Source organism: Rathayibacter sp. VKM Ac-2857 (genome assembly GCF_013205025.1).
Classification (GTDB): domain Bacteria; phylum Actinomycetota; class Actinomycetes; order Actinomycetales; family Microbacteriaceae; genus Rathayibacter.
Window position 1 is genome coordinate 1361157 of the sequence record NZ_JABMLE010000002.1, and the last position, 47968, is coordinate 1409124.

Consider the following 47968-nt stretch of genomic DNA (forward strand, 5'->3'; position numbering starts at 1 on the left):
GATCGAGGGTGGCGCCGCTCCCGGCCTCGCGGGGCATGCTGCCGGCGATGACGATCCAGTCGGCGTCGATCCGCTGGATCTCCCTGCCCGCGACGGCGCACAGCCGCGTCCAGACCCCGGGATCCAGTGCCGACGCCCTCTGATTGATGTTCGTCGTGGACCCGTCCGCGGCGACGACGATCGTGTTCACCCGCGTCGGCGCCGTCACGCTCACGGTGCGGTAGAGCTCCTGATCCTCGAGCACGCTCACCGCGTCCTCGAGGTTCATCGGCGCGATCGCGACGGTCTCGTTGCCGGCCAGGCGCAGCGTCCTCGCGACGTTGATCCCCTTGCCCGCGAGATGGGTCTCGACGGAGAGGGCCCGGTGGACCGTGCCCGGAGTCATGGAGCCGACCCGGTACACCCGGTCGATCGCGGGCGCGGGCGTCAGCGTCACGACGCGGGAGCGTCCGGCGACGACGGGCGTCCGGGAGATCGGGTCGACGTCCATGAGGGTCACGGCGCTACACCGTGGCCAGCGCGACGGCGGAGCGGACGCTGTCGGCCACCCGGCGGGCCGAGAGTCCGTACTTCTCGAGCAGGAAGTCGTTCGGCGCCGACTCCGACCAGCGGTCCTCGAGGCCGATCCGGGTGACCCGGAAGCTCGCGCTCTCGGCGGCGATCTCCGAGATCAGGCCGCCGAGGCCGCCGATCCGGCTGTGGTCCTCGACGGTGATCACGTGCGTCGCGGCGCCGATCATCCCGAGCAGCTCGATCTCGTCGAGCGGCTTGATCGACGGGACGTGGATGACCTGCGCGCGGACGCCGTCCGCCGCGAGGAGGCGGGCCGCCTCCAGCGTGCGCGAGCTCTGGACGCCGGTGGAGATCAGGGTGACGTCCTCGCCCTTCTGCAGCTCGACGGGCAGTCCGGGGACGAAGATGTGGCCGGCCTCGAAGACGGGCTCGACGGCGTCGCGCGCGAAGCGGATGTAGACGGGTCCGTCGTACTCGGCGGCCCAGCGGACGACGGCCTCGGCCTCGTACTCGTCGGCCGGCGCGATGACGGTCATGTTCGGCATCGCCCGCATGATCGCGAGGTCCTCGATGTCCTGGTGGGTCTTGCCGCTCGAGCCGTTGAGGAGTCCGCTGTAGGCCGCGGCGATGCGGACCGGCGCCTTGGTCTGCGAGACCAGCATCCGGATCTGATCGAGCGCCCGGTGGGTGAGGAACACCCCGAAGGTCGACAGCCACGGCCGGTAGCCGAGCGTCGACATCCCGAACGCCATGCCGACCATGTTCTGCTCGGCGATGCCGATCTGGATGAACGCGTCGGGTGCCTTCTCGGCGACGATGTCGGCGCGTGTCGAGGTGGCGAGGTCGCCGTCGAGGACGACGACGCGGGAGTCGGTGAGGGCGAGTTCGGCGAGCGTCTCGCCCCAGACCTGGCGCTGAGCCTTCATGCGTACATTCCTGCCTGTTCGGTGTCGGAGCCGCTGGCGGCGCGCAGCTCTGCGCGGGCGGTCTCGAGCTGTTCGGGGGTCGCGACACCGTTGTGCCACTTGTAGGTGCCGGCGGTGAACGAGAGGCCGTTCCCCTTGGTGGTGTTGCCGATGACGACCGTCGGCTTGCCGGAGACGCCGCGGTAGGCCTCGGCCGTCGCGTAGCCGGAGAGGATGTCCCCGAAGTCGTGGCCGTCGATCGAGATCACGTTCCAGCCGAAGCCGGCGAGCACGGCGGGGAGGTCGACGTGGCCCATCGGCTCGCTGCGGTCGAAGCGGTCGCCCTCGGCGGCGGGCCAGCCGTACTGCTGCAGCCCGTTGAGGTCGATGATCAGCGTCAGATTGTCGAGGTGGTACCGCGGGGCGGCGATGATCGTCTCCCAGACCATCCCCTCCTCGATCTCGCCGTCGCCGACCATGACCCAGGTGTGGAAGTCCTTGCCGAGGCGCTTGGCCGCGAGGGCCATGCCCGCGCCGGCGGAGAGGCCCTGGCCGAGAGAGCCCGACGACGAGTCGACGCCCGGCGTGATCAGCATGTCGGGGTGGCCCTGCAGCCGGGAGTCGCCGTGATCGAAGGTCAGCAGCTCCTCGACCGGGAAGTATCCGCGCAGGGCGAGCACCGAGTACAGGCCGATCGCGCAGTGCCCCTTGGAGAGGATGAAGCGGTCGCGGTCCGGGTCGTGCGGAGTCGCGGGATCGATCCTCATCTGCCGGAAGTAGAGGGCGACGAGCATGTCGATCGCCGAGAGGGGGCCGCCGATGTGGCCGGCCTTGCTGGAGGTGACGGTCTCGACCACGCGCCAACGCGCTTCCTGGGCGATTCCGGCCAGCTCCACCGTGGTGGGTGCGGTGTCGATGTCTGCGCTCATGCTGCTTCCTCGTCTGGTCGGGCAACGGTGCCGTGCAATGAAACTACCGCGAAACGAACGCTCTGTCTATTCAGTGGGAATATTAGGGTGCTCGGATCCGCTTGCGCCGCCGCTGTCCGTCCGATGAGAAGATGGGGGCATGAGCCCAGACGCTCCTGCACCGGCAGGCCTCGAGATCCTGTCGAAGGCGGATGCGATCGTCCGCCTCCTCGAGCAGCGGGGCGAGTCGACGGCCGCGGAGATCGCGGAGGAGGTCGGCGAGCCGGTCAGCTCGACCTACCGCCTGCTGACGAACCTCGCCGCGATCGGCTGGATCGACGCGGGCTCGCGACGAGGCGTCTTCCGGCTCGGCGTCCACTTCATGCGGGTCGGCGGCCGGCTGGAGGACAGGATCAGCGTCCGGGACGCGACCGTGCCGTCGCTCCGGTCCCTGCTGGCCGCGACGGGAGCGACCAGCTTCCTCTGCCTGCGGCGCGGCACTCGCGCGGTGTGCGTCGAGCGGTTCGAGGGCCGCGACGTCCGCTCGCTCGCGCTCCGTCTCGGCGACTCCCTCCCCCTGCACCTCGGCGCCGCCCCGGTGGCGCTCCTCTCCTTCCTGCCGGAGAGCGAGCGGGAGGCCGTCATCGAGCAGCTGGCCGCGGAGCGGACGCAGGACGCCGGTGGCTCCACCGCCGTCACCCCCACAGCCGACGAGTTGCGGCGGACGGTGGCGCTCACGCGGGATCGCGGCTACTCGATCTCGGACGGCGACGTCACTCCCGGCATCGCCTCGCTGGGCGCGCCCGTCTTCAACCATCGCGGCGAGCTCGAGGGCGCCCTCTCGATCAGCGGCCTGCGCAGCACCGTCCTCTCGACCTCGGTCCCGACCGTCGACCTCGTCCTCGAGGCGGCCGCGACCTCCAGCCGCGCACTGGGCTACCGGGGGACCGCAGCATGAGCCCCGCCAAGCCGATCCGGGTCCTCGCCAACACGCGGGACCTCGTCGAGGCGCTCTCCCACGAGGGTCCGCTCACACCGGCCGAGATCGCCGAGCGGATCGGCGTGCCGCGTCCGAGCGTGTACCGGCTGGTCGACGGGCTGAACGCGGTCGAGCTGACGGAGACCCTCCCCGACGGGAGGGTCGCCCTGAGTCTGCGCTGGCTGCACATCGCGGACGCGGCCCGAGCGTCGATGACCGAGTGGGCCGGCGCCCAGGACGCGCTGACCGCTCTGGTCGACGCGACCGGGCAGACCGCCTTCCTCAGCGTCCTCCGGGACGACAGCGCGGTCTGCGTCGACTGGGTGCAGGGCCGGGGCATCGGCGTGCTCATCCTGAAGCCGGGTCGAGCGCTCCCCCTCCACGCCGGAGCCGCGGGACGGCTGCTGCTCGCCTGCGCCGCCGACGCCGAGGCGTATCTCGCGCGGGCGCCGTTCGAGCAGCTGACGCCGTCGACCCGGACGACGCGGGCCCAGCTGCTCGAGGACATCGCCCTCACCCGGGAGCAGGGCTTCACCGTCTCCGACGAGGACGCGACGGTCGGCATCGGCGCGCTCGGCCTGCCGATCCGCTCCCCGGCCGGCGCGACGATCGCCTGCGTGTCCCTCGGCGGTCTGGCGGCGGACGTCCGCGGCCGCCGCGAGGAGTTCCTCCGAGCGCTCCGCGTCGCGGCCGCCACCCTGACGCCGAGCTGACCGGCGCGACCCTCGCGACGTCCCGGTCGGCCGAACCGAGGCCGATGATCCGACCGCGAGCGCGAACGCGTCGTGGTCGACACGGACGAGGCCCGCTGATGCGACCGATGTCGTCAGAGCGCGCGCAGCACCCGGCGCGGCGCGTCGAACGCGGTCGGCGCGCCCACGCGGGAGCCGATCAGGCGGTGCACTTCGTCGCGTGCCAGCCCGGAGTCCTCGAGGCGCCGGCCGACGGACGCGGCGAGCGCCGGTGACTCCGGGGCGAGCAGATCACTGCCGGGCTCGCGGATCCGCCAGTCGCGCGCGCCGAGCTGCCGGTGCAAGCGCCGGCGCTCCTCGGACGTCACCTTCCCCATCCGGTGGGCGCGCTCGAGGACCGACTGCATCGAGACGCCCCACTCCGCCTTGAGGTCGGACAGCTTGCCGAGGGTGAGCGACGACAGCTCCGGCCCGATGACGTGCGCCGGCATCAGGAACTCCGCGGCGAAACGCACGTGCCCGCTGATCCTCCGCCGGTCAGCGGCTCCGCTCGTGACGCGGGATCTGCGTCAGGTCGATGCCGAGGACGCTCCGGAGCTGCGCGGCGAACGCCCGCTCGAGGTCGGCGCAGACCGGGTCGCCCTCCGCCCAGATGCGCGCGGCCCGGCAGCTCTCCTCGATCCGCTCGGCGGTCGCGGACCGCCACCACTGCGGGTCGGCGGCTGCGGCGAGGAGGGTACGGGCGTCCTCGACCTCGCGCCGGTACCGGGTGAGCAGTCCGCGCGTCCTCTCGGGGTCGGCCTTGGCCGCCCAGAGGTCGTCGATGTGGGACTGCAGTTCGGCGTCCCCGACGCGGCAGGCCTGGAGGACCAGCTCGCGCGCGTTCTCGAGTGGCGGGGTGCGGGTGTCGTCGAGGCCGGTCACGGTCACGACCGCTCGCCGGTGACGCGTCGGCCTTCGGGGGGTCGGGGGTCCAGCAGAGTCGTCATCGAGATCCTTCGGCGCGCAGTCGGGGGCGGGGAGCGGCGGGGCCCGGTGACGCGCGTCCGGCCGGCCGCGAGGGAGTGGGGGCTCTCCTGCGGCGGGCGAACGGTGCCGTCGTCGCCACGGCCCGGGGGTCGGCGTCCGCGGGCGGGCGCCTTCTCGTGGGGCCGCGGGGGGATGCGACGACGGCCGACTCCGGATCCGCTCGTCGACGACGCTATCTGAACATCCCTTCAGACATCGAGGTGTTGACAGGGCGCCGGATCCGCGCGGGTGGACCGGTGGCGGGCTCCGATGCTCGGTCACACCCCGTTCCGCGTCCAGTCGCGGTGCGCCTCCCGCGCGAGTGGACCCGTACCGGGCTCCGGCGCCCACGCAGCCCCCGCTCCGCGTCCAGTCGACGCGGCGCAGCACCTCGCGCCGTGGCTCCGGGGCAGCAGCACACTCGCTGAGGCGATCTCCGCCGAACCCAGCGTTCGCGAGGGATCTCTTTGCTGATCGAGTAGCCCGCGGAGCGGGCGTATCGAGATCCACCACCGTCAGAAGTCGAGTCTGCAGACCGCCGTGCCGACGACGGCGGGTCTCGATACGCCCCTGCGGGGCTACTCGACCAGCATGAACGGGACGCCGCCGCTCCCCGGAAGGATCACCTCGTCAGTGGGCGAAGCCCCTGCTGATCGAGTAGCCCGCGGAGCGGGCGTATCGAGATCCACCACCGTCGGAAGTCGAGTCTGCAGACTGCCCTGCCGGCGACGGCGGGTCTCGATACGCCCCTGCGGGGCTACTCGACCAGCATGAACGGGACGCCGCCGCCCCCCGGAAGGATCACCTCGTCAGTGGGCGAAGCCCATGCTGATCGAGTAGCCCGCGGAGCGGGCGTATCGAGATCCACCAGCGTCAGAACGCGAGTCTGCAGACCCAACGTGCTGAGGACGGTGGATCTCGATACGCCCCTGCGGGGCTACTCGACCAGCATGATCGAGTGCCGCCGCCGGTTTGATCGAGTGCCGCCGCGTCCGGTCGCCGGCCGGCGCGTCAGCGCGTCGTCGCCATCACGCGCAGGCGGCAGGCCAGCTCCAGGGCGAAGCGGGTGTCCGGGTCCTCGAGGTCCAGGGCCAGGGCCTGCTCGATGCGGCGCACGCGGTAGTTCACGGCGTTCGGGTGCAGCAGCAGCACCTCGCCGGCCCGGGCGAGGGAGTTGCGGTTGCTGAGGTACGCCAGCAGCGTCCGCACGGAGATGGCCGAGCGCTCGGCGCCGAGGGCGTCCAGCGGCGCGAGCACGTCGTCGAGCAGCGCGCGGCTGAGCGGCGACGCGTAGAAGTCGAGCAGCACCCGGCGCAGGCCGGTCACATCGGTGAGCTCGACAGCCCCGAGGCGCCCCGCCGCGACGGCCGAGCCGGCCGTGATCCGCGCCTCCGTCGCCGACTGCCGCAGCCCCGAGGCGCCGGACTGCGGCGTGCCGAGCCCCACCGTGAACGTCCAGCCCTCCCCCGCAAGAGCCGAGCCGTAGGCGATCAGCCGCTCCGCCACGTCGCGCACCCGCCGCTGGTGGTCCGGCGCCCCCGACTCCTCCGAGGCCACCACCACCAGGTCGTCGTGGAAGACCGCCAGGTGCCAGACCTCGTCGCGGCCGTCGGTCAGCTGGAAGGCGTTCAGCTCGATCGCCGCGACCAGCGCGGCGGGGAGGCGGCGCTCGGCGTCGTCGCGGTGGCGCGGCGTGATCCAGGCGGCGGCGTGCGCGGAGGCGACCGGCAGCCCGGCCCGCGCGGCGTCCACCGCGAGCGCGTCGATGCGCGAGGACTCCGCCAGCAGCAGCTCGACCACGAGGTCGGCCCGGGAGCGCGCCGGGCCGAAGCGCACCTGCGACTCGCGCTGCAGCGCCCGCGACAGCAGCGCGGCGATCACCGGCAGCGCGATCACCGCCGCGGTCTCCGGCTGCTCCGCGACCAACCGCCCGACCGCGACCTCGCCGATGCAGACCGCGTCGGGGTCGCTCCAGGTGACGGCCGGGTCCTCGACCATCCGCAGCTCGACCCCGAGGGCGGCCGTCGCCGCGTCGAGCACGGCCGAGCGCGCATCGAGCGGGTCGCCGTCGCAGGCCGCCCGGGCGGCGGCGATCGCCAGCTCCGCCCGGCCGAGCGCCTCGGCCGCCCCGCCGCGCAGCAGCCGGTCGATCGAGACGGCCAGCTCGGAGGGCGGCGCGCTCGCGGTCAGCACCGGCAGCGCCCCGCGGTCGGCCAGCGAGCGCGAGGTCTCGGCCAGCGCCAGCTCGCCCACGAAGAGCAGCGCGGCGACCTCGGCCGCGATCGCCCGCCGGATGACGATGTCGATCTGGTACGCCCGCGGCTGCTCCGCGCCGTGCAGCACGATCACCAGGTGGCCGGGCAGCGCCTGCCCCACGTCCTCGAGCGCCAGCATCTCCACTCCGCTGAGCGCGACGCCCGCCGGGTCGCCCGCGCGGCAGACCATCCCGAACTGCTCGCCGTGCTCGAGGACGTGGGCGAGCGAGGTCTGTGCCATGAGCACAATCATGGCCGTTTCCTCATGGTGACGGCACATTCCGCCCGGTTGCGGCCGTGGCTAGCCTCGGAGCATGAGCTTCACGCCCCCGGCCGGACCGAGCCCCGTCCGCCTGATCACCCGCGACGACGTCGCTCCCCTGGCCGCCGGCTGCGCGGTCTTCGGCACCGGCGGAGGCGGCTCGGTGCACGGCGCCCAGCTCTCGGTCGAGAACGCGATCGGGGCCAACGGCCCGGTGCGCGTCGTCGGCGTCGACGACCTCGGCCCGGACGACGCGGTCATCATCATGTCCGGGATGGGCGCCCCCTCGGTCGGCATCGAGATGCTCGGCTCGAGCAGCCAGGCGCACACGCTGCTGCGCGAGGTCGAGCGCCTGATCGGCCGCCCGGTCACCACCGTGATGGCGGCCGAGATCGGCGGCAGCAACGGCGTCGCGCCGGTCGGCTGGGCCGCGGAGCTCGGCCTCGCGGTGCTCGACGCGGACGGCATGGGCCGCGCGTTCCCCAAGGCCACGATGATCTCGATGAACGTCGCCGGGCTGCCGAGCGAGTTCGCGGTGATGAGCGACGTGGTCGGCAACGTCACCGTCCTCCGCACCGTCGACATCGCCTGGCTCGAGCGCCACGCCCGCGCCTTCACCGTCGCGGCCGGCGGCATCGCCCTCGGCGCGCACTACCTGCTCACCCACGAGACCGCTCCGGGCGCCGTGATCGAGGGCACGGTGAGCCGTGCGATCCAGGTCGGCCGCCGCCTCCTCGCCTCCGCCGACCCGGTCACCGACATCGCCGAGGAGCTCGGCGCGGCCGTGCTGATCGGCGGCAAGGTGATCGACATCGACCGCAGCACAGAGGGCGGCTTCACCCGCGGCTCCGTCACGATCGACGGCGTCGGCGCCGACCGCAGCCGGATGGTGCGGGTCGAGATCCAGAACGAGAACCTCGTGGTGATCGAGGACGGCGGCGTGGTCGTCAGCGTCCCCGACCTCGTCTCGATCCTCGACTCCGAGACCGGCGAGGCGATCTCGACCGAGATGCTCCGCTTCGGCCAGCGCGTCAGCGTGCTCGCCTGGGCCTGCGATCCGCTCTGGCGGACCCCGCGCGGGATCGAGCTGGCGGGCCCCGCCGCCTTCGACTTCGACTTCGACTACGTGCCGTTCGACGGCGCCGTCGCGGAGGTGGCCCGATGAGCGCCGCACTCCGAGACCTCTCCGTCGGCATCGACGTCGGCGGCACCAACACCGACGCCGTCGTGCTCGACGCCGACGGCGCCGTGACCGCCTGGACCAAGCAGGCCACCACCGAGGACGTCACCGGCGGCATCCGCGCCGCGCTCTCCGCGGTGCTCGGCGAGCTGGGCGCCGACCGCGACCGCGTCTCGCGCGTCATGCTCGGCACCACCCACGCCACCAACGCGATCGTCCGCCGCCGCGACCTCGGCCGCGTCGCCGTGATCCGCCTCGGCGCCCCCGCCTCGACCGAGTTCCCTTCGCTCTCCGGCTGGCCCGCCGACCTCCGCGACACCGTGCTCGCCGGCAGCCTGCTCGCCGGCGGCGGCCACCTGATCGACGGCTACCCGATCTCGCCGCTCGACGTCGACGGCATCCGCCGCTTCCTCGACTCGCTCGACGGCCGCTTCGACGCGGTCGCCGTCTGCGGGATCTTCAGCCCCTCCTTCCCGGAGCAGGAGCTCGAGGTCGCCGCGCTCGTCGCCGACCACGTCGGCGTCGACCTGCCCGTCTCGCTCAGCCACGAGATCGGCGCGCTCGGCCTGCTCGAGCGCGAGAACGCGACCGTGCTCAACGCCGCGCTGCACGGCATCGCCCGCGACGTCACGCAGGGCCTGCTCACCGTGGTGGACGAGGAGCGCCTCGACGCGGCCACCTTCTTCGCCCAGAACGACGGCACGCTGATGGCCGTCGAGTACGCGGCCCGCTACCCCGTGCTCACGATCGGCTCCGGGCCGGCCAACTCGATCCGCGGCGCCGCGTTCCTCTCCGGCGCCGACGACGCGATCATCATCGACATCGGCGGCACCACCAGCGACCTCGGCGTGCTCGTCGACCGCTTCCCCCGCGAGTCGACCCTGCCGCGCGAGATCGGCGGCGTCCGCACCAACTTCCGGATGCCCGACATCCTCAGCGTCGGGATCGGCGGCGGCACGATCGTCGACACGGCCACCGGCGTGCCGACCACCGACTCGGTCGGCTACCGCATCGCCCAGGAGGGCCTGCTCTTCGGCGGGTCAACCGCCACCCTCACCGACGCGGCCGCGATGCAGCTGCCCGGGATGATCCCCGGCAGGGCCCTCCCCGCGCTCGACCGCGCCACCCGCTCCGGCCTCGGCAACGCCCTCGCCGTCGCGCAGGACCGGATCGAGTCGGCCGTCGAGCGGATGTCGCTCGGCCGCGTCGGCCTGCCGCTCGTGGTCGTCGGCGGCGGCGGCTTCCTGGTGCCCGACCACGTGCACGGCGCGAGCGAGGTGCTCCGCCCCGACCGCGGCAACGTGGCCAACGCCGTCGGCGCCGCGATCGCCCTGGCCGGCGGCCGCGCCGACCAGGTGTGCGACCACGTCGACCGCGCCGCCGCGATCGAGGCGGCCGGCCGGATCGCGATCGAGCGCGCGATCCAGGCGGGCGCCGATCCGCGCCTCGTCGAGATCGTCGACGTGCTCGAGACGCCGCTGTCCTACTCGGCCAGCGCGTCACTCAAAGTCTCCGTGAAGGCCGCGGGCCCGCTGGCCCTGATCGGGAGTCCTGCACCACTCGCCCTGCATTCCCCGAAGGACGCATCATGACCCGTTCTCCCCGCACCACAGCGCTCCGAGTCCCGGCCGTCGCCGCGGGCTCGCTGGTGGCGCTGCTCGCCCTGAGCGCCTGCTCGGCCCCGGCCGGCGGCTCCGCGGCCGGCGCCGACCCCGTCTCGGGCGGCACCTTCTCCCTCGCCGTCAACGACGACCCGGGCAGCCTCAACCCGTTCACCGGCGTCTCGCTCGTGCAGCGCGCGATGGTGACGTTCGGCTACGACTCCCTCGCCTACACGACCCCCGAGGGCGAGGTCGTGCCCTTCCTCGCCGAGAGCTGGGAGTCGACGCCCACCTCGATCTCGTACACGCTGAAGGACGGCATCACCTGCGCCGACGGCACCCCCTTCACCGCCGAGACGGCCGCGGCGAACTTCGCCTACCAGGCGAACGCCGACAACGGCACGTTCTGGTTCGGCTCCAGCGTCACCGCCGACATGACGGCGACCGCGGAGGGGAACGTCGTCACCGTCACCTCGACGGCGAACAACCCGTTCCTGCTCCAGGGCACCGGCAGCATCGAGATGGTCTGCCAGGCCGGCCTCGACGACCCGTCGACCCTGACCGACACCACCAACGGCACCGCGCTCTACGCGCTGACCGCGTCGAACCCCGGCTCCGACTACACCTACACGAAGCGCGACGGCTACACCTGGGGCCCGGACGACGTCACCAGCGACACCGAGGGCCTGCCCGACGAGATCGAGGCGCGGGTGATCACCGACGAGGCGACCGCCGCGAACCTGCTGATCTCGGGCGAGCTGAACGCCGCCTCCGTCATCGGCGCCGACCGGCAGCGCCTCGACGCCGCCGGCCTCGACACCGAGGGCGTCCTCAACCCGATCGGCGAGATGCTCTTCAACGAGCGCGCCGACCGCCCCACCGCCGACGTCCGCGTCCGCCAGGCGCTGACCCTCTCGCTCGACCGCGACGCCGTGGGCGAGCTGGTCACCGACGGCAACGCGCTCGAGTCGGTCTCGCTGGTCAACCAGATCCCGCTGACCTGCGTCGCCGGCGGCCCGGAGTGGACGCTCCCGGACACCGACATCGAGGCCGCGGGCAAGCTGCTCGACGAGGCCGGCTACCCGCTCGGCTCCGACGGACTGCGCGCGAAGGACGGCGAGCCGCTCACCATCCGCTTCCTCTACGACGCCGGAACGCCCTCGCACGGCGCCGCCGCCGAGGAGGTCCAGCAGGAGTGGAACGAGCTCGGCATCACGACCGACCTGGTCTCCGAGGACTCGGCCGGCTGGTCGACCGACCTCTACCAGAGCTACGACTGGGACACCGGCTTCATCCAGCTCGCCCCCTCGAGCCCCGTGGTGCTGAGCCTGTTCTTCCTCGGTGAGACGAGCGAGAACGGCGGCTACAACTTCATGGGCGTCTCGAACCCGGAGTACAACGCCCTCGCGACGCAGGCGCTCAGCGCCGGCACCGCCGACGAGGCCTGCGGCATCTGGAAGCAGGCCGAGGCCGAGCTGATCGAGCGGGTCGACGTCTTCCCGCTCGCCGAGACGGAGTCGCCGATGTACGTCAAGGGCGCGACCCTCGAGCGTCCCGGCACCGTCGCTCCCACCACGATCCGGATGCAGGGCTGACCATGACGATCCCCTCGGTGCGACCCACGGCCCCGGCGTCCCCGGCCGCCCCGCCGACCGCGCCCGCGGCCGGTCCGCGCCGGGGGGATCGTCTGCTCGGCGTGGTCGGATCCCCGCGCCTCGCCTTCCTGCTCAAGCGGTTCGCCCGCGCGGCGGTCTCGCTGGTGATCGTGCTGATCGCCTCCTTCTTCATGGTCCACTTCGTGCCGGGCGACCCGGTGCGCGCGGCGCTGGGCCCGACGGCGCCGGCCGAGACCGTGGCGGTGCTGCGGAGCACCCTCGGCCTCGACCTGCCGATCGGCCAGCAGTTCGCGAACTACCTCGGCGGGCTGCTCCGCGGCGATCTCGGCACCTCGATCAGCACGCAGCGCCCGGTCGGCACGACGCTCGCCGAGCGGCTGCCCGCGACGCTGATGCTCTCGGTCGTCTCCTTCGCGGTCGCCGCGCTCGGCGCGTTCCCGATCGGCGTCGCCACGGCCGTCTCGGCCCGCGCCGGCCGGCACCGCACGCTCGACCTCGGCGTCTCGGGACTGCTCGGCGTCGTGATCGCGATCCCGAACTTCCTGCTCGCGGTCGTGCTGATCTGGCTGTTCAGCATCGTCGTGCCGCTCGCGCCGTCCGCGGGCTGGGGCGGCCCGGAGTACGCGGTGCTGCCGGTGCTCGCCCTCGCGATCGGCCCGCTCGCCTACCTCGCGCGCATCGTGCACGTCGAGATGGTGCGGGTGCTGGAGGCGCCCTACCTCACCACCGCGCGCAGCAAGCGGCTGCCGGGGCACCTGCTCTACCTCCGCCACGCGCTGCCCAACATCGTCACGGCGACGCTGACCGCGGGGGGAGTCGTGCTCACCGGCCTCGTCGCCGGCACGGTCCTGATCGAGACGGTCTTCGTCATCCCGGGCATCGGATCCACGATCGTCTCGTCGATCACCACCAAGGACTACCCGCTGATCCAGGGCATCGTGCTGATGTACGCCGTCCTGGTCCTCGCCGCCAACCTCGTCATCGACCTGCTGCTCGCCGCGCTCGACCCGCGGTCGGCCATCGCGGAGGCCTGAGCCATGAGCACTGCATCCCGTTCCCCCCGCCCGTCACTCGCCCACCGGCTCCCGGAGTCGCTGCGCACCCCGCAGGGCGTCGCCGCCGCCGTGGGCCTCGTCCTGGTCGTCCTCGCGACGATCCTCGGCCCGATCCTCTTCGGCGACCTCGCCACCGAGCGCTCGATCGCCGACCGCCAGCAGGGCGTGAGCCTCGCGCACCCCTTCGGCACCGACGACCTCGGCCGCGACCTCTTCGCCCGCGTCGTGGTCGCCACCCGCGTCTCCGTGCTGCTCACCCTCGGCGCGACCGGCATCTCGGTCGTCGGCGGCGTGCTGCTCGGCGTCGTCGCGGTGCTGCTGCCCCGACTGCTGCAGCGGCTGATCGCGGGCCTCATCGACATCCTGCTGTCCTTCCCCTGGCTGCTGCTCGCGCTGTTCTTCTCGGTGATCTGGGGCACGACCGCGGTCGGCGCGATGCTCGCGGTCGGCTTCGCCGGCATCCCGGTCTTCGCGCGGCTCACCAGCACGCTCGCGGCCTCGGTGTCGTCCAGCGACTACGTGCGCGCCGCCGGGATGCTCGGCAGCCGCCCGCTGCGGACGACCGCCCGCCATGTGGTGCCGAACATCCTGCCGCCGCTGCTGGTCAACTCGGCCGCGCACGCCTCCGTCACGCTGCTCTCCTTCGCCGCGCTGTCCTTCCTCGGCCTCGGCGTCCAGGCGCCCGAGTACGACTGGGGCCGGCTGCTCAACGAGGGCGCGAAGCGGATCTACGTGGATCCGATGGCCGCGATCGGCCCCGGCATCGCCGTGGTGCTGGTGGGCGTCGTCTTCGCGCTGCTCGGCGAGGTCTTCAGCGAGTCGTCCTCGCGCCGCCGCCCGGTGAAGGCCGTCCGGCGCCGGCGCTCGGACGAGGTCGTCGCCGCGGTCACCGACGCGATGCCCGTCGTCGAGATGTCCGGGCTGCGCGTGGCGTTCCCCGGCCGCGACGGCGCGATGACCGAGCGCGTGCACGGCGTCGACCTGACGATCCTGCCCGGCGAGACGGTCGGCATCGTCGGCGAGAGCGGCTCGGGCAAGTCGGTCACGGCGAGCGCCGTCGCCGGGCTGCTCGGCCCCGACGCGCTGGTCACCAGCGAGCAGCTCGTCTTCCGCGGCATCGACATGACCGCGGTGCCCAACGCCGCCGAGCGCCGGCGCCTCGGTCTCGAGCAGGCGATGATCTTCCAGGACCCGCTGACCTCGCTCAATCCGGCGCTCACCATCGGCCGCCAGCTGCGCGAGGCGAGCGAGGTGCACGCCCGCACCCCGCGCGCCGAGTCGCTGCGCCGCGCGATCGACAAGCTGAACCTGGTGCGCATCCCGGACGCCGAGAAGCGGGTCGGCCAGCTGCCGCACGAGTTCTCCGGCGGCATGCGGCAGCGGGCGATGATCGCGATGGGCCTGATGGGCACCCCGCGGCTGCTGATCGCCGACGAGCCGACCACCGCGCTCGACGTCACGGTGCAGCGGCAGGTGATGCAGGCGCTGCGCGAGGCGCAGGACGCGACCGGCGCGGCGATCCTCTTCATCTCGCACGACATCGCGCTGGTCAGCGGCTTCTGCGACCGGATCGTCGTGATGCGCGACGGCCGCGTGGTCGAGGAGATCGCCGCCGCCCGCCTCGACGAGGCGCAGCACCCCTACACGCGCGGGCTGATCGCCTGCGTGCCCGACATGGCGACCGACCGGAGCACGCTGCTCCCGGTGATCGCGGCGCTCGACGAGGAGCCGCCTTCCGCGGACCGGACCGCCCACCACGAGCCCGCCCACGACCAGGAGGCACTGACCGCATGAGCGAGCTGCGCTACGAGGCGGTGACCGTGCGCTTCGGCCACGGCCGCTCGGCGACCACGGCCGTCGACGCTGTGGATCTCACGGTCCGCCCCGGCACCACGCACGGGCTGGTCGGCGAGTCCGGCTCCGGCAAGTCGACGGTGGCCCGGGTCGCGGTCGGGCTCACCCCGCTGCACTCCGGCCGGATCCTGCTCGACGGCGTCGACATCACCAGCCGCGAACCGTCCGCCCGGGCCGCGCGCCGCCGGGTGCAGATGGTGTTCCAGGATCCGCTGTCCGCGCTCGACCCGCGGATGAGCGTCGGCGCCTCGATCGCCGAGGGCCTGCTCGCGACCGGCCGCCGGCACTCCGGCGCCGCGCGCGACGATCGCGTCCGCGAGCTGCTCGACCTGGTGCACATCGACCCGGCGCGCGCCGACGACCGCCCGACCGCCTTCTCCGGCGGGCAGCGCCAGCGGATCACGATCGCCCGGGCGCTGGCCGCCGAGCCGCAGGTGCTGATCGCCGACGAGATCACCTCGGCGCTCGACGTCTCGGTGCAGGGCGTGGTGCTCAACCTCCTCCGGGAGCTGCAGCAGAGACTCGAGCTGACCATGCTCTTCATCTCGCACAATCTCGCCGTCGTCCGCTACGTCAGCGACGAGGTCTCGGTGATGCGCGGCGGGCGCCTCGTCGAGCACGGCACGACCGACGCCGTCCTGTCGGATCCCGCCGACCCGTACACGAGGCAGCTGCTCCGGGCCGTGCCCGTGATGGGCCGGCCTCTCGACCTGGAGGACGCATGACCGAGCTCCTGATCCGCTCCGCTCTCCTCGCGGGGCAGGACGCCCCCGCCGACCTGCTGCTGCGCGACGGCCTGATCGCCGCGATCGCTCCGGCAGGCACGCTGCCGGGCGATGCCGAGACCCTCGACGCCGACGGCCGCTTCGTCGCGCCCGGCTTCTGGGACGCGCACGTGCACTTCACCCAGTGGGTGGTGCGGAGGCAGCGGGTCGACCTCGCCCCCGCGGCGAGCGCCGCCGAGGCCGTGGCGATCATGCGCGCGGCGCTGCCGGTGCGCGAGGACGCCGTGCTGATCGGCTACGGCTTCCGCGACGGCCTCTGGACGGATGCACCGACCCGCGCCGCCCTCGACGCGATCGCGCCCGACCGCCCGCTCGTCCTGATCAGCGGCGACCTGCACTGCGGCTGGCTGAACAGCGCGGCCGGGCGGCGCTTCGGCCTGTCGATCCCGGAGGACGGGGTGCTGCGCGAGACGGAGTGGATCGGCACGCTCGACCTGATCGACGCGGTCGGGCTGCCGACGTCCACCGCCTACCGGGAGACCGCCGAGGCCGCCGCGGCCCGCGGGGTCGTCGGCATCGTCGAGTTCGAGAACGCCGACAACTCCCGCGCCTGGCCGGCCCGCATCGCGGAGGGCGTCACGTCCCTGCGCGTCGAGACCTCGGTCTGGCCCGACCGGCTCGACGACGCGATCGCCCGCGGGCTGCGCACCGGCGACGCGCTCGATCCGGCCGGCCTCGCCCGGATGGGCCGCCTCAAGATCGTCGTCGACGGCTCGCTGAACACCCGCACCGCCTGGTGCTGGGACCCGTACCCCGGCATGGCCGCCGACCACCCGCACCCGTGCGGCGTGCTGAGCGTCGCGCCCGAGGAGGTGGAGGGCCTGCTGGTCCGCGCCCGCGACGCCGGCATCCTCCCGGCCGTGCACGCCATCGGCGACCGCGCGAACGCCGCGGTGCTCGACGTCTTCGAGCGGCTCGGCCTCGCCGGCACGATCGAGCACGCCCAGCTCGTCGCGGCGGAGGACTTCGCCCGCTTCGGCCGCCTCGGCCTCGTCGCGAGCGTGCAGCCGGAACACGCGATGGACGACCGCGACGTCGCCGACCACCACTGGGCCGGCCGCACCGACCGCTCGTTCGCCTTCGCCTCGCTGCACGCGGCCGGAGCGACGCTCGCCCTCGGCTCGGACGCCCCGGTCGCCCCGCTCGACCCGTGGATCTCGCTGGCCGCCGCCGTCAGCCGCCGCCGCGACGGCCGCGAGGCCTGGCACCCGGCCGAGCGGCTGCCCTTCGACGTCGCGCTCGCGGCGAGCACCCGCGGGGCGACGGTCGCCGTGGGAGCCGCGGCCGACCTCGTGCTGCTCGACCGCGATCCGGCGACCGCCGACGACGACGACGGCCTCGACACCGACGCGCTGCGCACCACCCCGGTCGCCGCGACGCTGCTCGGCGGCCGGCCCACCTGGTCCACGCTCTGACGGGCTCTCCTCCACAGGCCGTGCAGGCGGCCCGTTCTCCACAGGCTGCCTCTCCTCCACAGGCCGCCCGTTCTCCACAGGCCCTCCCTCCTCCTCCGCACCTCCCCGACAGGACCCTCCCGCCATGCCCCTGATCACCACCCCGGCCGGCGTCGCCGTGCACTACGAGACGACGGGCGACCCCGCCGGCCGCCCGCTCGTCCTGCTGCACGGCGGCGGCGCCCAGCTGATCGGCTGGGACGACCGCTTCTGCGAGCTGCTCGCCGAGCACGGCTTCTTCGTCGTCCGCACCGACAACCGCGACGTCGGCCTCTCCCAGGCGACCGGCGGCCCGGAGGACACCGCGGCCGGCTACGACCTCGCCGACATGGCGCTCGACGTCGTCGCCGTGCTCGACGAGCTCGGGATCGCGCGCGCGCACCTCACCGGCATGTCGATGGGCGGCTACATCGCCCAGCTGGTCGCGATCCTGCACCCGGAGCGAGTCGCGTCGCTCGGCCTGATGTCGACCTCGCTCAGCTCGGCGCCCGAGTTCCTGGTCGGCGAGCACAGCGGCGAGCCGCTCACCGAGGTCCCGGAGTCGCTCGACCGCGACGCCTACATCGCCCTGTTCATCGGCGGCCAGCGGCACTACCAGTCGCCCGGCTTCCCCTTCGACGAGGCGGCGAGCGCCGCCCTCGGCGCGCGCTACTACGACCGCGCCTACACGCCCACCGGGCTGATCCGGCAGTGGAACGCGCTGCTGCGCGGGCCGCTCGAGCGGCGGGAGGCGATGGCGAAGGTGACCGTGCCGGTCGCGGTGATCCACGGCCGCGGTGATCAGAGCCTGCACTGGAGCGCGGCGCTCGAGACCGCGCGGATCCTGCCCCAGGCCGAGCTGCACCTCTACGAGGAGATGGGCCACGACATCCCCGTCGAGCTCTGGCCCGAATTCGCTGCGATCCTGGCTCGGACCGCCGCCCGCGCCGAGAGGACCGCCGATGCGTGAGAACACCGAGTACGCGATGACCGACCCCGCCGAGATCCGCGCCCTGATCCGCGCGACGACCTGGGCGACGATGGTCAGCGCCACCGAGGCGGGCGTCGTCGTCTCGCACTACCCGTTCCTGCTGGAGGAGCCGCTCCCCGGCGCCGACCCCGACGAGCTCGTGCTGGTCAGCCACGTCGGCCGGCCCGACGAGCGCGCGCACCGGCTCGGCGAGTCCGAACTGGCCGTGGTCTTCCAGGGCCCGCACGGCTACGTCTCGCCCAGCTGGTACGGCGTGACGAAGGCGGTGCCGACCTGGAACTTCGCCGCCGTGCACGTCTGGGGCGTGCCCGAGCTGCTCAGCGACGCGGAGAACCTCGCCGTGCTCGAGCGGCTCGTCGACCACTTCGAGGACGAGCTGCCCGACCCGTTCCGCCTCCGGATCAGCGCCGAGAACGCGGCCTACGCCGAGCGGATCGTGCACGGCACGGTCGGCTTCCGCCTCCGCGTCACCCGCCTCGAGGCCAAGGAGAAGATGAGCCAGGACAAGCCGGCCGAGGTCGTCGACCGGGTCACGGCGGCGCTGGACGCGCCGGGGCCGTACCGGAACCCCGCCCTGGCCGAGCGGATGCGCCGCGTGCACGCCACTCTGCGGCCGGAGACTCCGCAGTGATCCCCGGCCTGCACGACGACCTGGTGCGCCTGCGCCGCCGGCTGCACGCCGACCCCGAGCTCGGCCTCGCCCTCCCGCGCACCCAGGCGCTGCTGCTCGAGGAGCTGGCCCCGCTCGGCCTCGAGATCACGACCGGCCGCGGCCTCGGCTCGATCACTGCCGTCCTCCGCGGCGGCCGCCCCGGACCGGTCGTGCTGCTGCGCGCCTATATGGACGCGCTCCCCGTCGTCGAGGCGACCGGCCTGCCCTTCGCCGCGACCAACGGCGCGATGCACGCCTGCGGCCACGACCTGCACATGGCCGGTCTGATCGGCGCCGCCCGCCTGCTCGCCGCCCGGCGCGACGAGCTCGCCGGCACCGTCGTGCTGATGCTCCAGCCCGGCGAGGAGGGCTTCGCCGGCGGCCGCCTGATGATCGAGGAGGGCGTGCTCGACGCCGCGGGCGAGCGCCCGGTCGCCGCCTTCGCGATGCACGTCGACTGCTCCACCGACTCCGGCCTCTTCGTCACCCGCACCGGCCCGATGATGGCGAGCGCCAGCGGCATGCGGATCACCGTGACCGGCACCGGCGGGCACGCCGCGTTCCCGCACCTCGCCGTCGACCCGATCCCCGCGGCGGCCGCCCTGGTGCAGGCCCTGCAGACCTTCGTCGCCCGCCGCGTCCCGGCGACCGACCCCGCCGTCGTCTCGGTCGTCAGCATCGTCAGCGACTCGACCGCGCCCAACGTCCTGGCCGCGCGGGTCGAGCTGATGCTCAACATCCGCACGCTCTCCCGCGACACCTTCGCCCTCGTCCGCTCCTCGCTCGGCGAGCTCGCCGCCGGCATCGCTGCGGCGCACGGCTGCGGTGTCGAGACCGAGTTCATCGACTCCTACCCCGTCACCCACAACGACCCGGAGGAGACCGAGCGCGTGATCGCCGCGCTCACCGCCCGGCACGGCGCCGACCGCGTGCTCCGTCTCCCCGCGCCGTCGATGGCGTCGGAGGACTTCGCCTACGTCCTCGACGAGATCCCCGGCACGCTGCTCTTCCTCGGCACCCGGCCGCCCGGTGTGCCGGCGGAGGGCGCCCCCTCGATGCACTCGGAGTCGGCCGTCTTCGACGACGCCCTGCTCGGCCTCCACGCCGAGACGCTCGCGCAGCTGGCGCTCGACCGGCTGGCGGTCGGCGCGGGCGCATCTGTTGCCGCCGGGGCGCTCGCGTGACCCGCTACCGCGCCCTCTCCCCCGACGCACTGCGGGCCGTCCTCGGCGAGCCCGAGCAGCCCGCCCGCGACAAGATCATGGACCGGCTCGACCGCAGCTGCCGCGTCTTCCTGGCGCACTCGCCGTTCGCCTGCCTCTCCACCAGCGACGCCGCCGGACGCTGCGACAGCTCGCCGCGCGGTGACCGCCCCGGCTTCGTCCGCGCCCTCGACGACCGCACCGTGGTGATCCCCGACCGCCTCGGCAACCGCCTCGGCGACTCCTTCACCAACATCCTCGAGAACGGCCACGTCGGCCTCGTCTGCTTCGTGCCCGGCATGACCGAGACGCTCCGGATCAACGGCTCGGCGTACGTCACCGACGACCCGGAGCTGCTCGCGATGCTCGAGCAGGACCACGTCGTCCCGGACCTCGCCACCGTCGTCGAGATCGAGCAGGTCTACCTGCACTGCGGCCGCGCCCTGCTGCGCTCGCGGCTCTGGGACCCGGAGATGCAGGACCTCGCCGAGGAGGTGCCGAGCGCCGGCACGATGTGGGCCGAGGCCTCCGGGCTGAGCGCCGAGGTCGCGCGCGCGATCGACGACGCCTCGGACCTCGGCTACCGGACGCTGTACTGACGTGGCGGCGCACTGCCCGGTCGGGGCGCTGAGGTGAGCGACCGCGCGGGCCGGATCCCGCTCCTCGTCACCGCGCTCGTCCGGGAGGCAGAGGGCGTCCTCGCCGTCGAGCTCGCCGACCCCGCGGGCGGCGACCTGCCCGAGTGGGAGCCGGGCGCGCACCTCGACGTCCAGCTGATCACCCGGCAGGAGCGGCAGTACTCGCTCTGCGGCGACCCCGCCGACCGCCGCCGCTACCGGATCGCCGTCCTCCGGGAGGAGCGCTCGCGCGGCGTCTCGATGTACATCCACGACTTCCTCCGCGTCGGCGCCACCGTGCACGTGCGCCCGCCGCGCTCCCTCTTCCCGCTGGCGAGCGCCGACGAGCACCTGCTCCTCGCCGCCGGCATCGGCATCACCGCGATCCTCCCGCTCGCCCAGCGCCTCGAGCGCGACGGGTCCCCGTGGACCCTGCACTACGCCGTCCGCAGCGCCGCCCACGTCCCCTTCCGCCGAGAGCTGGCCACGCTCGGCGACCGCATCACCGTGCACTCCCCGGCCTCGAACTCTGCGGACCCGGACTTCGCGGCCCCGGACTCCCTCCGCCTCCGCGGCCGCCTCGACCTCCCTGCACTCCTGGCGAGACCCCGCCCCGGAGTCGCGGTGCAGGCCTGCGGCCCGGCCCGCTTCCTCGACGCGATCGCCGCCGCGATCGCCGCCTGGCCCGCGGGCAGCCTGCACCTCGAGCGCTTCGAGCCCAAGCCCGTCGCCGCCCGCCCGAACGCCCCCTTCACCGTGCACTGCGCCCGCTCCGCCGTCTCCGTCGAGGTCGGCGCCGGCCAGTCGATGCTGCACGCCCTGACCTCCCGCGACCTCCCCGTCACCGGCTCCTGCCTCCGCGGCGTCTGCGGCTCCTGCGCCGTCCCCGTCCTCGCGGGCCCCGTCGACCACCGCGACTCCCTGACGACGTCCCCCGACTCCCCCGTCATGTACCCCTGCGTCTCCCGAGCCGCCGCCTCCACCCTGACGATCGACCTCTGACCCCTCCGCTCCGGAGATGCACGCTGATCGGGTAGCCGCCGAGCCGCCCCACTCATGCTGATCGAGTAGCCCGCGAAGCGGGCGTATCGAGATCCACCCAGGCAAGAACTCGACCAGCATGGATTCCCCGCCCGAGCAGCCCGCGAAGCGGGCCATCCATGCTGATCGAGCCAGCCCGCGCAGCGGCCCTTGCTGCTGATCGAGTAGCCCGCGCAGCGGGCCTCTGCATGCTGATCGAGTAGCCCGCACCGCGTGCCTCTGCATGCTGATCGAGTAGCCCGCACCGCGGGCGTATCGAGATCCACCCCACCCAGAACTGAGGCTACCCTTACTGAGAATTAGGCTAGCCTACCCTCATGCATCGCACATCCAGCCCTCGCATCCCCCTGCTGATCGCCGGTCTCGCCGCCGCCTCCGTCGCCCTCGCCGGCTGCTCGTCCGGCGCCTCCGGAGCCGCCCCGAGCGACGCCGCCGCCGCCACGATCGTCGTCGAGAACGCGAAGCCGACCCTGACCCTCGTCGACGAAGACGGCGAGCAGTCCTACCAGGAGGACACGACCGTCGCCCGCACCTCCGTCGAGGTCCCCGCCTCCCCCTCCGCCGTCGTCACCTTCGACATCGCGACGCTCGACACCCTGCACACCATCGGCGCCGGCGACGCGGTCGTCGCGATCCCGGACGCGACCCTCCCCGAGTACCTCGCCGAGTACGCCGACCTGCCGAAGGTCGGCACCCTCTTCGAGCCCGACTTCGAGGCCGTCGCCGAGCTCGACCCCGACCTCATCGTCACCGCCGCACGCAGCACCGGCCAGTACGACGAGCTGTCCGAGATCGCGACCACGATCGACCTCACCGGCAGCTACGCCGGCACCTTCGACCCCGACGCCGCCCTCGAGCGCGCGACGCAGCTCGGCGAGATCTTCGACCGCGAGGAGGAGGTCGCCGCCCAGGCGGCCGCCACCGAGCAGCTCGCCGCGACGATCCAGGACGAGGCCACCGGCAGCGCCCTCGTGCTCTCCGTCTCCGGCGGCGAGTACGGCGCCTTCGGCGAGGGCTCCCGCTTCGGCTATTTCTTTGACGGATCCGGCTTCGACGGCCTCGGCTTCACCCCCGCCGTCGCCGCCGCCGAGCTCCCCGGCGCGGAGGGTTCGCCGCACGGCGACACCGTCACCAACGAGTTCCTCCTCACCGCCGCCCCCGAGTGGATCTTCGCCTTCGACCGCGGCGCGGCCACCGGCGCCGGCAGCACCGCCGAGGCGACCCTCGACAACGCCCTCGTCGCGCAGACCCCGGCCGCCCAGAACGATCGCATCGTCCAGCTGCCCGCCGGCGAGCTCTACATCGTGATCAACGGCCTCACCGCCGTGCAGAACGTGCTCGAGAGCGTGCACGACGCGATGCAGAGCTGAGCGCTCCCCGCGTGGTCCGTCCTCCCGTCCGCGGGCTGATCGTCGCGGGGACGGCGCTCGTCGCCGCCCTCGCGACGCTCTCGCTGTTCCTCGGGGTCGCCGAGCTCGACGCGTTCGTCCTCGTCGAGAGCCGCCTCCCCCGCACCCTCGCCCTGATTCTCGCGGGCTCGGCCTTCGCCGTCACCGGCCTGATCCTGCAGCTGCTCACCCGCAACCGCCTCGTCGAGCCCGGCACCACCGGCGCGACCGACGCCGCGACCCTCGCCCTGCTCGGAGTCCTCCTGCTCGCCCCCGCGCTGCCGATGGGGGCGAAGGCGGCGCTGGCCGCGGTCGGCGCGCTGGCCGGAGTGCTCGGCTTCCTCGCGCTGTCCCGCCGTGTCCCGGCGCGCTCCAGCGTCCTCGTGCCCGTCGTCGGCCTCCTCTACTCCGGCGTGATCGGCGCCGCCACGACCTTCCTCGCCTACCGCACCGACACCCAGCAGGAGCTCCTGAACTGGGGCATCGGCGACTTCTCCGGCATCCTCCGCGGCCGCTACGAGATGCTCTACGTCGCCGCGGCCGCCGCCGCCGTGGCCTGGATCGCCGCCGACCGCTTCACCGTCGCCGCCCTCGGCGAGGACACCGCGCGCGGTCTCGGCCTCGACACCCGCGCCGTGATGCTCACCGGCGTCGTGATCATCGCCGCCGTGACCGGAGTGATGATCGTCGTGACCGGCGCCCTGCCCTTCCTCGGCCTCATCGTGCCCAACCTCGTCAGCCGGCTCGTCGGCGACACCATGCGCCGCTCGGTGCCACTCGTCGCCCTGCTCGGAGCGGCCCTCGTCCTCGCCTGCGATCTCATCGCCCGCACCGTCCGCTTCCCGTTCGAGCTGCCGATCTCCCTGGTGATGGGGATCGTCGGCGGCCTCGTCTTCCTCCGCCTCCTGATCGGACCCGCCCGCCGGAGGACCGCCGCGTGACCGCCCTCGCACCCCGCCCCGCCGCCCGCGCCCTCCGCCCGGCCGCCCTGCGCACCCCCGGCCCGCGCCTGGTGCTGCTCGCCGTCGCCGCGCTCGCCGTCGTCGGCCTCTACCTCCTCACCGACCTCCCCGGCCGCTGGGAGTACGCGCTCGGCCTGCGCACCCGCACCGTGCTCGGCATGGCGATCGCGGCCGCGGCGATCGGAGTCGGCACCGTCCTCTTCCAGACCGTCACCGCGAACCGCATCCTCACCCCCGGCATCATGGGCTTCGACGCGGTGTTCCTGCTGCTGCAGGTGGTGACCGCCTTCGCGATCGGCCCGGCCCTGCTGGTGTCGGCGCCGCCGCTCGCCTCCTGGCTCATCGAGCTGGTGCTGATGGTCGGCGTCGTCGTGTCCCTCTACTCCTGGCTCTTCGTCCGCCGCCGGCTCGATCTGCACGTCATCGTGCTCGCGGGCCTGGTGCTCGGCGTGCTGCTGCGCTCGGTGACCGGCTTCCTGCAGCGCCTCCTCGATCCCGACACCTTCGCGGTCGTGCAGAACCTGACCTTCGCGAGCTTCACCTCGGTCGACCGCGAGCTGCTGCTGCCGACCGGCGTGCTGGTCGCCGCCGCGATCGCCTCCCTCTGGCCGATCCGCCGCTCTCTCGACGTCCTCGCGCTCGGCGAGGCGACCGCCGTCTCGCTCGGAGTCGAGCACCGCCGCACCGTGATGCACGTGATCGTCGCGGTCGCGGTGATGGTGGCGGCCTCGACCGCGCTCGTCGGACCCGTCGCGTTCTTCGGCCTGATCGTCGCCAACGTCGCCTACACCGTGGTCGGCCACCGGCACCTGCGCAGCATCCCGGCCGCGATCGCGGTCGGAGTCGTCACCCTCGTCGGCGGGCAGCTCGTGCTCGACCGCGTGCTCGGCTTCGGCACCGAGCTGCCGGTCGTCATCGAGTTCACCGGCGGCCTCCTCTTCCTCCTCCTCGTGCTCACCGGAAGGGCCCGCTGACATGATCCAGACCACCACCGTCACCACCCGGCACGGGAGCGTCGTCGCCGTCGACGACGTCACGCTCGCCCTGGAGGCGGGACTCACCGCGATCATCGGCCCCAACGGCTCCGGCAAGTCGACCCTCCTCGCCACGATCGGCCGCCTGGTGAAGCCGACCGGCGGGAGCGTCACCGTCGACGGCCTCGACGTCGCGACCACCCGCTCCCGCGACATCGCCCGGCGCCTGGCGATCCTCCGCCAGGACAACCACGTCGCGATCCGCCTCAGCGTCGAGGACCTCGTCGCCTACGGCCGCTTCCCGCACGGCGGCCGGGGCACGTCCCCCGAGGACCGCGCCCACGTCGACGCCGCGATCGCCGCCCTCGACCTCTCGGCCGTCCGCGAGCGCTTCCTCGACGAGCTCTCCGGCGGCCAGCGCCAGCGCGCCTTCGTCGCGATGGCCCTCGCGCAGGACACCGACCACCTCCTCCTCGACGAGCCGCTGAACAACCTCGACCCGCGTCACGGCGTCGTGCTGATGAAGCTGCTGCGCCGCCTCGCCGACGAGCGGGGGATGACGATCGTCGTCGTCCTGCACGACATCAACGTCGCCGCCCGCTTCGCCGACCGGATCGTCGCCGTCCGCGACGGCCGCATCGCCCACCACGGCCCGGTCGCCGAGGTCCTCACCGCCGCCCACCTCGAGGCGCTCTACGACACCCCCGCGCTGGTGGCCGACGTCGCCGGCCACCGCATCGTCCTCTGGCAGTGACGCCGCCCCTCCCCCGCCGCGAGATGCCACTTGTGCACGCCTTCCTCGGCGTGTCGCGCTCACAACTGGCATCTCGCGGCGCCGCCGACACGCGCCCCACGCTGAGCGCGTCGTCGTGCCGATCGCACAGCGGGCCTTCCATGCTGATCGAGTAGCCCGCGCAGCGGGCGTATCGAGATCCACCATCGCCGGCAGACCGGCCTGCAGATCCACCGTGCCGAGGACGCAGGGTCTCGATACGCCCCGGCGGGGCTACTCGACCAGCAGACACCGCGACCAGCTCGATCTACGCCCGCCGCGAGATGCCACCTATGACACCTCGCCGCGGCGTGTCGCGCTCACAAGTGGCATCTCGCGGCGCCCGTCGGACGGGCGCAGCCCGGCCGCGCACTCCAGCAGGTCGGGGATGCCGCTCACGGGCTGCGGGGCCGGGTCCGCGCGCGGGCCCAGGCGGCGGAAGACGGGCGGCTCCGTCGCCAGCACCTGGCCGACCGCCCGCCCACCGGTCCACACCGTCAGCAGCACCTCGCCGTCCGGGCGCTCGGGAGCGCCGATCTCGTAGACCCGGCCGCGCATGGCCGCTCGCACCGGCGTCTTCCGGGCCAGGTGCACCCAGACCGGGAACTCGCAGACCATGTCGCGTCCTTCCTTCATCCCCGCCGCAGCAGACCGCCGGGTGGAACCACTCAGTAGTCGAGAGCGCTCTCGGCGTCGAAGTCCGAGGTCAGCTCCCCGTCGCCCGGCTGCACGGGGTGCGACCCGACCAGCGCCTCGGTGCGCGCCTGGATCCGCTGCACCTCCTCGTGATTGTCCGGCTCGGGCAACTCGGACGGCGTCGTCTCCGAGACGAGCGAGGCGCCACCGTTGAGCAGGAACGACACCTGGATCGTCGCCCCGTCCGCCCCGATCCCGGTGTACTCGACCCGGTCGGCGGTCTGGTTCGCACCGAGTGCGACCGCGTACGCGACCAGGGCGTCGGCGGCGTCGTCCCCGAGCAGGATCGTCTTGTCGGCGAAGAGGATGTGCTTCATGCCCTTCATGCTCGGTCGCGGTCCCGTCCTCTGGGGAGGTCCTTGACAGATCGGGAAGGAGACGGAAGGGGACGTGAGGATCGATCGGGGTTGTCACGGCCGTCGATCTGGAGAAAGGTGTCGGACAGGCGGGCACGGGCCGGCCGTGATGGAGGCCGGAGAAGCCGATGGGAAAACTGTTCTACGACGGATCCGTCGAGATCGACTTCGAGGACCGGGTGCTCGCGCACCTCCAGATCGTCGTCACCGCCAAGCTCCGCCGCAACGAGTCGTTCCTGCTCAGCTGGCGCGACGACCACAGCATGGGCGACGGCCGCAGCGCCATCTGGCTGCATCCCGCTGTCGGCCTGCGCTACAAGTACTTCGGGGGGCGGATGCCCCGCATCAACCCCGCTTGGATCGCCGCGCTCACCGATCTCGCCAACTCCTCCGGCGGCCTCTACGTCGTCGCCGAGCCCGACACCGAGCACGTCCGCACGATCGATCGGGAGGCGCACTGATGCGACGGCTCGACATCCTCTACGACGGAGCGCCCTACACGGTGAGCGACCGCACCGCCGCCCAGTTCCGGGTCGAGGTGGACGCCGCCCTCGCCGCGGCGACCCCGCAGTGGCTCACCGTGAACCACGGCGAGGGCCGCGCCAGCACCGCGCTCATCCTGATCACCCCGTTCACGGCTATCACGATCCTCACGAACGACGCCGAGGTCGACGCCGAGGACGACGCGGACTCCGACGCGGCCTGAGCGCCCTACGGGTCCGGCGCCGATGTGTCAATGTCCCTGACAGCGATCGGCGTCCGTCGTTGACTCGAGGGAGCGCGACGAGAGGAGCCGCCATGTCGCACACCCTGACCCCGACCCGCCCGGAGGACGTCGTCCTCGACCCCGTCGGCGCGGAGGGCTGGCGCGTGCGCAACGGCGCCGAGCCCGTCGACAACCCGCTCGCCTTCCTCGGCTTCGTGACCGCGGTCGACGACGGCTACGACGTGCACCGGATCGGCCGGCCGGGCGAGGACCTCCGCCGGGCCACCCTCGACGCCGTGCGCGAGGCGTACCTGGAGCGCGGCCCCGGGCACTGACCCCGCCGGACGAGCGACACCCCCTCACGGTCCCGCCGGTCCCGCCCCTCCCCACACCGCGCCCGGACCCCGCTCGGTGCCCCTCCCCGCCCCCGCGCCCGCCCCCGGCGCGACGACACGGCCACGGGTCTCTGGCCAGGAGACCCGTTGATGAACGCCGCCCCCGTCATCGTCGACCTGATCGCCGCCCTCGAACGCCCGCACGGCATCCATCCCGGCCTCGCGCACCAGGTGAGCGCCCAGCTCGCGCTCCTCGCCGCACCTCCGCGTCCCGCCCACCGGGTCCGGAGGATCAGCCCGTTCCCGGTCCGCCGCCTGGCCCGGTCGTGGCAGGCGCGGTCGCGGCAGGCCCGACCGACACGCACTCGCCTCGCGAGCGGGCGAGCCGCCCTCGGCACCCCCGCCCTCGCGCAACGAAGGCTAAAGTAGGCGCGATGACCGATTCCGCCGTCCTCTGCGACCCGTATCTGCGCGGGTACCCGATCGACGGCGTCGCCATCTCCACCCTCGGCCGCACGTTCGGCGGCGAGACCGTCGCGGCGAGCGACTCGACGGCCGCACGGCTCGACGAGATCCAGCTCGACCTCGGGCAGGGCCCCTGCTGGGACGCGATCGCCGCGGGCGCCCCGGTGTCCCTCCTCGACACGGGCACGGATCCACGCTGGCCGCTCTTCGCGGAGGCGGTGGACGACCTCGACGTGCGCTCGGTCTTCGCGTTCCCGCTCACCTTCGCCGGGCTCTCGATCGGCGCGGTCGACCTCTACACCCGCGACCCGATCACGCTCGACGACGAGGTGCTCACCGAGATCAGCGCGCAGTCGCCCTCCACGTCGCTCCGGGTGCTCGCCGCCGTCCTCCACGACGACGCGGACGAGGTGAGCAGCAACCCCGGGTCCCGGCGGGTCGTCCACCAGGCCACCGGGATGATCATCGCCCGCTACCGCCTCGACTCGGACGACGCGCTCGTGCTCCTGCGCGCGCACGCGTTCGCCCAGCACCGCCCCCTCGTCGACGTCGCCCAGGACATCGTCGCCCGCCAGGACGGCTTCCCCGCCCGCCCGCTCACCGCTCAGGACGAATCATGGTGACCACCTCCCGGGAGCGGAGCGTCATCGCGACCTTCGTGGCCCTCTCCGACACGCTCGTCGACGACTACGACGTCGTCGACTTCGCCCAGATGCTCGTGGAGAGCAGCGCGACCCTGTTCGACGCCGTCTCGGCCGGCCTCGTCCTCGCGAGCCCCGAGGGGACGCTCGAGGTGCTCGCGTCGACCGACGAGGACACCCGCCTGATCGAGCTGCTGCAGCTCGAGACCGCCGGCCCGTGCGTCGAGTGCTACGAGACCGGACACGCCGTCGTCGTCTCCGACATCCTCGACGTCGACGACCGCTGGGCTGAGTTCCGCAACCGCTCGAGCGATCTCGGCGTCCGGTCCGCCCACTGCGTGCCGATGCGCTCGCGCGGCACCACGATCGGCTCGCTCAACTTCTTCCAGGCCGCGACCGGCACCCTCGACCCCGACGACATCGCCGTCGTGCAGGCCTTCGCCGACGTCGCGACGATCGGCATCCTGCACCAGCGCGCGCTGCGCGAGAGCACCATCACGCAGGAGCAGCTGCAGCACGCCCTCGACAGCCGCGTCCTGATCGAGCAGGCGAAGGGCATCATCGCCTACTCCCAGCGCACCACCGTCGACCGCGCCTTCGAGATCCTGCGCACCCGCTCGCGCTCGACCTCCACGCCGATCACGACGCTCGCCCGCCAGATCATCGAGGGCTACCGGGACTGACGGGCCGCGGCCGCACCCGGCTCAGAGGAAGTCGTAGTCGAGCTCGCCCCAGAGCTGCCGGGGATCGGTGTCCCACACCCCGATCGGCTCGCGCGAGCGCTCGAGCGCGTCGAGCCGCTCGCGCAGGTCGGGCGCGGAGTCGACGACGGATGCGGCGCGCTCGCCCCGCACCATGAGCGGGACGCCGAGACCGATCGTGAGGATCACCACCGCGGGCGCGTCCGAGGACGCCTCGTCCGCCAGCGTGACGGTGGCCATCCGGCCGCGCTCGGCCAGCGCCATCGAGTAGCGCAGGACCGCATCGGCGGCCTCGTCCTCGAGAACGACCGCGCCCCCGGCGTAGGTCAGGATCTTCATCTCTTGCTCCCCAGGTGGTCTCGGCGGATCGACGAGGTTCCGACATCGGGGACCAGGATGCGGTCCGCTCACCGTACGCCACGCAACGGCCCTCGCACAGGGCCCTGCGCGGATGCGAGGTCGGCACCGATCAGCTCTAGCCCCGGACCTGCGCGCATGTTAACGTGAACACCATCCGCCGGCCCCTCTTCGGCGGCCTGATCCCCCTCACCCAGGAAAGGTCTCGACGATGAGACGACGCTCCCCGGAGCCCCCTGCCACCGCGCCCCGGCGCCGTGCCCGGTCCCTCTTCCTCTCCGCACTCGCGTGCACGAGCGTCGCCCTCGGAGGCGCCCTCGTCCCCGTCACGGCCCAGGCCGCCGACGCGCCCGCGCCCACTGCGCACTACGACATGTCGCACGCCGGCTCCGCCCTGCTCGACATCTCGGGCAACGGGCGCAACGCGACGCTGACCGGTCTCACCGACGCCTCCTTCGCGGACGCGGGCGGCGACCAGGTCGCCCGCTTCAAGGCCGACGGCTACGCGAGCCTCCCGCAGGGGCTCGTCACGGGCGCCGACAACGCGTTCGCCGTCGAGTACACCGTGAAGACCCAGACCACCGCGAACCAGTTCGGCTGGGTCATCGGCGCCGGCATCGGCCCCTGGAACACCACCCAGCTCGGCAACCACGTCTTCGTGAACCCGCGGAACCCCGACGGCTCCCCCAGCGGCCAGGTCCTCGCCGGCATCCGCGTGAAGGACACCGGCAACGGCGAGACCCGGATGCCCTTCGGCGGCACCCTCAACCCCGGCTTCACCACGCTCACCCTCGTCGGCACCGGCACCGGAGCGAGCACCACGCTCACCCTCTACCGCGACGGCACGCAGATCTCGACGGTCACCGCCGCCAAGTCGATGGCGAGCATCGTCCCGACCGGGAGCACGCTCGGCTACCTCGGCCGCTCGCTCTACTCCGGCGACCCGCTCGTCACCGCCGACGTCACCGACGTCAAGTTCTGGGACACCGCGCTCACCGCGGACCAGGTCGCAGCGAGCATGCCGACCGCCGCTGCGAAGGCCGCCGCGACCTCGGCGCTGCTGCGCCCCGACATCCTGCCCGTGCTCCTGGCCGGCAACCCCTCGCTGACCGCCGTCTCGACGAACCTGACGCTCCCCGCGACCAGCAGCGGCGTCCCGCTCACCTGGACCTCCTCGAACCCCGCGGTCGTCTCCGGCACCGGAGTCGTCTCGCGCTCGATCGCGCAGGACACCCCGGTCACCCTCACGGCGACCACCGCCCAGGGCGCCGTGCTCACCTTCGACGTCGTCGTGCTCGCCCCGCGGATCAACGACGACCTCGACGCGCTGGTGCTCGCCACCCGCACCACCGAGAACCTCCCGCTCGCGGTGAAGGGCGCCAAGAACGGCACCGACATCGTCTGGACCTCGTCCGACCCGGCGCTCGTCACCCCGACCAGCACCTCGTACACCGCCCCGGCGGTCGGCTCGGCCGACCCGTTCCGCGGCGGCGGCGTCGTGACCCGTCCGGCCTACGGCGCGGGCGACAAGCCGGTCACGCTGACCGCGACGGCGACGCTCAACGGCGTCACCGAGACCCGCGCCTTCACCCTCACGGTCGCCGAGCTCGGCCGCACCGCCCCCGACGCGGGCTACGCCTCGGCGTACTTCAAGTCCGACGGCGACGAGAAGATCTACCAGGCGGCGACGTCGGGCAACGACTTCTTCACCTTCTCCCCCGTCAACGACGGCAAGGCGGTCATCACCTCGACGACCGACACCAAGGGCCTGCGCGACCCGTTCATCCTCCGCTCGCACAACGGCGACAAGTACTACATGGTCGCCACCGACCTCTGCATCTCCTGCGGCACCGGCTGGGGCGACGCGCAGTCCAAGGGCAGCCTCAAGATCGAGGTCTGGGAGTCGACCGACCTCGTGAAGTGGACCCGCACCAACGGCGCCGACACCGGCATCACGGTCAACCAGCCGGCCGCCGGCATGACCTGGGCGCCGGAGGCGTACTGGGACGACGCCCTGCAGTCCTACGTGGTCTTCTTCTCCTCGCGCCTCTACTCCGACGCGACGAAGACCAACAGCGACAAGCTCTACTCCCGCGTCTTCTCGGTGATCACCCGCGACTTCCGCACCTTCACCCAGCCGCCCGCCACCTGGCAGGACACCGGCTACGCGCGGATCGACTCGACGATCACCAAGATCGGCGACTACTACTACCGCTTCACCAAGAACGAGGAGGGCGGCGCCGCCGGCACCCTCGAGGCCGGCAAGGACATCTTCCTCGAGAAGTCGACGGTGCTCACCGCGCCGACGACCTCCTCGAACTGGAGCGCCGATCCGACCAAGACCTGGCAGCTGACCGACACCAACATGACCAAGCTCGAGACCGGACAGGACGGTGAGGGACCCGAGATCATCAAGCTGAACGCGGGCGACCCCAACGACACCACCGCGAACGGCGACGGCTACGCCTTCCTCGTCGACAACTACGGTCAGGGCGGCTACAAGGCCTTCGTGACCTCGGGAGCGGCCATCGCGGGCAGCTCGCAGTCGGCTCGCCTGTCGAAGTCGGCCGACTGGAACGTCTCGACCAAGGGCGGCCTCCCGGCCAGCCCGCGGCACGGCGCGTTCGTCAGCGTCCCGCAGACGGTCCTCACCGCGATGAAGAACTGGACCGGCGTCACCGCCGTCGACTCGACCACGACCCTCACCGCCGACGGCCGCACGGTCACGGCGAAGGTCGCGGCGGCCGACAAGGGCGACGTCGCCGGCACCGTCACCTTCACCGGCGGCACCTGGAGCTCGACCGTCGCCCTCTCGGGCGGCTCGGCGAGCGCCGTCGTCCCGGCCGGAGTGAGCGGCGTCACCGCCTCCTACAACGGCTACGCCGACGCACTGGTGCGCACCTCGGCCTCGGCCGCGGTGTCGCTGGACACGCTCGAGCTCGCCCCCGTCGTCTCGACGCGCTGCGTCGCCGGCAAGGTCGTGCTCACCGTCACCGTCAAGAACACCGACACCGCAGCGGCCGACATCACCGTCGAGTCCGCCTACGGCACGAAGGCGTTCCCCTCGGTCGCCCCGGGCTCCTCGGCCTCGGCCGCGTTCACCACGCGCCTCAAGTCGACGCCCGCCGGCACCGTCGCCGTCACCGGCACCTCCCCCGGCCAGCCCGCCTTCGCCGCCACCCTCCCCTACCAGGCGGCCACCTGCTGACCCCCTGACGCCGAGGGCCCCCTCCCGCTCCCCTGCGGAAGGGGGCCTTCGTCGTCCACCCTCCGCGAGATGCCACTTGTGCACGCGACACGCCGTGAGAACTGCGCACAAGTGGCATCTCGCGTGAGGTGCCGGGCGCGGGTCAGGGCAGGTCGAGGCGGAAGCCGACGCCGCGGAGGGTGGTGATCGTCACCGCCGCGCCGAGCTTGCGGCGGAGCGCGAAGACGTGGACGTCGAGGGTGCGGGTGGAGCCGAACCAGTTGCAGTCCCACACCTCGTCGATCAGGGCCTCGCGGGTGAGCACCGCCCCTGGGCGCCTGGCCAGGGCGAGCAGCAGGTCGAACTCCTTCGGCGTCAGGGCGAGCTCCGCCCCGTCGAGGTGCACGCGTCGCGAAGCGGGATCGACGACGACCCGGCCGAGCGACAGGGGCGGCAGCGGGAGGGCGACCGACCGCGCCGCGCCGGTGCCGGCCCTCCTGCTCACCGCGCGGATCCGCGCGATCAAGCCGTGCAGGCCGAACGGCTTGATCACGCAGTCGTCGGCGCCCACTTCGAGTGCGGCGACGGTGTCCGCCTCGTCGCTCCGCGCGGTGACGACGATGATCGGCACCTCGGATCGGCGGCGGAGCATTCGGCAGACGTCGAGCCCGTCCATGTCCGGCAGCCCGAGGTCGAGCAGGACGAGGTCCGCCGGTCCGGACGCCAGCGCCTCCCGGCCGCTCCTCGCGCGGACGACACGGTAGCCGTAGCGCTCGAGCGTGCCGGCCACGCAGTCGGCGATCGAGAGGTCGTCCTCCACGAGCAAGATGAGCACACCTCAGCCTGCCACGGCCGCCACGGCGATCGCTCGACTGTCACGGCGCGACGGGTTCCTTCGAGGAGTGGTGCTCGACGATCTTCCACTCCCCGTCGATCTCCTCGTAGACGAAGGTGAACCGGGCGTGCACGACCTCCCCGGTCGCCGCGAGATCGAACGTGTAGAGGCCGGTGTCGGAGGCGTAGCCGTCGCCGAGATCGCGGACCACGCTCTCGTCGATCGTCCCCGTCGGCCGCTTCTTCAGGAACGCGTCGAAGTAGCCGATGCGCTCGGCGGACGTGTCGAGGACTCCGGGAGCCAGGGTCGGCAGCAGCACCGCGTCCTCCGCGTACAGCGCGTCCACCTCCGCGGGATCGCCGGTCGCGAGCGCCGCGTTCCATTCGTCGAACAGCCCGCGCACCTCGGCGTCGGTGGGTGCCTCAGCGGCAGTCGACGACGCCGCCGCCGCCGTGGAGCCGGCCGGCGCGGTGGCCGCGCTGCACCCGACGAGCACCAGGAGCAGCGCGGCCGGCGGAGCGAGGACAGCGGCGAGACGGCGGGACGAGCGGACACGACGAGACGACATGGCATTCCCTGACGACGAGAGGAGCGGCGGCCCGGCGACGCCGGCGCTCCCACACTCCCGCCCGCCCCGTCAGCGCCCGGTCACCCCCGCGTCACGCCCGGGTCAACGTCTGCTCCCCACCGCGAGATGCCACTTGTGCACGCGACACGCCGACGGAAGCGTGCACAAGTGGCATCTCGCGGGACCGCCAGCGCTGTGGCCGTCTCCGTGCGGGATGGCGGGTTCGAGCGAAGTGGCGGCTTCGGTGCCGGATGGCGCAGACGGATCTAGAAGCCGGATCGCACCGTCACTACGGTATGGCGAACGATCGCTCGACACCTCCCACCCGGCCCGCCTTCCCTCCCTTCCCTGGAGCAGCATGTCTCGACGCCTCACTCGACCGACCGCCGTCCTGACGGCCCTTCTCCTCCTCGGCACGGCCGTCCCCGCAGAGGCCTCGACGACCGGCCCCTCTCCTCTCTCCGATCCGCTCGCGGGCGTCGCGATGGAAGCGCTGCGCGTCCTGCCCGCGGATCCGCAGGCGAGCCGCCCCGCCGCCGTCTACACGATCGTCGACGACCGGGACATCGCGTTCCCGGTCGCGGCGACGCCGTCGCCGGGCACCGAGGGGTCGGCCTACGACCTGCGCACGGCGGCACCGCTCGCCGCGGTCGCCGACGTCGTCCGGGGCCGGACGGGTCTCGTGCGCTGCTCGCAGGTCGACGCCGCCCCGGACTCGATCCCGGCCGCGTTCGCGCCCCTCTGCCGCGCGGCGAGCGCCGCCGAGACGACCTGGAAGGACGGCCGATCCCTCGGGGTGCCGATCTGGTACGCCCGCGACCTCGACGGAGAACTGGTCTGCATCTCGGGAACGGGAGCGGAATGCCTCACGAGCGAGCCCGGCATCGATCCGGCGGCGGGTGCCGATCGCTGGCGCGTGTCCTCCGCTCGGTGCAGCTCCGCGCCGGCGGAATCCCCCCTGATGCAGGCCTGCAATCGGCTCCGCGCCGCTCTCGTCGACTCCGGGCACCGGACGGCGCAGCGAGCGCACGAGCGCCAGTACGCGCGGATGGATCGTCTCTTCTCCCTCGGGTTGAACGACGCGAGACTCGGAGCGGAGGCGGCGCTCAACGGGAGGATCGCCGCCCTCGAGTCGCGGATCCGGGGCGCGATCGTCGAGCAGAGGAGCGTGTGCAATCCGCTCTGGTTGGTCCTCAGTCTCGGGATCACCAGCGCTTTCTGCACCACGGTCGGTCATGACGTGAAGACGCTCGAGGCGGAGCGGGACGCCGTCAAGAAGGAGCACGACGCCCGGGTCGGCGAGGCGCAGGCGGCACTCCGGGCACGGATGGCGGAGGACTGGCACGAGCTGCACCGCACCTGGGCGGGCGAGGACCCCACCGGCTTCGCGGCTCTGCTCCGGGTCGAGAGCAAGGAGCTGTCCGAGTTGAAGGCGACGGAGGAGGAGTACCGGCGCGCCGCCGACAGCGACGAGCAGGAGTTCCGCGCGCTGCAGCAGCAGTGGCTCCACGAGCGCAGCGTGGTCGGGGAGGCGGAGAAGATCCCGCTGATCGGGCCGATGATCCGGCACATCGAGGACTACGAGGAGAATCCGAGCAGCACCAACCTCCGCCGCATCTTCCTCGGAGCGCTCGGCCCGGTGGGCGAGACCATCGAGGGCGGCGTGGAGCTCACCGCCGAGACCTCGCTGAAGTCCGGCGAGCAGCGCTTCCTCTCGGACGCGCTGCACGAGATCGGAGGGAAGGACGACTTCGGCACCACGCTCGAGAGCCTCGCCGCCGACTTCTCGAAGGACCTCGGCGACGAGGCGGTGGAGGGCGTCCGCGAGAGCGGCCTCTGGAGCGAGGCACCCGGGTCCGACGCGCCGCCGGAGTCGCAGTACCAGGACTTCGGGCAGCTCCTCGCTCGGTCCTCGCGGATGACTCCTGACGCGACGTCGAAGTGGCTCCTCGCGAGCGGGCCGCTCAGCGACAAGCTCGGGATCGACGGCACGAAGCGGTTCCCCGTCCTCAGCGGCACCAGCGCCGATCTGCGTCTCGCGGCAGGGCAGGTCGCCTTCGAGCGCGGGGTGGAGGAGGTCTTCACGCACGCGTTCGGCACGGACTACGAGCAGGTCGCGCGGAAGAATTCCGCCTGGATGAACGCGGAGGCGCGGCTCATCACGGCGGAGATGCTGAAGGTCGTGACGGATTCCGCCTATCTCGAGCAGATCAGCCCGACGTGGGTCGCCTCCGACACCCTGGGCGATCGGCCCGCCGCCTTCGTCTACGACGACGATCAGAGCGCGATCCTGCTCAACAAGGACCGCATGAGCTTCACCGACGGTGCCGCGAACCCGGAGTTCGCCAAGTTCTACCTCGAGGAGCTCGGTCACTCGCTGAACTGGTGGCGCTGCCAGATCTTCGACGTCGAGGTGAAGTACTGCGAGGTTCCGGGCGACGCCGGTGCGCGCTTCCGCGACGCCGTGATGCTGAGCACGCCGGCGACCGATCCCGAATTCGCCGCCGCGGTCGCGGATCTTCCGGCTCACGACCAGGAGAGCACGGCGATGGTCCGGTTCTCCGGCGGCTCGACCGCGCACCTGGAGGGCTGGAACTCCTACAGCTCCCTCAACTCGCACATCTCCGGGAAGGGCCGGTTCAGCTTCCTCCTGCGGGCGGGGATCGAGCTCTCCTCCGAGTATCCCGGGGTGAGCGACGAGTTCGACCTGGAGATGTCGGTCGGCGCTCCGTCGATGACCAGGAGCGGCAATCCGTGGGTCACCTCTCCGAACGGGACGTGCGAGGTCCGGCAGCTCGCCGCCAAGGAGGACTGCAACGTCCCCACGATGTCGATCGCCTTCTCCTTCCGCGACTCGATCAACTACTCGCTCCTGGGGGCGCCGCGGGTGCGGGACAGCCGGCTCGCGAGCGCAGGGGTCAACCTCTCCCCGGCGATCGTGCGCAAGCACGGCGTCCGGCTCTACTTCCAGCCCAAGCCCGGAGAGCCCGACGCGTGGCGGTTCCTGCCCGGCCACTCGATCTACTTCAAGGAGTTCTCACTGGCCGCCGACGGCAAGATCGACGGCACGAAGATGCTCGACACGTTCGCCGGCAAGCGGATGCCGGCTCCGCACCGGCTCGACGTCGCCGGGAAGGCGACCGTCGAGGGCAGCTACATCGTGGAGATCGCCACCCGCGAGAAGTCCGCGCTGGACCGCTGGCTCGCCCTCGACGTCTCGTCCGCGCTGCTCGGCTGCGCCGGCGGCGTCGTCTTCGCGGTCGTCGCGGAGCAGGACCCGATCACGAGCTGCCACGTCGGGTCCGATCTCGTCGAGGGGGTCGAGACCGCCGTGGAGGCGACGGACCCGCGGCTCACCAGCTTCCTGACCTCCAACGCCTCCGTCGCCGTGCCCCTCTCCGTGGAGTACAAGGCCACGCGAGCGGCGGGACGCGCCACCGAGCTCCCGGCGGACGTCCCGCCGCCGAAGCCCGGAGCGGTGGAGATGTGGGAGCTGGGTCCGCCTCCGGCCGCCGCCGCGCACTCCGCCGAGCAGGTCTCCTCCCTGAGGACGAAGGCGAGCACTGCACTGAAGAAGATGAAGTCGGTGTCCTTCACCGGCCTGGCCGTCTTCCGCCCCCGCATCAGCTGGACCCTCGCGACGCGCTCGCTGCACCTCGGCACCCACTCGCTCCCCACCGCCAACCTCATCGAGTAGCGCCCGTCTCTCCCCTCCGCGAGATGCCACTTGTGCACGCGACACGCCGTGTAAAGCGTGCACAAGTGGCATCTCGCGGAGGGGGTCAGCCCGTGGGACGGGTCAGCTCGTCGGGGTCAGGAGGTCGGCGTGGTGCACGGCCGCGACGTTGGGGTGCGCGCGCAGGCGGTAGCGCAGCGCGTTCTCGCCGTAGGTCTCGAGGATCGGGCTGTTGGTCGGGTCGACCGAGAGGCCGGACTTGAGCTCCTCCGGCAGCGGCAGCGACGGCATGGTCGAGTCGAGCGAGGGGTTGAAGAAGAACGGGATCGAGATGCGGTCGGTGCCGATCAGCGGCGAGATCACGCGGTGCAGCGTCGCCTTGAGGTAGCCGCCGGTCGCCAGCTCGAGCATCTCGCCGATGTTGACGACGAACGCCCCGGGCAGCGCCGGCGCCTCGATCCACGAGCCGTCGTGCTCGACCTGGAGGCCGCCCTTGCCGGGCTCGACCAGCAGCAGGGTCAGCACGCCGCCGTCGCGGTGCGCGCCGACGCCCTGCTTGGGCTCGGGGTCGGAGGTGCCGGGGTAGCGGACGACCTTGACCAGCGAGAACGGCTTCTCGGCGAACGCCTCATCGAAGACGTCGGCCGGAGCGTCGAGCGCCACGGCCCAGGTGCGCAGCAGGCGGATGGCCACCGCGGCGAGCTCCTCGTGCCAGCGCTCGAAGACGGTGCGGAACTCCGGCAGCGACTCCGGCCAGAGGTTCGGCCCCTCGAGGCGCTGGTAGTCCGGCACGTCGGCGCCGGCCGGCACGGTCTCGCGGTCGATGCTGATGTCGACCTGCTCGCGGTAGTCGACGTCGCCGTTGGTGAGCTCGGCGCCGAAGCGGGTGTAGCCGCGGAACTGCGGGCTGGCCGTGTTCTCGATCGCGAGCTTCTCCTCCTCGGAGAGCTCGAAGAAGCGGCGGGAGACGGCGACCACGTCGTCGAGGAGGTCCTGCGGCACACCGTGGCCGACGAGGTAGAAGAAGCCCACGTCGTGCGTGGTCTCGCGGAGATCGCGGCGGAACGCGGCGGCTTCCTCCTCTCCCTGGTCGAGGCGGGAGAGGTCGAGGATCGGCAGGGAATCGGTCATGGGGAAAGCCTTGCGCAGTTCGCCTTCTCCGGAGCCATTGTTACGACAACTAAATGCGAAGACCCAGCCTGCGCCCGGGACCGAGGTCTCCGGGCGCAGGCTGGGCCCACGGACGCCGCCGAGTGTTACGGCGTCGGCATGCCGCCGTTCACGTGCAGCGTCTCGCCGACGACGTAGCTCGACTCGGGCGAGGCGAGGAACACGTAGGCCGGAGCGAGCTCCGCGGGCTGGCCCCAGCGGCCGAGCGGCGTCTGCTTGCCGACCTCGGGCAGTTTCTCCGGCGGCTGGCCGCCGGCGGTCTGCAGCGGGGTCCAGATCGGACCGGGTGCGACGACGTTCACGCGGATGCCCTTGGGCGCGAGCTGCTGCGAGAGCGCCTTCGAGAACGTGTTGATCGTGGCCTTGGTGGAGGCGTAGTCGACCAGCGTCGGCGACGGCTGGTAGGCCTGGATCGACGAGGTGCTGATGATCGCGGAACCCGGGGCGAGGTGCGGCACGGCCGCCTTCGTCATCCAGAACATCGCGTAGACGTTGGTCTTGAAGGTCTCGTCGAACTGCTCGTCGGAGAGCTCGAGGAAGTCCTCGACCGACTGCTGCTTGCCCGCGTTGTTGACGAGGATGTCGAGCCCGCCGAGGCCCTCGACGGCCTTCGCGACGGCGCCGACCGCGAAGTCGTGGTCGGTGATGTCGCCGGGGATGGCGACGGCGGTGCGGCCGGCCTCCTCGATGAGGGCGACGACCTTCTTCGCGTCGGACTCCTCCTCGGGCAGGTAGACGATCGCGACGTCGGCGCCCTCGCGGGCGTAGGCGATGGCGACGGCCGCGCCGATGCCGGAGTCGCCTCCGGTGATGAGCGCCTTGCGGCCCTCGAGGCGGCCGGAGCCGCGGTAGGTCGACTCGCCGCGGTCGGCGAGGTCGTCCATCTTCGAGTCCAGGCCGGAGCCCTCCTGGTACTGCTCCTCGGTGTCGATGTCGGCGAACATCTTCGAGGGGTCCTGGAACGTGTACTGGTCAGTCGTGTTCTCGGAAGTCATGACTCCGACGCTAGGCGCGGGCACGACGGCAGCGCGCGTGGTTGACAGCTCAGGATCGGCGCGGCAGAGATGATGCCCAGCCCGCACTCAGGTCCGGCACTGCACTCGTGACCGGAGGGATGCCCGCCGCGCCGCGTTCCGGGAGAATGGCCGGGTGACCCGCGACGACGCCCCGGCCTTCGACCCCACCGCACCGCTGCCCGGCTGGCAGCACGCCTACTCCGGCAAGGTGCGCGACCTCTACACCCCCGACGACGCGGACCCGGTGCTCGGCGCCGACCGGATGCTCGTGGTCGCCAGCGACCGGGTCAGCGCCTTCGACACGATCCTCGAGCCCGGCATCCCCGGCAAGGGCGAGCTGCTGACCGAGCTGTCGCTGTGGTGGTTCGGCCAGCTGGCCGACGTGCCCAACCACCTCCTCGCCGGCGAGATCCCCGAGCCCGTCCGCGGCCGCGCGATGCTCGTGACGTCGCTCGACATGTTCCCGATCGAGTGCGTCGTGCGCGGCTACCTCTCCGGCAGCGGCCTCAAGGAGTACCGGGCGACCGGCGCCGTCTGCGGCGTGGCCCTCCCCGAGGGCCTGGAGGACGGTGACGTCCTGCCCGAGCCGATCTACACCCCCGCCTGGAAGGCGCCGCAGGGCGAGCACGACGAGAACATCTCGTTCGAGCGCACCGTCGAGATCGTCGGCGAGGAGGCGGCGGAAGCCCTGCGCACCCTCTCGCTGCACGTCTACCGGGAGGCGGCCGCGATCGCGCTGCGCAGCGGCGTCATCCTCGCGGACACCAAGTTCGAGTTCGGCGTCGACCGCGCGACCGGTGTCGTCACCCTCGGCGACGAGGTGCTGACGAGCGACTCCTCGCGCTACTGGGACGCGGTCGAGTACGACGCGGGCGTGCGCGGGCAGTCCTTCGACAAGCAGATCGTCCGCGACTGGCTCGCCGACAACTGGGACGGTCAGGGCGAGCCGCCGCGGCTGCCGCACGAGATCGTCGTCCGCACCGCAGGCCGCTACCGCGAGCTGATCGAGCGCCTCACGCGCTGAGCACGCGGCCCCGAGGGCTCAGGCCGTGCGCTCGCGCGACGACGGCCCGCCCTCGAAGATCCGGGAGAGCCCCTCGAGCACCTCGGCGAAGCGCACCGACTCGGCGTCCGAGACGCCGTCGGTGAGCGTGCGGACCTCGCCGTAGACCTGCTCATCGGTCTCGCCGAGCGCCGTCTCCGCCCGAGTGGTCAGGCAGAGGATCCGGCCGCGGCCGTCGGAGGGGTCGAGCACGCGGTCCACGTAGCCGGCCCGGGAGAGCCGGTCCACGAGGATCGAGACGGCGGCCGTCGTCAGCCCGATCGCGCCGGCCAGATCGACGGCGCGCACGATCTCGCTGCGGAGCGCGCCCGTCCCGATCAGCCGGAGGGCGGCCAGGTCGGTCGCGCCGATGCCGAGGCGGCGCTCGACGCGCGCGTCGTAGCTGCGCTCCTCGGTCCGCAGTCGCGCCAGCAGAGCGAACAGATCGGGTCGAGAGGTCATGGGGTCGCGCCTTCCAGAACGGCAGGCGCCCCGGCCGGGAACTCGCTGCATCCATGGAATCACGTCTCCGCGCCCCGCGGGCGCTATCCCCGAAACGCACCCGTCGACGGCCAATTAGCTAACCGATTTAGTCAATAAAGTAGGCTGTTCTCCGGCGTGACCCCTTCCGGCGCGCCTGCAACGGCGGAGGAGAATCGACGATGGGACGCCTGCTGTACGGGGCACCGGCGAGCGCGCACCGGTTCGAGGACCGCACCCTCGCGCACCTGCAGAGCGTGATCACCGCCCGGTTCCGCCGCGGCGAGGGCTTCCTGCTCACCACCACCGACGAGGACGGCCGCCCGGCCGAGCTCTGGCTGCACCCCGCCATCGCCACGCGCTACGAGTACGACGGGGCGGAACGGCACGACCTCAATCCGCACTGGCTGCGCGCGCTGACCGCGGCCTCGCACGGCCGGTTCGGGCTGCACGCCCTCCCCGAGGTCGAGAACGCCCCCGACCCCCGCGCGCGGAGGACCACCGCGTGAGCGACCACAACGGCACCCTCTTCCGCCGCGGCGGCACGGTCCGCTTCGTCCGCTGGGTGTCCGCCCGCGACGGCGGCTGGGCTCCCGAGATCGTGCAGGGTCGCTACCTCGAGCGCGACGACGCCGGCTGGCTCGTCGAGATCGAGGGCACGCCCACCCTGCTGACCAAGGACGACTGGGCCGTCTACCGCTGATCCGAGGGCATCGGACCCGGCGCCGCGTAGTGTGGCGAGAGTGCCTTCCGTCGACCGCCGCGGCATCACCTCGGCTCCGTTCCTCCTGACCACCGTCGGCACGACCGCGCTCGTGTTCCTCGCCGCGTTCGAGTCGCTCGCGGTCACGACGATCATGCCGATCATCAGCGCCGACCTCGACGGCCGCGCGCTCTACCCGCTCGCCTTCGCGGCCACCCTCGCGGCGGCGGTCGTCGGCATGGTGGCCGCGGGATCCTCGGCCGATCGCCGCGGGCCGACTCCGGCGCTGATCGCGGCGATCCTGCTCTTCACGCTCGGCCTGATCGCGGCCGGAACGGCGACGTCGATGGAGGTCTTCGTCGGCGCGCGGCTGCTGCAGGGGCTCGGCAGCGGAGGGATCACCGTCACGCTCTACGTGCTGGTCGCGCGGGTCTTCCCCGCCGAGCTGCACCCGCGGATCTTCGGCGCCTTCGCCGCGGCCTGGGTGGTGCCCTCGCTGGTCGGGCCGCTCGCGGCCGGCCTCGTCGCCGAGCTGACCAGCTGGCACTGGGTGTTCCTGGGCGTCGTGGCGCTGGTGGCCGTGGCGAGCGCGGTCATCGCGCCGACCCTGCGCGCGCTCGAGCCGCAGGAGCTGCGGCCCTTCGACCGGAGCGCGATCGGCCGCGTCGTCCGCGCCGTCGTGGTGGCCGCCGCCGTCGTCGTGCTGAGCACGAGCGCCGAGATCGCTCCGGACGCGGCGGGCGTGGTCGCCGCAGGCGCGATCACCGTGGTGATCCTCGCGGTCCGGGCCCTGCTGCCGGTCGGCACGCTTCGGGCGCGCGGCGTCCTGCCGTCGACGATGCTCCTGCGGGCCCTGGTCGCGGCCGCCTTCTTCGGCACCGAGGTCTACCTGCCGCTGCTGCTCAGCGAGCAGTACGGACTCCCGCCGTGGCTGTCCGGCGTCGCGCTCACCGCCGGCGCCGTCTCCTGGGCGCTGGGGTCGCAGCTGCAGGGCCGCCCGGGCACCCGACTCTCGCACGGCGGCGCGATGCGGCTCGGCACGGGTCTGCTGCTGGCCGGCATCCTGGTCGTGCTGCTGACGGTCGTGCTCGCGCTGTCGCCGATCGTCGCCGGAGCCGGCTGGTTCCTCGCGGGTGGCGGGATGGGCGCGATGTTCCCGAGGATGGGAACGCTGACGCTCGGCCTCTCGGCGCCGGGGCGCGAGGGCTTCAACAGCTCGGCGCTGCAGATCGCCGACTCGACGGGAGGCTCGGTCTCGCTCGCGCTGACCGGGCTGCTGGCCGCCGCCGTCACCGGACTGATCGGGAGTGGCGTTGCCGTCTTCACGGCCACCTTCGTCTACGGCGCCCTGATCGCCGTCGCGGCGGTGGCGCTGGCGATCCGGCTCAGCGGGCTCCTCCGGCTCGAGGGCCGGGAGGAGCCCGCCGCGCAGGCTCAGCTGTAGAGCGACTCCGGCACGTCGAGCCCGTAGATCGCGCGGCCCGAGCTCCAGATCACCGAGCAGGCGGCGCGCAGCAGATCGGTCTCGTCGGAGCCGGCGTCGACGATCACGACGGAGTCGCCGTCGAGCCGCACCTTCGCCGAGCGCACCGAGTGCGTGCCGTTCCGGGCGACGACCGTCGCCGGGTACGGCGCGTCCAGCTCGCGCAGGTCCGCGAGGATGTAGGTCGGCCGCAGCTTCGGCTCGGCCGCGAGCAGCTGCTTCGCCCGGTCGATGCCGGTCAGCACGAGCACGCTCTCCATGCCGGAGGTGTTCGCTCCCGCGATGTCGGTGTCGAGCCGGTCGCCGATGAACAGCGGATTCGTCGAGCCGAACCGCGCGGTCGCCGCGTCGAAGATCGCGCGCTCCGGCTTGCCGGCGACGACGGGCAGGCGCCCGACCGCGGTGTGCACGGCGGAGACCAGCGTGCCGTTGCCCGGAGCGATGCCGCGGGCCACCGGGATCGTCCAGTCGGTGTTGGTCGCGACCCACGGGATGCCGGTGTGCAGCGCGAACGACGCCTCGGCCAGCTCGGTCCAGCCGACGGACTGCGCGAAGCCCTGGATGACGGCGGCCGGCGAGTCCTCCGCGCTGCGGGTGACGGTGAAGCCGGCCCGCTCGACCTCGGTGGTGAGGCCCTCCCCGCCGACGACCAGCACGGTCGAGCCGGCCGGGATCAGATCGACGAGCAGCACGACGGCGGCCTGCGGCGAGGTGACGACGTCCTCCGGGCGCACGGCGAGGCCGAGGTCCGACAAGTGGCCGGCCACGGAGACGTCGGTGCGCGAGGCGTTGTTGGTGATGTAGCCGACGCGGACGGTCTCGGCCGCGCGGTTCAGGCTCTCGACGGCGTGCGGGATCGCATCGGCGCCCTTGTAGACGACCCCGTCGAGATCGGCGAGGACGCAGTCGCGCCCGTCGAGAGGGCTGGGCTCAGGCTTCGGGCTTCGGAACATCGGCGCCGTCCTCCTCGGTGTCGGTGGGGGTGGTGTCGGGGGTGTGCTCGGCGGGAGCCTCGTCGAGCGGGGCGTCTTCAGCCGGGGCGTCCTCGCCGGAGGGCGCGTCTTCGGCGGTGTCCTCGGCGGCGGCGTCCTCAGCGGACGGCGCATCGTCGGCGGCGTCCTCGACGGACAGCGCCTCGGGCGTCGCGTCGGCGAGAGCCTCCTCGAAGTCCGCCTCGGTCACGTCGTCGAGCGCGGCCTGGTGCTCGATGGCGTCCGCGGCCGTCGTCTCGGCGGCTGCATCGGAGTCGGCGGGTGCGTCGGAGTCAGGCGCCGCGTCGGACTTGTCGGACTGATCGGGCTCATCGATCTCGGAGGGCTCGTCGGTCGCGTCGATCTCGGGAGCGTCCTGCTCCGCGAGCTCGGCCGAGTCGGGGTCGAGGCTGTCGTCCTCGTCGTCGAGCTCCGCGGAGTCGAGCTCCACCGAGTCGTCGAGCTCCACCGAGACGTCCAGCTCCGCAGAGTCGTCGAGATCGTCGTCGAGATCGTTCGCGTCGTCGGCCTCGGAGGACGCGTCGACAGCGACAAGCTCCGAGAGCTCGGCGCGTGAAGCGGGCACGTACTCGCCCTCCTCCTCGACGACCTCGATCGTCTCGTCGTCGCCACCGCCCTCGGCCGCGAAGACGGCGCGCGCGGCGATGTCCGCACGGCGCTGCCACTCGGCGGCCTCCTCGGCGCGGCCGACCTCGTCGAGGACGAGCGCGTACGCGGCGAAGAGGTCGGGGCTGTAGGAGAAGGCGCGGTCGGGGTCGAGCTGCGGGATCTCGAGCTCCATCAGCGCCAGCTCGCCCTGACCGAGGTCGAGGCGCGCTCCGGACATCGCGATGGCCAGCGACACCTGGGCGCCCGGGCTCAGCGTGCTGCGGTCCACGGAGCGGCCGAGCTCGAGCGCCTTGTCGGGGCGTCCGACTCCACGCTCGCTGTCGACCATCAGCGGGACCTGCTCGTCCGAGCCCGAGATCCGCCGGTAGGTGCGCAGCTCGCGCAGCGCGAGAGCGAAGTCACCGGTCGCATAGGCCGAGATGGCGAGCGACTCGCGGACGACCGCGATCCGGCCGGCTCGGCGCGCAGCGGAGAGCACGTGGCGGTGCGCGAGCTCCGGGTCCTCCTCCAGCAGGCGGCCGGCCATCACCAGGTGACGCGCGACCCACTCCGCGTTGTCCTTGGACAGCGTGCGCAGCTCGTTGCGGGCGACCTTGTCCAGATCCTTCGCCTGGACGTCGTCCGGCAGATCGGGGTCGTCGTGCCGGGGCCGCACCGACTGGAGGGAGCGACGCTCGCGCTCCTCCTCGGTGAGCTCCGGTTCCTCGCGCGGAGCACCGCGACCGGCGTACCCGCCGCCGAATCCACCGCGGCCGCCCGCACGATCGCCGCCGCCCCGGCGGTCGTCGAAGCGCCCGCCGCGGGAGTCACCGTCACGGGAAGGACGGAAGTCGCCGTCACGACGCGGACGGGAATCAAAATCACGAGAAGGACGCGCATCGCCATCACGACGGGGACGAGAGTCACCGTCACGAGAGGGACGGAAGTCGCCGTCACGACGCGGACGGGAATCACCATCACGAGAAGGACGCGCATCGCCATCACGGCGAGGACGAGAGTCACCATCACGAGAAGGACGCGCATCGCCGTCACGACGAGGACGAGAGTCACCGTCACGAGAGGGACGGAAGTCACCCTCACGACGCGGACGGGAATCACCATCACGAGAAGGACGCACATCGCCGTCACGACGGGGACGAGAGTCTCCGTCACGGGACAGACGAGCATCGCCGTCACGACGGGGACGAGAGTCACCATCGCGAGAGGGACGGAAGTCACCCTCGCGACGGGGACGGGAGTCACCGTCACGAGAAGGACGGGAGTCACCGTCACGGCGAGGACGAGAGTCTCCATCACGGGAAGGTCGGAAGTCACCCTCACGACGAGGACGAGAGTCACCATCGCGAGAAGGACGGGCGTCACCGTCGCGACGCGGACGGGAGTCACCGTCACGAGAAGGACGGAACTCTCCCTCACGACGAGGACGGGAATCGCCGTCACGAGAAGGACGCGCGTCGCCGGCCCGAGGCGGGCGGGCATCACCGTCGCGGCGCGGACGAGAGTCGCCACCCGAGTACGGACGCGAGTCGCCGTCGCGGCGCGGACGGGAGTCTCCACCACGATCAGGGCGTCCGGCGCCGTCACGACGAGGGGCGTCGGAGCGCGAACCGGAATCGTTCGAGCGGTACGGCCGGGAGTCTCCACCGCGAGCGGGTCGGTCGCCGTCGCGAGCTCCACCCCGCGGGGCGGAGGAGCGATCGCCGCCGGCGGCACGGGGCGGGCGCTCGTCGCGCCGGTCCTGTCCGCGGTCGTTGCGGTCGGGTGCTGCGTCGTCCATGCGTTCCTCGCCTGTCGTGATGGAGCTCTGTGGAGTTGACCCGCTTGGAGGCGGGGATCGGCGACCCGTGAGTCACCAGCCACCACCCTAACCCGCACCGCGGCGGATGCCACGGGGGTCGAGATGATGGGTCTTCCGGTTCCGTCTGGGGAACCTCTGGTTAAACAGCGATGGCCACCCATTTCTGGGTGGCCATCGTGAATTGGTGTCCGGCGGTGTCCTACTCTCCCACAGGGTCCCCCCTGCAGTACCATCGGCGCTGAGAGTCTTAGCTTCCGGGTTCGGAATGTGACCGGGCGTTTCCCTCTCGCTATGGCCGCCGTAACCCTTCTAGACACATCCACTCGCCGTAGCGTGGTGGTGGTCAAATCTGGGTCACACGTCATGCGTGTGTTCTGTTGTCCGCCCCGAAGGTGCGGTGTGCAGATCGTGTCTTTGCGAACACGACCCACGGTATGGAGCCCGTATTCTGGGAACCACAAAGTGGACGCAAGCAATCTCTGACCACTCCTACCAGCCTTTACAACG

At 72.5% G+C, this 47968-nt stretch carries 47 protein-coding genes and 1 rRNA gene (1 of these 48 running past the window's edge); 31 read left to right on the top strand and 17 right to left on the bottom strand.

Annotated elements, in window-relative coordinates; genetic code table 11:
- The 3 genes in view from HQQ86_RS13345 to HQQ86_RS13355 are tightly spaced (at most 13 nt apart) and all read right to left on the bottom strand, a layout consistent with a single transcriptional unit that may run on beyond the window.
- Nucleotides 1–490 carry the start of a 1-phosphofructokinase family hexose kinase gene (locus tag HQQ86_RS13345; protein ID WP_254072126.1) on the bottom strand. The gene continues 518 nt to the left of window position 1, outside the view, so 490 of the gene's 1008 nt are visible here — the first part of the coding sequence; its start codon is at nucleotides 488–490; its stop codon lies beyond the left edge, outside the window.
- A gap of 13 nt (nucleotides 491–503) precedes the next feature.
- Nucleotides 504–1439, bottom strand: a complete 936-nt coding sequence (locus HQQ86_RS13350; RefSeq protein WP_173288676.1) for a transketolase family protein — start codon at nucleotides 1437–1439, stop codon at nucleotides 504–506.
- Nucleotides 1436–2347 (bottom strand): transketolase, encoded by a 912-nt coding sequence (locus HQQ86_RS13355; RefSeq protein ID WP_173288677.1) that lies wholly within the window; start codon nucleotides 2345–2347, stop codon nucleotides 1436–1438. The genes HQQ86_RS13350 and HQQ86_RS13355 overlap by 4 nt, the downstream gene beginning before the upstream one ends.
- Before the next feature lie 139 nt (nucleotides 2348–2486).
- Between HQQ86_RS13355 and HQQ86_RS13360 the strand changes: the two genes are divergently transcribed.
- The gene (locus tag HQQ86_RS13360; RefSeq protein ID WP_173288678.1) at nucleotides 2487–3284 is read left to right on the top strand and encodes an IclR family transcriptional regulator; all 798 of its coding nucleotides are present in this window, start codon (nucleotides 2487–2489) and stop codon (nucleotides 3282–3284) included.
- Entirely contained in the window at nucleotides 3281–4018 is a 738-nt protein-coding gene (locus tag HQQ86_RS13365) for an IclR family transcriptional regulator (protein ID WP_173288679.1), read from the top strand. Before HQQ86_RS13360 ends, HQQ86_RS13365 begins: the two co-directional genes overlap by 4 nt.
- A gap of 113 nt (nucleotides 4019–4131) precedes the next feature.
- Here the strand turns inward: HQQ86_RS13365 and HQQ86_RS13370 are convergent, their stop codons facing one another.
- The 3 genes from HQQ86_RS13370 to HQQ86_RS13380 form a co-directional block, all read right to left on the bottom strand.
- On the bottom strand, nucleotides 4132–4512 hold the full coding sequence (locus tag HQQ86_RS13370) for an ImmA/IrrE family metallo-endopeptidase (RefSeq protein WP_173288680.1): 381 nt from the start codon (nucleotides 4510–4512) through the stop codon (nucleotides 4132–4134).
- A 22-nt stretch (nucleotides 4513–4534) separates the two neighbouring features.
- Nucleotides 4535–4927 carry a hypothetical protein gene (locus HQQ86_RS13375; RefSeq protein WP_173288681.1) on the bottom strand — a complete coding sequence of 131 codons (393 nt, stop codon included), beginning with the start codon at nucleotides 4925–4927 and terminating at the stop codon, nucleotides 4535–4537.
- Between the two features lie 1089 nt (nucleotides 4928–6016).
- Entirely contained in the window at nucleotides 6017–7501 is a 1485-nt protein-coding gene (locus HQQ86_RS13380; RefSeq protein WP_216845361.1) for a CdaR family transcriptional regulator, read from the bottom strand.
- Nucleotides 7502–7574: 73 nt separating this feature from the next.
- Here HQQ86_RS13380 and HQQ86_RS13385 point away from each other — a divergent pair, with 73 nt between their 5' ends.
- From HQQ86_RS13385 to HQQ86_RS13460, 16 genes are all read left to right on the top strand, one after another.
- A complete protein-coding gene (locus HQQ86_RS13385; protein WP_216845362.1) occupies nucleotides 7575–8687 on the top strand; it encodes a DUF917 domain-containing protein in 1113 nt (370 codons plus the stop codon).
- Nucleotides 8684–10294, top strand: coding sequence for a hydantoinase/oxoprolinase N-terminal domain-containing protein (locus HQQ86_RS13390; RefSeq protein ID WP_173288682.1), 1611 nt, complete (start codon nucleotides 8684–8686; stop codon nucleotides 10292–10294). The genes HQQ86_RS13385 and HQQ86_RS13390 overlap by 4 nt, the downstream gene beginning before the upstream one ends.
- On the top strand, nucleotides 10291–11898 hold the full coding sequence (locus tag HQQ86_RS13395; protein ID WP_173288683.1) for an ABC transporter substrate-binding protein: 1608 nt from the start codon (nucleotides 10291–10293) through the stop codon (nucleotides 11896–11898). Before HQQ86_RS13390 ends, HQQ86_RS13395 begins: the two co-directional genes overlap by 4 nt.
- 101 nt (nucleotides 11899–11999) lie before the next feature.
- Nucleotides 12000–12953: an ABC transporter permease gene (locus tag HQQ86_RS13400; protein ID WP_216845363.1), complete on the top strand. Its 954-nt coding sequence runs from the start codon at nucleotides 12000–12002 to the stop codon at nucleotides 12951–12953.
- A gap of 3 nt (nucleotides 12954–12956) precedes the next feature.
- Entirely contained in the window at nucleotides 12957–14768 is a 1812-nt protein-coding gene (locus HQQ86_RS13405; protein ID WP_173288685.1) for a dipeptide/oligopeptide/nickel ABC transporter permease/ATP-binding protein, read from the top strand.
- Nucleotides 14765–15553, top strand: a complete 789-nt coding sequence (locus tag HQQ86_RS13410) for an ABC transporter ATP-binding protein (protein WP_173288686.1) — start codon at nucleotides 14765–14767, stop codon at nucleotides 15551–15553. The genes HQQ86_RS13405 and HQQ86_RS13410 overlap by 4 nt, the downstream gene beginning before the upstream one ends.
- Nucleotides 15550–17028, top strand: a complete 1479-nt coding sequence (locus HQQ86_RS13415) for an amidohydrolase (RefSeq protein ID WP_173288687.1) — start codon at nucleotides 15550–15552, stop codon at nucleotides 17026–17028. The genes HQQ86_RS13410 and HQQ86_RS13415 overlap by 4 nt, the downstream gene beginning before the upstream one ends.
- Nucleotides 17029–17152: 124 nt before the next feature.
- On the top strand, nucleotides 17153–18016 hold the full coding sequence (locus tag HQQ86_RS13420) for an alpha/beta fold hydrolase (protein ID WP_173288688.1): 864 nt from the start codon (nucleotides 17153–17155) through the stop codon (nucleotides 18014–18016).
- On the top strand, nucleotides 18009–18668 hold the full coding sequence (locus HQQ86_RS13425; RefSeq protein WP_173288689.1) for an FMN-binding negative transcriptional regulator: 660 nt from the start codon (nucleotides 18009–18011) through the stop codon (nucleotides 18666–18668). The genes HQQ86_RS13420 and HQQ86_RS13425 overlap by 8 nt, the downstream gene beginning before the upstream one ends.
- Nucleotides 18665–19873, top strand: a complete 1209-nt coding sequence (locus HQQ86_RS13430; protein ID WP_367948649.1) for a M20 family metallopeptidase — start codon at nucleotides 18665–18667, stop codon at nucleotides 19871–19873. The genes HQQ86_RS13425 and HQQ86_RS13430 overlap by 4 nt, the downstream gene beginning before the upstream one ends.
- Nucleotides 19870–20490, top strand: coding sequence for an MSMEG_1061 family FMN-dependent PPOX-type flavoprotein (locus HQQ86_RS13435; RefSeq protein WP_216845364.1), 621 nt, complete (start codon nucleotides 19870–19872; stop codon nucleotides 20488–20490). The genes HQQ86_RS13430 and HQQ86_RS13435 overlap by 4 nt, the downstream gene beginning before the upstream one ends.
- 33 nt (nucleotides 20491–20523) lie before the next feature.
- On the top strand, nucleotides 20524–21510 hold the full coding sequence (locus tag HQQ86_RS21805) for a PDR/VanB family oxidoreductase (RefSeq protein ID WP_173288690.1): 987 nt from the start codon (nucleotides 20524–20526) through the stop codon (nucleotides 21508–21510).
- Between the two features lie 356 nt (nucleotides 21511–21866).
- The gene (locus HQQ86_RS13445) at nucleotides 21867–22919 is read left to right on the top strand and encodes a siderophore ABC transporter substrate-binding protein (protein ID WP_173288691.1); all 1053 of its coding nucleotides are present in this window, start codon (nucleotides 21867–21869) and stop codon (nucleotides 22917–22919) included.
- 11 nt (nucleotides 22920–22930) lie between these two features.
- Entirely contained in the window at nucleotides 22931–23878 is a 948-nt protein-coding gene (locus tag HQQ86_RS13450) for an iron chelate uptake ABC transporter family permease subunit (protein ID WP_367948650.1), read from the top strand.
- Nucleotides 23875–24873 carry an iron chelate uptake ABC transporter family permease subunit gene (locus HQQ86_RS13455; protein WP_367948651.1) on the top strand — a complete coding sequence of 333 codons (999 nt, stop codon included), beginning with the start codon at nucleotides 23875–23877 and terminating at the stop codon, nucleotides 24871–24873. Before HQQ86_RS13450 ends, HQQ86_RS13455 begins: the two co-directional genes overlap by 4 nt.
- A gap of 1 nt (nucleotide 24874) precedes the next feature.
- Nucleotides 24875–25627: an ABC transporter ATP-binding protein gene (locus tag HQQ86_RS13460; RefSeq protein WP_173288692.1), complete on the top strand. Its 753-nt coding sequence runs from the start codon at nucleotides 24875–24877 to the stop codon at nucleotides 25625–25627.
- 309 nt (nucleotides 25628–25936) lie between these two features.
- Here the strand turns inward: HQQ86_RS13460 and HQQ86_RS13465 are convergent, their stop codons facing one another.
- Complete coding sequence (locus HQQ86_RS13465) at nucleotides 25937–26281, bottom strand: hypothetical protein (protein ID WP_173288693.1); 345 nt, start codon at nucleotides 26279–26281, stop codon at nucleotides 25937–25939.
- A 32-nt stretch (nucleotides 26282–26313) separates the two neighbouring features.
- Nucleotides 26314–26658: a hypothetical protein gene (locus tag HQQ86_RS13470; protein WP_173288694.1), complete on the bottom strand. Its 345-nt coding sequence runs from the start codon at nucleotides 26656–26658 to the stop codon at nucleotides 26314–26316.
- Between the two features lie 167 nt (nucleotides 26659–26825).
- On the opposite strand from HQQ86_RS13470, the gene HQQ86_RS13475 reads away from it, so the two are divergent.
- The 6 genes from HQQ86_RS13475 to HQQ86_RS13500 all read left to right on the top strand — a co-directional run bounded on the left by HQQ86_RS13475 (nucleotide 26826) and on the right by HQQ86_RS13500 (nucleotide 29527).
- A complete protein-coding gene (locus tag HQQ86_RS13475) occupies nucleotides 26826–27158 on the top strand; it encodes an ATP-dependent DNA ligase (protein ID WP_173288695.1) in 333 nt (110 codons plus the stop codon).
- The gene (locus HQQ86_RS13480) at nucleotides 27158–27403 is read left to right on the top strand and encodes a hypothetical protein (RefSeq protein WP_173288696.1); all 246 of its coding nucleotides are present in this window, start codon (nucleotides 27158–27160) and stop codon (nucleotides 27401–27403) included. The genes HQQ86_RS13475 and HQQ86_RS13480 overlap by 1 nt, the downstream gene beginning before the upstream one ends.
- 92 nt (nucleotides 27404–27495) lie before the next feature.
- Nucleotides 27496–27738 (top strand): hypothetical protein, encoded by a 243-nt coding sequence (locus HQQ86_RS13485; protein ID WP_173288697.1) that lies wholly within the window; start codon nucleotides 27496–27498, stop codon nucleotides 27736–27738.
- A gap of 150 nt (nucleotides 27739–27888) precedes the next feature.
- Complete coding sequence (locus HQQ86_RS13490; RefSeq protein ID WP_173288698.1) at nucleotides 27889–28167, top strand: hypothetical protein; 279 nt, start codon at nucleotides 27889–27891, stop codon at nucleotides 28165–28167.
- 5 nt (nucleotides 28168–28172) lie between these two features.
- Nucleotides 28173–28826 carry a GAF and ANTAR domain-containing protein gene (locus HQQ86_RS13495; RefSeq protein WP_173288699.1) on the top strand — a complete coding sequence of 218 codons (654 nt, stop codon included), beginning with the start codon at nucleotides 28173–28175 and terminating at the stop codon, nucleotides 28824–28826.
- Nucleotides 28820–29527: a GAF and ANTAR domain-containing protein gene (locus HQQ86_RS13500; RefSeq protein WP_173288700.1), complete on the top strand. Its 708-nt coding sequence runs from the start codon at nucleotides 28820–28822 to the stop codon at nucleotides 29525–29527. The genes HQQ86_RS13495 and HQQ86_RS13500 overlap by 7 nt, the downstream gene beginning before the upstream one ends.
- A 21-nt stretch (nucleotides 29528–29548) precedes the next feature.
- Here the strand turns inward: HQQ86_RS13500 and HQQ86_RS13505 are convergent, their stop codons facing one another.
- The gene (locus HQQ86_RS13505) at nucleotides 29549–29884 is read right to left on the bottom strand and encodes a hypothetical protein (protein WP_173288701.1); all 336 of its coding nucleotides are present in this window, start codon (nucleotides 29882–29884) and stop codon (nucleotides 29549–29551) included.
- Between the two features lie 229 nt (nucleotides 29885–30113).
- On the opposite strand from HQQ86_RS13505, the gene HQQ86_RS13510 reads away from it, so the two are divergent.
- Nucleotides 30114–33110 carry an immunoglobulin-like domain-containing protein gene (locus tag HQQ86_RS13510; protein WP_173288702.1) on the top strand — a complete coding sequence of 999 codons (2997 nt, stop codon included), beginning with the start codon at nucleotides 30114–30116 and terminating at the stop codon, nucleotides 33108–33110.
- Between the two features lie 142 nt (nucleotides 33111–33252).
- On the opposite strand, the gene HQQ86_RS13515 is transcribed toward HQQ86_RS13510, so the two are convergent.
- Nucleotides 33253–33924, bottom strand: a complete 672-nt coding sequence (locus tag HQQ86_RS13515) for a response regulator transcription factor (RefSeq protein ID WP_173288703.1) — start codon at nucleotides 33922–33924, stop codon at nucleotides 33253–33255.
- A gap of 40 nt (nucleotides 33925–33964) precedes the next feature.
- A complete protein-coding gene (locus HQQ86_RS13520; protein ID WP_173288704.1) occupies nucleotides 33965–34492 on the bottom strand; it encodes an SgcJ/EcaC family oxidoreductase in 528 nt (175 codons plus the stop codon).
- A gap of 358 nt (nucleotides 34493–34850) precedes the next feature.
- Between HQQ86_RS13520 and HQQ86_RS13525 the strand changes: the two genes are divergently transcribed.
- Nucleotides 34851–38189 (top strand): hypothetical protein, encoded by a 3339-nt coding sequence (locus HQQ86_RS13525; protein ID WP_173288705.1) that lies wholly within the window; start codon nucleotides 34851–34853, stop codon nucleotides 38187–38189.
- A 102-nt stretch (nucleotides 38190–38291) separates the two neighbouring features.
- Here HQQ86_RS13525 and HQQ86_RS13530 read toward each other — a convergent pair whose 3' ends face one another.
- Together HQQ86_RS13530 and HQQ86_RS13535 are read right to left on the bottom strand one after the other, a co-directional pair.
- A complete protein-coding gene (locus HQQ86_RS13530) occupies nucleotides 38292–39299 on the bottom strand; it encodes an isopenicillin N synthase family oxygenase (RefSeq protein WP_173288706.1) in 1008 nt (335 codons plus the stop codon).
- Between the two features lie 125 nt (nucleotides 39300–39424).
- Nucleotides 39425–40333, bottom strand: a complete 909-nt coding sequence (locus tag HQQ86_RS13535) for a glucose 1-dehydrogenase (RefSeq protein WP_173288707.1) — start codon at nucleotides 40331–40333, stop codon at nucleotides 39425–39427.
- Between the two features lie 154 nt (nucleotides 40334–40487).
- Between HQQ86_RS13535 and HQQ86_RS13540 the strand changes: the two genes are divergently transcribed.
- Entirely contained in the window at nucleotides 40488–41378 is an 891-nt protein-coding gene (locus HQQ86_RS13540; RefSeq protein ID WP_173288708.1) for a phosphoribosylaminoimidazolesuccinocarboxamide synthase, read from the top strand.
- An 18-nt stretch (nucleotides 41379–41396) separates the two neighbouring features.
- On the opposite strand, the gene HQQ86_RS13545 is transcribed toward HQQ86_RS13540, so the two are convergent.
- Nucleotides 41397–41858 carry a MarR family winged helix-turn-helix transcriptional regulator gene (locus HQQ86_RS13545; protein WP_173288709.1) on the bottom strand — a complete coding sequence of 154 codons (462 nt, stop codon included), beginning with the start codon at nucleotides 41856–41858 and terminating at the stop codon, nucleotides 41397–41399.
- 200 nt (nucleotides 41859–42058) lie between these two features.
- On the opposite strand from HQQ86_RS13545, the gene HQQ86_RS13550 reads away from it, so the two are divergent.
- From HQQ86_RS13550 to HQQ86_RS13560, 3 genes are read left to right on the top strand one after another with little or no spacing between them, the layout of a single operon-like run.
- A complete protein-coding gene (locus tag HQQ86_RS13550; RefSeq protein WP_173288710.1) occupies nucleotides 42059–42385 on the top strand; it encodes a hypothetical protein in 327 nt (108 codons plus the stop codon).
- A complete protein-coding gene (locus HQQ86_RS13555) occupies nucleotides 42382–42579 on the top strand; it encodes a hypothetical protein (protein WP_173288711.1) in 198 nt (65 codons plus the stop codon). The genes HQQ86_RS13550 and HQQ86_RS13555 overlap by 4 nt, the downstream gene beginning before the upstream one ends.
- A gap of 40 nt (nucleotides 42580–42619) precedes the next feature.
- A complete protein-coding gene (locus tag HQQ86_RS13560) occupies nucleotides 42620–44023 on the top strand; it encodes an MFS transporter (protein ID WP_367948652.1) in 1404 nt (467 codons plus the stop codon).
- Here the strand turns inward: HQQ86_RS13560 and HQQ86_RS13565 are convergent.
- Together HQQ86_RS13565 and HQQ86_RS21335 are read right to left on the bottom strand one after the other, a co-directional pair.
- Nucleotides 44014–45015, bottom strand: coding sequence for an HAD-IIA family hydrolase (locus tag HQQ86_RS13565; protein WP_173288712.1), 1002 nt, complete (start codon nucleotides 45013–45015; stop codon nucleotides 44014–44016). The two genes, HQQ86_RS13560 and HQQ86_RS13565, sit on opposite strands and share 10 nt — an antisense overlap.
- Nucleotides 44993–46318, bottom strand: coding sequence for a hypothetical protein (locus HQQ86_RS21335; protein WP_254071998.1), 1326 nt, complete (start codon nucleotides 46316–46318; stop codon nucleotides 44993–44995). Before HQQ86_RS21335 ends, HQQ86_RS13565 begins: the two co-directional genes overlap by 23 nt.
- Here HQQ86_RS21335 and HQQ86_RS20945 point away from each other — a divergent pair.
- Nucleotides 46304–47479 carry a hypothetical protein gene (locus tag HQQ86_RS20945; protein WP_216845366.1) on the top strand — a complete coding sequence of 392 codons (1176 nt, stop codon included), beginning with the start codon at nucleotides 46304–46306 and terminating at the stop codon, nucleotides 47477–47479. The genes HQQ86_RS21335 and HQQ86_RS20945 overlap by 15 nt on opposite strands.
- 168 nt (nucleotides 47480–47647) lie before the next feature.
- Here the strand turns inward: HQQ86_RS20945 and rrf are convergent.
- Nucleotides 47648–47764 (bottom strand): 5S ribosomal RNA (gene rrf, locus HQQ86_RS13580).
- Nucleotides 47765–47968: the final 204 nt, after the last annotated feature.

Coding starts and splice junctions, on each gene's coding strand:
- HQQ86_RS13380 (WP_216845361.1), bottom strand. CDS start 7,501: ATGGCACAGACCTCGCTCGCCCACGTCCTCGAGCACGGCGAGCAGTTC.
- HQQ86_RS13415 (WP_173288687.1), top strand. CDS start 15,550: ATGACCGAGCTCCTGATCCGCTCCGCTCTCCTCGCGGGGCAGGACGCC.
- HQQ86_RS13545 (WP_173288709.1), bottom strand. CDS start 41,858: ATGACCTCTCGACCCGATCTGTTCGCTCTGCTGGCGCGACTGCGGACC.
- HQQ86_RS13405 (WP_173288685.1), top strand. CDS start 12,957: ATGAGCACTGCATCCCGTTCCCCCCGCCCGTCACTCGCCCACCGGCTC.
- HQQ86_RS13360 (WP_173288678.1), top strand. CDS start 2,487: ATGAGCCCAGACGCTCCTGCACCGGCAGGCCTCGAGATCCTGTCGAAG.
- HQQ86_RS13485 (WP_173288697.1), top strand. CDS start 27,496: ATGTCGCACACCCTGACCCCGACCCGCCCGGAGGACGTCGTCCTCGAC.
- HQQ86_RS13350 (WP_173288676.1), bottom strand. CDS start 1,439: ATGAAGGCTCAGCGCCAGGTCTGGGGCGAGACGCTCGCCGAACTCGCC.
- HQQ86_RS13425 (WP_173288689.1), top strand. CDS start 18,009: ATGCGTGAGAACACCGAGTACGCGATGACCGACCCCGCCGAGATCCGC.
- HQQ86_RS13495 (WP_173288699.1), top strand. CDS start 28,173: ATGACCGATTCCGCCGTCCTCTGCGACCCGTATCTGCGCGGGTACCCG.
- HQQ86_RS13500 (WP_173288700.1), top strand. CDS start 28,820: ATGGTGACCACCTCCCGGGAGCGGAGCGTCATCGCGACCTTCGTGGCC.
- HQQ86_RS13480 (WP_173288696.1), top strand. CDS start 27,158: ATGCGACGGCTCGACATCCTCTACGACGGAGCGCCCTACACGGTGAGC.
- HQQ86_RS13420 (WP_173288688.1), top strand. CDS start 17,153: ATGCCCCTGATCACCACCCCGGCCGGCGTCGCCGTGCACTACGAGACG.
- HQQ86_RS13490 (WP_173288698.1), top strand. CDS start 27,889: ATGAACGCCGCCCCCGTCATCGTCGACCTGATCGCCGCCCTCGAACGC.
- HQQ86_RS13395 (WP_173288683.1), top strand. CDS start 10,291: ATGACCCGTTCTCCCCGCACCACAGCGCTCCGAGTCCCGGCCGTCGCC.
- HQQ86_RS13460 (WP_173288692.1), top strand. CDS start 24,875: ATGATCCAGACCACCACCGTCACCACCCGGCACGGGAGCGTCGTCGCC.
- HQQ86_RS13470 (WP_173288694.1), bottom strand. CDS start 26,658: ATGAAGCACATCCTCTTCGCCGACAAGACGATCCTGCTCGGGGACGAC.
- HQQ86_RS13475 (WP_173288695.1), top strand. CDS start 26,826: ATGGGAAAACTGTTCTACGACGGATCCGTCGAGATCGACTTCGAGGAC.
- HQQ86_RS13525 (WP_173288705.1), top strand. CDS start 34,851: ATGTCTCGACGCCTCACTCGACCGACCGCCGTCCTGACGGCCCTTCTC.
- HQQ86_RS13550 (WP_173288710.1), top strand. CDS start 42,059: ATGGGACGCCTGCTGTACGGGGCACCGGCGAGCGCGCACCGGTTCGAG.
- HQQ86_RS13520 (WP_173288704.1), bottom strand. CDS start 34,492: ATGTCGTCTCGTCGTGTCCGCTCGTCCCGCCGTCTCGCCGCTGTCCTC.
- HQQ86_RS13365 (WP_173288679.1), top strand. CDS start 3,281: ATGAGCCCCGCCAAGCCGATCCGGGTCCTCGCCAACACGCGGGACCTC.
- HQQ86_RS13410 (WP_173288686.1), top strand. CDS start 14,765: ATGAGCGAGCTGCGCTACGAGGCGGTGACCGTGCGCTTCGGCCACGGC.
- HQQ86_RS13445 (WP_173288691.1), top strand. CDS start 21,867: ATGCATCGCACATCCAGCCCTCGCATCCCCCTGCTGATCGCCGGTCTC.
- HQQ86_RS13465 (WP_173288693.1), bottom strand. CDS start 26,281: ATGAAGGAAGGACGCGACATGGTCTGCGAGTTCCCGGTCTGGGTGCAC.
- HQQ86_RS13385 (WP_216845362.1), top strand. CDS start 7,575: ATGAGCTTCACGCCCCCGGCCGGACCGAGCCCCGTCCGCCTGATCACC.
- HQQ86_RS13535 (WP_173288707.1), bottom strand. CDS start 40,333: ATGACTTCCGAGAACACGACTGACCAGTACACGTTCCAGGACCCCTCG.
- HQQ86_RS13565 (WP_173288712.1), bottom strand. CDS start 45,015: ATGTTCCGAAGCCCGAAGCCTGAGCCCAGCCCTCTCGACGGGCGCGAC.
- HQQ86_RS13510 (WP_173288702.1), top strand. CDS start 30,114: ATGAGACGACGCTCCCCGGAGCCCCCTGCCACCGCGCCCCGGCGCCGT.
- HQQ86_RS13505 (WP_173288701.1), bottom strand. CDS start 29,884: ATGAAGATCCTGACCTACGCCGGGGGCGCGGTCGTTCTCGAGGACGAG.
- HQQ86_RS13390 (WP_173288682.1), top strand. CDS start 8,684: ATGAGCGCCGCACTCCGAGACCTCTCCGTCGGCATCGACGTCGGCGGC.
- HQQ86_RS13530 (WP_173288706.1), bottom strand. CDS start 39,299: ATGACCGATTCCCTGCCGATCCTCGACCTCTCCCGCCTCGACCAGGGA.
- HQQ86_RS13355 (WP_173288677.1), bottom strand. CDS start 2,347: ATGAGCGCAGACATCGACACCGCACCCACCACGGTGGAGCTGGCCGGA.